This window comes from Psychrobacter sp. DAB_AL32B, assembly GCF_002224105.1.
Classification (GTDB): domain Bacteria; phylum Pseudomonadota; class Gammaproteobacteria; order Pseudomonadales; family Moraxellaceae; genus Psychrobacter.
This window is the reverse complement of the sequence record NZ_NEXU01000081.1, coordinates 1-50988: the sequence shown is the minus strand read 5'-3', so window position 1 is coordinate 50988 and position 50988 is coordinate 1. Positions and strand designations below refer to the sequence as shown.

The 50988-nt window shown below is 38.7% G+C and carries 42 protein-coding genes and 1 pseudogene; 2 read left to right on the top strand and 41 right to left on the bottom strand.

Annotation, left to right across the window (positions count from 1 at the left end):
* Positions 1–10 precede the first annotated feature (10 nt).
* The 38 genes from asnB to CAN34_RS09805 all read right to left on the bottom strand — a co-directional run bounded on the left by asnB (position 11) and on the right by CAN34_RS09805 (position 46837).
* Positions 11–1891 carry an asparagine synthase (glutamine-hydrolyzing) gene (asnB, locus tag CAN34_RS09990; RefSeq protein WP_089555536.1) on the bottom strand — a complete coding sequence of 627 codons (1881 nt, stop codon included), beginning with the start codon at positions 1889–1891 and terminating at the stop codon, positions 11–13.
* The gene (locus tag CAN34_RS09985; protein WP_089555535.1) at positions 1891–2976 is read right to left on the bottom strand and encodes a glycosyltransferase; all 1086 of its coding nucleotides are present in this window, start codon (positions 2974–2976) and stop codon (positions 1891–1893) included. Before CAN34_RS09985 ends, asnB begins: the two co-directional genes overlap by 1 nt.
* 144 nt (positions 2977–3120) lie before the next feature.
* Positions 3121–4020 carry a glycosyltransferase family 52 gene (locus CAN34_RS09980; RefSeq protein ID WP_089555534.1) on the bottom strand — a complete coding sequence of 300 codons (900 nt, stop codon included), beginning with the start codon at positions 4018–4020 and terminating at the stop codon, positions 3121–3123.
* 183 nt (positions 4021–4203) lie between these two features.
* Positions 4204–5265 carry a pseudaminic acid synthase gene (gene pseI / locus CAN34_RS09975; RefSeq protein WP_089555533.1) on the bottom strand — a complete coding sequence of 354 codons (1062 nt, stop codon included), beginning with the start codon at positions 5263–5265 and terminating at the stop codon, positions 4204–4206.
* The gene (locus tag CAN34_RS09970; protein WP_089555532.1) at positions 5255–5902 is read right to left on the bottom strand and encodes a formyltransferase family protein; all 648 of its coding nucleotides are present in this window, start codon (positions 5900–5902) and stop codon (positions 5255–5257) included. Before CAN34_RS09970 ends, pseI begins: the two co-directional genes overlap by 11 nt.
* A gap of 16 nt (positions 5903–5918) precedes the next feature.
* Positions 5919–7040: a UDP-2,4-diacetamido-2,4,6-trideoxy-beta-L-altropyranose hydrolase gene (pseG, locus tag CAN34_RS09965; RefSeq protein ID WP_089555531.1), complete on the bottom strand. Its 1122-nt coding sequence runs from the start codon at positions 7038–7040 to the stop codon at positions 5919–5921.
* The gene (locus CAN34_RS09960; RefSeq protein ID WP_089555530.1) at positions 7037–7741 is read right to left on the bottom strand and encodes an acylneuraminate cytidylyltransferase family protein; all 705 of its coding nucleotides are present in this window, start codon (positions 7739–7741) and stop codon (positions 7037–7039) included. The genes pseG and CAN34_RS09960 overlap by 4 nt, the downstream gene beginning before the upstream one ends.
* Complete coding sequence (locus tag CAN34_RS09955; protein ID WP_089555529.1) at positions 7735–8490, bottom strand: SDR family oxidoreductase; 756 nt, start codon at positions 8488–8490, stop codon at positions 7735–7737. The genes CAN34_RS09960 and CAN34_RS09955 overlap by 7 nt, the downstream gene beginning before the upstream one ends.
* Positions 8487–9386, bottom strand: coding sequence for a Gfo/Idh/MocA family oxidoreductase (locus CAN34_RS09950; RefSeq protein ID WP_089555528.1), 900 nt, complete (start codon positions 9384–9386; stop codon positions 8487–8489). The genes CAN34_RS09955 and CAN34_RS09950 overlap by 4 nt, the downstream gene beginning before the upstream one ends.
* Complete coding sequence (locus CAN34_RS09945) at positions 9383–10267, bottom strand: aldo/keto reductase (protein ID WP_217320622.1); 885 nt, start codon at positions 10265–10267, stop codon at positions 9383–9385. The genes CAN34_RS09950 and CAN34_RS09945 overlap by 4 nt, the downstream gene beginning before the upstream one ends.
* Positions 10264–11430 (bottom strand): UDP-4-amino-4,6-dideoxy-N-acetyl-beta-L-altrosamine transaminase, encoded by a 1167-nt coding sequence (gene pseC, locus CAN34_RS09940; RefSeq protein ID WP_089555526.1) that lies wholly within the window; start codon positions 11428–11430, stop codon positions 10264–10266. The genes CAN34_RS09945 and pseC overlap by 4 nt, the downstream gene beginning before the upstream one ends.
* Complete coding sequence (pseB, locus tag CAN34_RS09935) at positions 11431–12429, bottom strand: UDP-N-acetylglucosamine 4,6-dehydratase (inverting) (protein WP_089555525.1); 999 nt, start codon at positions 12427–12429, stop codon at positions 11431–11433. It abuts the gene before it with no gap.
* A 356-nt stretch (positions 12430–12785) separates the two neighbouring features.
* The gene (locus tag CAN34_RS09930; protein ID WP_089555524.1) at positions 12786–14123 is read right to left on the bottom strand and encodes a DUF4910 domain-containing protein; all 1338 of its coding nucleotides are present in this window, start codon (positions 14121–14123) and stop codon (positions 12786–12788) included.
* Between the two features lie 337 nt (positions 14124–14460).
* A complete protein-coding gene (locus CAN34_RS09925; RefSeq protein WP_089555523.1) occupies positions 14461–15477 on the bottom strand; it encodes a glycosyltransferase family 2 protein in 1017 nt (338 codons plus the stop codon).
* A gap of 22 nt (positions 15478–15499) precedes the next feature.
* Positions 15500–17299: an ABC transporter ATP-binding protein gene (locus tag CAN34_RS09920; RefSeq protein ID WP_089555522.1), complete on the bottom strand. Its 1800-nt coding sequence runs from the start codon at positions 17297–17299 to the stop codon at positions 15500–15502.
* Between the two features lie 11 nt (positions 17300–17310).
* Positions 17311–18348, bottom strand: a complete 1038-nt coding sequence (locus tag CAN34_RS09915; protein ID WP_089555521.1) for an NAD-dependent epimerase/dehydratase family protein — start codon at positions 18346–18348, stop codon at positions 17311–17313.
* Positions 18349–18387: 39 nt separating this feature from the next.
* Positions 18388–19665 (bottom strand): Vi polysaccharide biosynthesis UDP-N-acetylglucosamine C-6 dehydrogenase TviB, encoded by a 1278-nt coding sequence (tviB, locus tag CAN34_RS09910; RefSeq protein WP_089555520.1) that lies wholly within the window; start codon positions 19663–19665, stop codon positions 18388–18390.
* 82 nt (positions 19666–19747) lie between these two features.
* A complete protein-coding gene (locus CAN34_RS09905; protein WP_089555519.1) occupies positions 19748–22030 on the bottom strand; it encodes a GNVR domain-containing protein in 2283 nt (760 codons plus the stop codon).
* Positions 22031–22130: 100 nt separating this feature from the next.
* Complete coding sequence (locus CAN34_RS09900; protein WP_089555518.1) at positions 22131–23204, bottom strand: polysaccharide biosynthesis/export family protein; 1074 nt, start codon at positions 23202–23204, stop codon at positions 22131–22133.
* A 432-nt stretch (positions 23205–23636) separates the two neighbouring features.
* A complete protein-coding gene (locus CAN34_RS09895) occupies positions 23637–25085 on the bottom strand; it encodes a capsule assembly Wzi family protein (RefSeq protein ID WP_089555537.1) in 1449 nt (482 codons plus the stop codon).
* Positions 25086–25179: 94 nt separating this feature from the next.
* A complete protein-coding gene (locus tag CAN34_RS09890) occupies positions 25180–26382 on the bottom strand; it encodes a DegT/DnrJ/EryC1/StrS aminotransferase family protein (RefSeq protein ID WP_089555517.1) in 1203 nt (400 codons plus the stop codon).
* Between the two features lie 109 nt (positions 26383–26491).
* On the bottom strand, positions 26492–27130 hold the full coding sequence (locus CAN34_RS09885) for an acetyltransferase (protein ID WP_089555516.1): 639 nt from the start codon (positions 27128–27130) through the stop codon (positions 26492–26494).
* A 19-nt stretch (positions 27131–27149) separates the two neighbouring features.
* Positions 27150–27743: a sugar transferase gene (locus tag CAN34_RS09880; RefSeq protein WP_089555515.1), complete on the bottom strand. Its 594-nt coding sequence runs from the start codon at positions 27741–27743 to the stop codon at positions 27150–27152.
* Between the two features lie 3 nt (positions 27744–27746).
* Positions 27747–28982, bottom strand: a complete 1236-nt coding sequence (locus CAN34_RS09875) for a glycosyltransferase family 4 protein (RefSeq protein ID WP_254423156.1) — start codon at positions 28980–28982, stop codon at positions 27747–27749.
* Positions 28983–28988: 6 nt separating this feature from the next.
* Positions 28989–30059, bottom strand: a complete 1071-nt coding sequence (wecB, locus tag CAN34_RS09870; RefSeq protein ID WP_089555513.1) for a non-hydrolyzing UDP-N-acetylglucosamine 2-epimerase — start codon at positions 30057–30059, stop codon at positions 28989–28991.
* On the bottom strand, positions 30056–31168 hold the full coding sequence (locus CAN34_RS09865) for a glycosyltransferase (RefSeq protein ID WP_089555512.1): 1113 nt from the start codon (positions 31166–31168) through the stop codon (positions 30056–30058). The genes wecB and CAN34_RS09865 overlap by 4 nt, the downstream gene beginning before the upstream one ends.
* Positions 31165–32253, bottom strand: coding sequence for a glycosyltransferase (locus CAN34_RS09860; protein ID WP_089555511.1), 1089 nt, complete (start codon positions 32251–32253; stop codon positions 31165–31167). The genes CAN34_RS09865 and CAN34_RS09860 overlap by 4 nt, the downstream gene beginning before the upstream one ends.
* Positions 32254–32514: 261 nt before the next feature.
* Positions 32515–33723: an O-antigen ligase family protein gene (locus CAN34_RS09855; RefSeq protein WP_089555510.1), complete on the bottom strand. Its 1209-nt coding sequence runs from the start codon at positions 33721–33723 to the stop codon at positions 32515–32517.
* Between the two features lie 512 nt (positions 33724–34235).
* Positions 34236–35666: an oligosaccharide flippase family protein gene (locus CAN34_RS09850; RefSeq protein WP_089555509.1), complete on the bottom strand. Its 1431-nt coding sequence runs from the start codon at positions 35664–35666 to the stop codon at positions 34236–34238.
* A complete protein-coding gene (locus tag CAN34_RS09845) occupies positions 35653–36906 on the bottom strand; it encodes a glycosyltransferase (RefSeq protein WP_089555508.1) in 1254 nt (417 codons plus the stop codon). The genes CAN34_RS09850 and CAN34_RS09845 overlap by 14 nt, the downstream gene beginning before the upstream one ends.
* Complete coding sequence (locus tag CAN34_RS09840) at positions 36903–37982, bottom strand: DegT/DnrJ/EryC1/StrS aminotransferase family protein (RefSeq protein ID WP_089555507.1); 1080 nt, start codon at positions 37980–37982, stop codon at positions 36903–36905. The genes CAN34_RS09845 and CAN34_RS09840 overlap by 4 nt, the downstream gene beginning before the upstream one ends.
* Position 37983: 1 nt before the next feature.
* Positions 37984–38568 carry an acyltransferase gene (locus CAN34_RS09835; RefSeq protein ID WP_089555506.1) on the bottom strand — a complete coding sequence of 195 codons (585 nt, stop codon included), beginning with the start codon at positions 38566–38568 and terminating at the stop codon, positions 37984–37986.
* A 12-nt stretch (positions 38569–38580) separates the two neighbouring features.
* Positions 38581–39525 carry a Gfo/Idh/MocA family protein gene (locus tag CAN34_RS09830; RefSeq protein ID WP_089555505.1) on the bottom strand — a complete coding sequence of 315 codons (945 nt, stop codon included), beginning with the start codon at positions 39523–39525 and terminating at the stop codon, positions 38581–38583.
* A 17-nt stretch (positions 39526–39542) separates the two neighbouring features.
* The gene (gene tviB, locus CAN34_RS09825; RefSeq protein ID WP_089555504.1) at positions 39543–40820 is read right to left on the bottom strand and encodes a Vi polysaccharide biosynthesis UDP-N-acetylglucosamine C-6 dehydrogenase TviB; all 1278 of its coding nucleotides are present in this window, start codon (positions 40818–40820) and stop codon (positions 39543–39545) included.
* A gap of 65 nt (positions 40821–40885) precedes the next feature.
* Positions 40886–42895 carry a nucleoside-diphosphate sugar epimerase/dehydratase gene (locus CAN34_RS09820; protein ID WP_089555503.1) on the bottom strand — a complete coding sequence of 670 codons (2010 nt, stop codon included), beginning with the start codon at positions 42893–42895 and terminating at the stop codon, positions 40886–40888.
* Between the two features lie 53 nt (positions 42896–42948).
* On the bottom strand, positions 42949–45210 hold the full coding sequence (locus CAN34_RS09815) for a polysaccharide biosynthesis tyrosine autokinase (RefSeq protein ID WP_089555502.1): 2262 nt from the start codon (positions 45208–45210) through the stop codon (positions 42949–42951).
* A 69-nt stretch (positions 45211–45279) separates the two neighbouring features.
* Entirely contained in the window at positions 45280–45711 is a 432-nt protein-coding gene (locus CAN34_RS09810; protein WP_089555501.1) for a low molecular weight protein-tyrosine-phosphatase, read from the bottom strand.
* Between the two features lie 19 nt (positions 45712–45730).
* Positions 45731–46837 carry a polysaccharide biosynthesis/export family protein gene (locus CAN34_RS09805; RefSeq protein ID WP_089555500.1) on the bottom strand — a complete coding sequence of 369 codons (1107 nt, stop codon included), beginning with the start codon at positions 46835–46837 and terminating at the stop codon, positions 45731–45733.
* A 429-nt stretch (positions 46838–47266) separates the two neighbouring features.
* Here CAN34_RS09805 and rluB point away from each other — a divergent pair, with 429 nt between their 5' ends.
* Positions 47267–48199 (top strand): 23S rRNA pseudouridine(2605) synthase RluB, encoded by a 933-nt coding sequence (gene rluB, locus CAN34_RS09800; RefSeq protein ID WP_089555499.1) that lies wholly within the window; start codon positions 47267–47269, stop codon positions 48197–48199.
* A 124-nt stretch (positions 48200–48323) separates the two neighbouring features.
* On the opposite strand, the gene CAN34_RS09795 is transcribed toward rluB, so the two are convergent.
* The 3 genes from CAN34_RS09795 to CAN34_RS09785 all read right to left on the bottom strand — a co-directional run bounded on the left by CAN34_RS09795 (position 48324) and on the right by CAN34_RS09785 (position 50708).
* Entirely contained in the window at positions 48324–48881 is a 558-nt protein-coding gene (locus CAN34_RS09795) for a hypothetical protein (RefSeq protein ID WP_089555498.1), read from the bottom strand.
* Between the two features lie 208 nt (positions 48882–49089).
* On the bottom strand, positions 49090–49749 hold the full coding sequence (locus CAN34_RS09790) for a hypothetical protein (protein WP_089555497.1): 660 nt from the start codon (positions 49747–49749) through the stop codon (positions 49090–49092).
* Between the two features lie 197 nt (positions 49750–49946).
* Positions 49947–50708, bottom strand: a complete 762-nt coding sequence (locus CAN34_RS09785; protein ID WP_254423155.1) for a hypothetical protein — start codon at positions 50706–50708, stop codon at positions 49947–49949.
* Positions 50709–50871: 163 nt separating this feature from the next.
* Here CAN34_RS09785 and CAN34_RS14495 point away from each other — a divergent pair.
* Positions 50872–50988, top strand: a pseudogene (locus CAN34_RS14495) (amino acid transporter); the annotation flags it as partial.

The following is a 50988-nucleotide window of genomic DNA, read 5'->3' as shown; positions in this document are numbered from 1 at the left end:
AATACAAAAGCTATCTATTACATTTATTAGAATCTATATTTTCTGAGAACCACATTTGAAACATTAATAAAACCCAAACTTTGTTATCATCGTTTTTTTCTGCATAAAATAATTCTAATAGCTTGGATACATAATTATAATTAAAAATATTATATTCTTTGATCAAATCTTCACTTAAGTATTGATCTAAAAGATACTTAAGATCTTCACGGAGCCAGTAATTTATTGGTATACCAAAACCTTGTTTCTTCCTAAGAAACAAGTCCTTAGGAATATAACGACCTAGAATATTTTTTAATATTTCTTTGTCTTTTTTATACGAAATTGGTAAACTCGCAGCAAACTCAATTATTTTATTATCAAGCAAAGGTTCTCGCCCTTCCAAAGAAGCACTCATTGTTGATCTATCAATTTTAACCATTAAATCATCAGGTAAATAACCTTTAAAGTCTGAAATCATCATTTTTTCTAAATTCGATGTAGTAGCAGGTGTATCTTTGGAAAAATAATAATCTGCTTGTATTAAATTTTTAATCTCATCCTTTGAAAAAACAGAATTTGCAACTTTAAAGCTATTGACAATATCATCATGGTCTAGCATATTTTTAAACTTTATAAACTTTATAAACTTTTTATATAATTTTTTATTAACTTTATTTTGCATAAAAGCAGGGACAGGAAGTACATTAGATAACTTTTTTAATTTTTTTCTAAATGGAATTTTAGATAGGAGCTGAAACCTTTTTTCCATCAGTGCATAGCTTGGGTACCCACAAAATAATTCGTCACCACCATCGCCAGAGAGCACAACCGATACCTGTTTTTTTGCAAGCTCAGAAACCAAGACAGTTGGTATAGCTGAACTATCTGCAAATGGCTCATCAAATATCTTTGATAACTTTTTTATAGTTGCTAAGACATCTTCTTTTTTGCAAATAAGTTCAGTATGATTTGTACCTAGATATTCTGCAATATCTTTAGCATAGTTAGATTCATCGAATCTTTTATCTTCAAACCCAATAGTAAAAGTATTTATAGGTATCTTGCTATTTTTTTGGACAATAGCTGCTACTAAAGAGCTATCTATTCCACCACTAAGAAAAACACCTACAGGAACATCTGCTATCATTCGTAAGTTGAAGGCTTCTGTTATAATAGATTCTAGCTCATCTACAACATTATCTGTCGCAACCTGATTCTCATAAAAATCATTAATATTCCAGTAGCACTCTTTTACCAAATTTTTTGAGGCAATATCATATTTTAAATAATGTCCAGGAAGAAGCTTTTGGACATTTTTAAATATGGTTTTTGGAGCGTGAATATAACCAAACTGCAGATAAGAAGATACAGCTTCGAAATCTATATCTTTATTGAAATCAGGATAATTCAGAAGAGGCTTTAATTCACTTGAAAATATTAATGCATCATCTGTTAAAGAATAATATAGAGGTTTTACACCTGCACGATCGCGGAAGATTTTAATCTCTTGTTGTTTGGCATTGTAAATTGCAAATGCAAACATACCTCTAAACTTATCTACGCAATGTGTTCCCCATAAATGATATGATTTTAAAATTACTTCCGTGTCAGTATTGGAGTCAAATGAGTAACCATTTAATATTAGTTCCTGTCGTATATCCTTGAAATTGTAAACCTCTCCGTTGTATATAATAGCTAGGTGTTCGTAGAGCATAGGCTGATGACCATTAGAACTGATGTCTATTATTGAAAGCCTTCTATGACCTAGAAATATAGAGCATGAATCTAAAGAAAAAACCTCTAGACCCTCATCATCTGGGCCACGGTGTTTCAAGCTATTTAACATCTCCTTAAATAAGCTCGTATTTATATTCTTTTTATAATCAACAACTCCTAATAATCCACACATTATTTAAAAGCCTCGATATATTGTTTCGCAATTTTATCCACTGAAAAATCAGCCGCACGACTCTTTAAAGCATTTTCATCATGTTTATCATTAATAGATTTACACATAGCTTGAGCTAAAGCGCTAACATCACCAACTGGTACTAATATTCCATATTTTCCATTTTCAAGAATTTCTTTTGGTCCTGACTGACAGTCGGTAGAAACAACTGGGGTACCAACACTCATTGCTTCAATCAATACGTTACCAAAGCCTTCGCAGTTAGATGAAAGAACTAATAAGTCAGATGAGGCCAACCATGCAGAAGGTTTTCTACTAAAGCCTGCAAAGTTAACTCGATCAGCTATCTCTAACTTTATGGCTAAAGCTTTTAAATCAGTTAATAAATCTCCTTGCCCCAATATCGTTAGGTAAGCATCTTCTTTTTTAAGAAGAAGGGAAAATGCTTCTAGCAGCGATGGATAATCTTTTTCTTTTTTTAAAGCACCAACAGCGATTATTTTTTTACCACTATGACTTTTCCAATTTCTATAGCCTTCCTCTTCTGTACAAAGATCTGTATTAATTTCTACAGGATTAGATATAACTGTAATACCTCTACGTTTTAGCCCACCTAGTCCACACAAATCGTCAGCTACACCATCAGATACTGCAACTATCGCATTAGCAAAAGGATAAACTAAGCTTAAACTATATTTAAAAAACCAGCGCATTGATCTTTTTTGCATCAAAGGAGCTTGAGAAAATGTTGTATGATCTGAGACTACAACCGAGCCAGATAGTTTCGCTGACTTAAATGCTACAACTGCCAATAACGTCAAAGGCCACATTGATGCTAATACTACATCTGGCTTTTCACTTTTAAAATATTTTAATAAAGGCTTAAACACATAACGTATACGATCTGCTTTCAAGTCTACAACTCGAATTTGGCTGTTTAACTCTGATAAGAATTCTCCCTGTGCCTTGCTTAGAACCATATCAACATTAAAACCCTGTTGTATAAATTCATTAGCTAGTAAAAGAGCTACCTTTTCTGCACCGCCACACCGAAGGTCTGGTAAAAAAAACGCAATTTTTTTCATTATTACTTAGCCTTTTTTAAGCAGAGTGTTGTCTAAAAATCTTGTTATATTTTTTTCTTCGTACTCATAGAAACACTTTCTATAACTCGTATAATTCCACATATTAAAACAGCCTATCAAAAACCACCTGTTTAATACCATTAATCAAACTTCAGAAAGCAAATTAATAAACCTAATATGCTCATTTCTTTTTAAGGAATAAGAGACTGTTGTGTCAATATGGTATACTATTAATTCATTATTATTAGTACTTTGTATATACTTTAGTACTGCTTCCGCAGGACTATGCAATTTAACTACTTTAGAATGCTCTAACCAATTCTCTTCACGCGGATGCATTATATACAACCCTACATCATCAATGATTTTCATTATATTTTTTTTAAGCTTTACTTGCTGTTTAATACTGAAATCCTGAAACGCGGTTCCTAATAAAATAGCATCCGTGCGCGCTGGCAATTTATCTAAGTCTCTATTGTCTAAAAGTTCACTCCAATCCCAATCAAGATTGACTACTCTATCTTTTTCTACAATATTATCTAAATCAGGGAAAACGGTATAATGACGCTTGGTTCTATCTCTTAAATACTTAGCTCCTCCTTTGGGGAAAACCATTTTAGAAACAAGCCCTTTAACTCCTTTCCTAGCAAGAGCTGTCTCATTAAAATACGCTGAAGACTTAATCAAATTATATGAACCATCGTCGAATGTATTAATCTCTAAACTAGGAAAAAATCTATTTGAAAGCGCGAAAGGATAGCTATCGATTACCGCTAAAAAAACTTTACCGTTAGTTATAAATACCATTAACTGTGTCAAAAAAAACTTTATAAAATTGACCGAAACTTTACTACTGCAAAATACATTTATAGTAAAAAAGGCATTCTCCCTGATTCTTTTGTAAGTAGTATAATATTTAGAGTCATCTTCATATTTATTATCAAGATAACAAAATACTAAGATATATTTACTTATATTCTCTACATTTATTATTTTTTCAACAATTAAAGACTGTAGTCTAGTTCTTACGATAAACACATCCATCTTATACACTCCAAAATACTTAATCGTTCGACCGTCTTAAATATAAATATCTTATTACAACCTATTAAAATGTTAATTATTAGTTATTTTTTCGAACGTCATGAAAATTATTTCAAATTCAAGAAAATATGAAGACATATACTCATAAACCATATAAAGAAACATTAATTATTCTCATGGTCTTTATTCAAAAAACCCTTCTACAGTATCGCTAGTAATAGCAGTGTTGGCATTAACGTTTCGTATTACCTTTTTACCTATAATGTTAGCTAGATACTTTGGCGCCAAACCAAATCCAGGGCGCACACTGCGTACAGCCTCTCCAGTGATAGTATCGCCTTCCTCCAGATCTTGTATAAAATACAATGAGCGCCGAAATTTGACGTTGGTTTTTTCACTGGCTTTTCGACTATAATCCACCTGTCCTAACGCTTGCCAAGCGGTCTTGGTATCACGACATAAGGCAGCTAAATCTGCAGGCTCTAGCGAAAAGCTATCATCAGGTCCGCCACCATTACGATCAAGGGTAAAGTGCTTCTCTATAATAGAGGCTCCAAGGGCAACACTAGTGACCGCTGTAGTGTTATCAAGAGTATGATCTGACAAACCTGTCACTAGCCCAAAGCGCTCTATCATATCTGGAATAGTACGCAGGTTGTAATCGGCAGCTGGCGCAGGGTAACCACTGACACAGTGCAAAATAGCAAGCTCTCTACATCCACCTACACGTGCAGCATCTATAGCTTCTTCTATCTCTTCGGCACTGGCCATACCGGTAGATATAATCATTGGCTTGCCAGTGCTAGCAACGTACTTAATCAATGCTAAGTCAACTGCTTCAAAAGAAGCTATTTTGTATGCAGGGGCCCCTAAATCCTCTAGTAGATCTACGGCAGTGCTGTCAAAAGGAGAGCTGAATATCGTAATACCTAGTTGACGAGCATAATCGAACAGCGGCTTATGCCAGTCCCAAGGTGTATGAGCCCACTCGTACAAATCATATAAAGTACGTCCAGCCCATAAACCATCTGAAATTTGAAAATCCGGCAAGTCTGACTTTAAAGTAATCGTATCAGGCCTGTACGTTTGCATTTTAATGGCGTCAGCACCGGCGCGTTTGGCCTCTTCTATAATACGCAGAGCTACATCAAGTTGGCCGTTATGGTTTGCCGACATCTCAGCAATGATATAAGGGGCTCGATTACGACCTATGATGCGACCATCAATATGAATATTATTTGTCATTTTCCTTCTCCAAAATAATCTTATATTTCTCTCCATACAGCTCTATATAAGCAGGAAATCGATCAGGATCACAGACTCGGATTTTATCAAATTGACTCTCAATACTTTTAGAGGGATCAATTACACTATCAGTTGGTGTGCGTTTGGGATAATAAGTTGGCTCTATATCTGGGTCTTGTGGCTTAGGTGAAACACTCTTAAAGTTGCTAATAGCAAAATCAATTAACTCCAATTCTTTTTCAAATATTTGGTGATTAATTTCATCCCATAACGCATGTTTAGGCACTTGAAAATTTAATTTTTTCCATATTTTGCCGCTATCGACATTATTACTAGCTTCTAACAGTGTTAAAGTCAGTTCCTCTTTTCCTTCTAAAATGCTCCATATATGAGGGCTCCAACCCCTACCTTTAGGTAAGTCACTGGCATGCAGTACCAGGCAGCTAATATAAGCCATACGATCTTGATTATTTATAATCTCTGTACAAGAAACTAAAAATAATACATCTCCTCCAGACAGATCCTTTTTCTGACGCACTAGCTCTATCTCATGTTTGCTATTGTTCTTTTTTATCCATGCATATAGATAGTCGTTGACAGGGTGTCTAGGATTACTACATAAGAAGCTGATTTTCATAGCATTTCCTTTAGAGCTATTGGAGTAAAATCTTAGATAGCCGTGTTGCTCCTAGCCCATCAGTAACTGCGCTAGCAGCCTTGCTCATCTCTCTCATCTTAGGTGCGACTGACTCTATACCTTGATCAAATACTAATGGCTCAGCCTCCAACATAGCTATATCGAATGTCAGTGCCGCCCCCACACCTTCTAATACGTTAGCAATAACCTGTTGGTTATCCGCTAAAACCAGCATAATAGTTGGCAGTCCCAAGCAGCACCTCTCCCATGAGGTCGACCCTGCGGCGCCGATAGCCAAATCACTATTGGCCATTAGCTCAGCCATATTATCTACCCCTACCTTTACTACCGTACGCCACCGCATTATCGCGGCTTGTTGTTCTACTGCCTCAATCCATGGTGATGTCGAACCCATAACGATGGTAATTGAACAGTGATCAGGTAGAGATTTAGTTTGCAGTACTTTCAGGATTTTGGTTGTAATATTACCCTTATCAACTCCACCTAAATTAATCAAAATACTTGCCAACTTATTATGCTGACGCTGCTCTAAGCTGTAGCTTCGCCACTCTGCAAATTCAGGCCTGAGTAACGCATATACAGATCCGCATAGTAATTCACAATCTTCATTAACATAGGCAGCATAGTCTTGCAGATCACGACCAAAGTTTTGATCAAGTAAGACGTCGCAATTATGCTTCCGATCTGCCAAATCATCGATTACCATTAATTTTTTACAATATTGACGTAGCCTTTTTTCCCAATTCTCATCTAAGGCATAGTGATCAACAATCAACCAATAAGGTTGTATCGCTTTTACTATCGATCGGCTTAGCTCAGCATCTCTACATTGTGTACTAGCCAGCCAATCAGCGTGAGCAAGTGCAGTCTTATTGTTTGTTTCAATATACAAGTCATTTTCTAAAGGAAGTGGATACACTTTATGTCCATGCTTCTGAATTTCCTCAATCAAATTCCCGTGGTGTCTACGGCATATAAAAACACATTCAGCTCCTTGTTGAGCCATTTCATTAGCTAAAGTCAAACAACGCATGACATGACCGGTTCCTATTTGAATAGAAGCGTCACAACGAAACACAATTTTGCAGCTTGGTTCTTTTATAGTGAGTGGTTTCATGGTGAGCGCTTACTGGCTACGACTAATACATTGGCAATTTCTAAATCCTCATAGTCGTCTATGTCCATGGCGCTTTTTAATGATATTGGCTCAAATGTGTAATCTGGTGAATAGAACGTCTGGTGAGCCAACAGCGCTTTCACTGTAGATATCCAAATAGCTCCCGTTGGACAATAAAGCTTAGGCAAGTCTTGCGAGCGCTGAGTCAACGTTTCAGAAAAAACTTGAGTGGGTCTACCCTCATCATTAATCGTTGCCGCCCACCACGGGTTCATCCATCCATATTCAAAGCAGCTAATTTGAGCCGTGCGCTTCTTTGCTTCAAATATAGCAACTAGCAACTGGATATCCACACTAGTTCGTAATGGGCAATTAGCCATCAATTGGACCACCACACTATATTCTTCGTTCCAATACTCCATAGCCTGCTGTAAGGCAAATGTTGTAGCCTCGCTGACTGTGGAATAATCATCAGCAAAGTCTTCGCGTAGAAAAGGCACTTCAGCACCAGCGCGGATAGATACCTCGGCTATCGCTGAATCATCGGTAGAGACCAAGATGCGATCAAACAACTTTGATTCTCTAGCAGCTTTGATCGTCCAGGCAATCATCGGCTGACCATTAAAATCGGTTATGTTTTTTTTCGGGATTCGCTTCGAACCGCCGCGAGCAGGAATAATGGCAATTCTACGTTTTACCATAATGTCCACCCGCCATCAGCCTGAATGGTTTGACCATTGATGGCTTTACAGTTTTCTGAAACTAGAAAATCTAGAGGTCCTATGAGCTCAGACTCAGATAACATACGACCACTTGGCGCAAGCTGTGCGTATCTGGCTTCAAAGCTATCATCAACACGCCCGCTGACACCGCCATAGGCAATACAATTAACCCTTATGTCAAATTCGGCAAAGCGTACCGCCAACTCCTTTGTTAGATGTATCAATGCTGCTTTAGCAACCCCGTATTGAATAGGCGACTGTGCTGGATAATCTTCGTATAAAGCTGGATTGGCAGCGACGATACCGTATTGAGAGCCTATATTAGTAATGGTGCTTAGCGCGTTTGGTTGGATATTAAAAAGCCACATCGATAGCTCATAGGGTACAACGACATCCATCAAATACTCAGCTAAAAAGTCTTCACGGCTGGTCTGACCTAATGAGTCTGTCTGCAAAAACAACAAGCTACGCGCATTGTTTACCAAGTGATTTACGGTATAGCCGGTATCTTGAATGTGCTTAACGATCTCTTGTACCGCTTGCGGTTGAGTAAAATCCACTATCAGCGGCATCAAACAACAGTCGCCAGCTATCTCTTCCATTAAACTATTGGCATTGTCTTGACAGGTCGTCGTAAATAATACCCGCCAGCCTTTATTGGCAAAATGCTTAACAAACTGCCTGCCAAACTTACCTGTACCACCAGTAATCAAGATCGTCTCTTTCATTGGCTACCTCTTTCAAGCAGTTGCACCACTGTTGTATTAAATGCTCTATCTGACATTACCTTCTTGTCTGAGATGCCTTGTATAAAAGCTTGCAAAGCTGCTTTAAAAGCTGAGAATGAATCTGTAAAGGTAAAGTCCTTCCAACCACTCGTACCAAACACTCTAATCGAGATTGGGGTTTGCACATCACCAAGCGCAAAAAAGCTAGTCTGTATGCCACTGCTCCAACAAACCTTTAGGCTACCTGAGCTGTCAGCTCTATTAGTAGCAGGAGCAGTCATTTCGACTGGCTCGTCACCCTCAGAGAGCATGTTTAGCACAGGCTCAATAATATGAATAGCATATTTAGACCAAGACTTTGGGGTAAACGCGGTGATCTGTTTGATAGGTCCCAGACTTTGCTTATCCGCCGTAGTCAGGGCTAACTGCTCACTATATCTAAGCGCTGAGCAGGTAAAAATCTGACCGGGATATCGTTCTAAAGCATATAGCTTTTCTAAGTCGTCAATTGATAAGGCAATGGGTTTGTCTATATAGATAGGGATGCCTTGACGTAAGAAGGGTTCGGCATACTGCAAATGATTGTGAGCATCATCACGTGCCAAAAGAATGGCGTCCACTTGTCCAATCATATCTGAATAGCAAGACACGACTCGCTCGATTTTTGCGGCTTTGGCGATGTGCTTAGAGAGCGCTATCTCCTGCGTCCATATAGCAGTGACTTTAGCGGCGCTAATTTGACTCGCAGGCCAGTCCTGTTGTTCTAAATAACGCGGTATAACGGGATAGCCACACTTTTCCATTGCCGCTGAATCGTAACCATTAAAAATAGCACTCCATGAATAAGGATGCCCATTACCTTCAGATGAGCCGATTACTCCCAATTTTAATGTCATAGCTGCCACCTCGACGGATTAATCAAACCTTCATCTACTGATTGCAAGAAGTCAGGAATGTCAGTGATAGGAGTATCAATTGCAGCAATTATTTGTTTCAGCTGCCAAATATCATCTACTCCGACTATGATTTTATCGATATCACTATGTTGGTTAAGATAGCTTAAGCAGGCCTGCAAAGGAGAGAGGCTTTGTTGATTTAACCACTGATGGTACTGTTTAATTAATGGCACCCATGGAGTAAAGTATACTGGGGTTTTTTCGCTTGGCATCAATAAAAGACCTTGTAAGAAAGCCGACCTAACATGAATGGCTACGCCTGCTTTTTTTAGCTGTTTAAGCATTCCTGTATTCTCCATACGCCGATCTAATATATTCATAGGGGCTTGAATTACATCAAAATCGAATCTTTTGATTAGCTCGGATAATTCATCAGGACCATAAACAGAAACCCCAATTTGTTCCACCATGCCCTGCTCTTTGAGTTTTAATATCGACTTATATATTTTCTCTCCGTTTGTCCCTAGCAACTGGGCTGGTCTATGTAGTAATAAAGCCTGCAGTTTACTTATTTTTAAACGCTTTAGTGAAGCAAGCACTTGCTTTTCTACCCATTCTTCTACCTTTAGACAATCAAGTGGCACTTCAGGTAACTTACTTACTATGTTAAACGTCGCAAGATTGTACCGTCCTAAAATCTTTTCACTATCACCATAACTAATAGCGGTATCGAGCATCGTTATGTTAAATGCGCTGGCTATTTTAAGTAATTGCTCAACCATGTCGCCTGGTACTTTATCTGCCATATTGGCTAGACCATATTTCAGTCCGAATTGAGCGGTTCCTAAAGCCAACTTCTGACCCTGCCCCATGATATTCATGACCTTATGCATAATAAGGTTTGTAATGTCGCGCAGACGGTATTTTGCTGCTCATCAGTCATTGCTGGAAACATAGGAATACTGATTGCTTCTTTATAATACTTTTCCGCTTCAGGGAATTGACCAGACTCAAACCCCTGCTTTTGATAATAGGGCTGCATATGTACAGGGATATAATGCAGATTAACTAGAATCCCTGCAGCGCGCAGCGCGTTAAATACATCAAGATGGGTGGTGTTAATTTGTTCTAATTGCAGACGAATGACGTATAAATGCCTAGCTGAATAACTGTCGGGGTGTTGCCAGGGCAAGGTAATTGGTAGGTTTTGAAGTAGCCCGTCATAGCGAGACGCTAGCTCATGACGCTTAATAACAAACTCTTCTAACCGTTGCATTTGTGATAGCCCAAGAGCGGCTTGCAACTCTGTCATTCGATAGTTAAAGCCCAATGCAATTTGCTGATAATACCAAGGACCATCCATAATCTGCGTCATCAGCCCATCATCACGAGTAATACCATGACTGCGCAGTAGCAACATTTTTTCTGCTAGATCTGCCCTATTGGTCACGGCAGCGCCACCTTCAGCACTAGTGACTATCTTGACCGGATGAAAACTAAATATAGTGATGTCGCTATAGCGGCTATTACCGATGGGTACATCTTGATATTTACCACCGATAGCATGTGAGGCATCTTCAATAATCTTAAAACCATACTTTTTAGCCAACTCATGGATCGCTTGCATATCACATGGCTGACCACTGAAATGCACAGGGATCACTATTTTGGGTAGCTTTCCTACCTTTTCCGCTGCAATAAGCTTTTTCTCTAATTGTTTCGCGCAAAGATTATAAGTGCGAGGATCGATATCAACAAAATCAACTTTGGCACCGCAATACAGAGCACAATTTGCTGAAGCGACAAAAGTATTTGGTGTTGTCCAAAGCCAATCGTCATTGCCTAACCCTAAAGCCAAACAAGCGATATGTAATGCCGATGTGGCACTATTAACAGCAACAGCATACTTGGCATCACACGCATCTATAATGGCCTGTTCAAATGCAGGAACTTGAGGGCCTTGGGTCAAAAAATCTGATTTAAGGACCTCAACAACAGCATTAATATCTTGCTGATTGATGTCTTGGCGGCTATAGGGAATCATTTAGACGCTCCCTATTTTTTCGCAGTTTATCTCCAGCCAATCTTGTAGATCGTCGTCAGACATCCACTCTGAATTGCTGTCACTGGCATAAATAAAACCTGGAGGTACTTTCTTGCCACTTTTGATTCGTTTTGGACATGCTGCCCAGTTATTTATCATCGGCAAAATTTTGAAATGCTCAGGATACTCATAGGTATAACAAGCGTCTTCGCTACTGATCATTTGTTCATGCAGCTTCTCACCTGGACGAATACCTATAATTTCCTGCTTGGCTTCTGGGGCAAGCACTCTGGCTAGATCTGTCATCTTAATAGAAGGTATTTTTTTGACGTAAATCTCGCCACCAATCATATCCTCGAATGCATGCCAAACTAACTTAACGCCATCTTCTAATGAAATCATAAAACGGGTCATACGCTCGTCTGTAATCGGTAGCACACCTTTATCTTTAATAGACATGAAAAAAGGAATCACTGAGCCACGAGAACCCATGACATTACCATAACGTACAACTGAAAACTTAGTGCCATGCTCTCCAGAATAAGCGTTACCAGCTACGAACAATTTATCGGAAGCAAGTTTAGTAGCACCATAAAGATTAATCGGGCTACTGGCTTTATCAGTAGATAGCGCAACCACACCTTTAACCCCTTTATCAATACAGGCATCAATTAAGTTCATTGCACCATTGATATTGGTTTTTACGCATTCAAAGGGATTGTATTCAGCGGTAGGCACAATTTTAGTAGCAGCAGCATGGACAACATAATCAACTCCGTCTAATGCACGATATAAGCGCTCTTTATCACGAACATTGCCGATGAAGAAGCGCACTCTATCATCACCGACGAATTTTTTCGCCATATCCCACTGCTTCATCTCATCACGTGAAAAGATGATAATTTTTTTAGGGTTATATTTCTCTAAGGTCATTGGTAAGAAGGTATTACCAAATGAACCTGTACCGCCAGTGATGAGAATAGTGCTATCAGTCAACATGTAAAATCCCTCTACCAGTTGCAAGGCTACCAAATATTGTTCGATCATTTATTCTGTAATAAACTTAACAAAACTATAACACACATTAATATGTAAAATAAAGAAATATATATATTTATTAATATTGATATTTGAATGTACAACTAGCAACAATGAATTAAACGTAAAATAAATGATAAAAATTAGTCATCAAAAAAAGAGCTTTGGCCTAAACATATGATTATTCATATATTTAAGCCAAAGCTCTTTATTGGTTAGAAGAAATTAAAGTTACCTACAGTCAAAATAATTTAGAAAAAATATAGGTTATAGTTTTCGATGTGGAAAAGTAAGCAGATTAGTAATTAACATAAAGGTCAAGTTAGCAATTTTGAATAGTCATAACTATCGCCATGATCTGAAACCAAGTCAACACTTATAAGTAAATCTTCAGCTTTCAACTTATTTATAGTGTCTTGCAACACCCATAATGGGGCGTTTATTTTTTCTGCTATTTCTAGATTTGTACTTACTCCATCACAGTAAGCCAGAAAATTCATCATATTTTTGACAACTAAGCTGCTGTCTTTGGTACCGATTGTGGGATGTAAACCTCTCTTGCCAAGTTGTGGTTCGCATAAAAAGTTTGTTGCAAGTACTTCATTAGCTTCAAGACATTCAATCGATTTTTTTAGCACTTCATAACTACCAAGCAGCCCAGTAGCAGTGACCAGCTCCAAGTCATCTAAAGAGGTGTGATACTCTGGATAGCATCCATACTTTGTCCTCATGATTGAGCATACAGGCAGATCTATACCCTTGCTACAGTACTGTCTTTCATCACTTCCTCTGTCTAAAAAAGAATAACTGACAAACTCTGGATGAGTGTGGATTAAAACATGTTTTGCCACTTGGTCTGCTAACGTGTCACCGGTTTTGGAAGGCAAATATGAGTAAGCCCTATCATCACCTACACAGGTAATATTAAACCCAGCAATAATGTTTTGTTTCATCGCTTCATGATGACGACTGAGGTATGTGATTGAGCCAATAGTTTCAGGGATGATAATAATACGATAAGTATATTTTCTAAATGGCAAGCTTAAAAGCCACTTTGCCAAAAATACCGTTACCACTGGTCCTGATAGCTCATTGTTTGCCATTGAGGGATGACACAAATAACTTGATAAAAAAACCTCCTCTTCCGTTTCACCTGGAATGATCAACTCCCCGTAGGTTAAGCTTCCTTCTCGTAAATCACTGTCTATATATACGCTATAATTGCCGGGTTTGAGCGTGTCCCGCTCTTGTTGAGTGATACAAAAACCCCATCTTTCTTGATAGTATGAGGTTATATACGGTATAGCATTCGGTTGCTCTGGCAATGAGTAAAGATGCTTCTGCAATTCTTCAAGCGATATTTCTTGATTTACGGGTATAGAGTAGCTAACGGCATGAAGGTTAGAAACTTGAAAGTCACATATCTTTTTGCCATCAGGAGTAATAATATAAGCGTCTCTAATATTCCACTCTTTTGGGACTTCCCAATCAAAGCATTTGGTACCAGTTGCTACCTCAAACATATTCAAATCATTCAATTGCATATCATTTTTTAGTATCTTTAAGGATTCTCGAAAGCCTGCGCCAGTTATGCTACGACATATCGGAAAAAGCTTTTCACAAAGCTTATGCATTTCTATACCAATATTTTTCATTACTTAGTTCTCCTTTAGCCTAATTAAGAATATCCCTTATTTTATCCGACCTTAATACCGCTGAAATGAGACACTCACTGACAACACATAAACTCTTAATCACTAAAATTATGCTGCAAAGTACTTTTTTTGTAAAGAATATAAATCCTATATTCCGAATATATATTATCTTAATGCGTATAAGGTAACTTAATTAATTCTGTTTATAGTTTGGTTTTTACCGAAGGTGAAGGGCTAATACATTAGGAGTCAGAAATATAAAGATTTAGTAGACACCTACAGTCGGTTCAAAATAAAAGCGCTACGATTGTAGTAAAGTAAATAGCTTTATATCGAGTCATAAATCCCACTCTTTTTCTCTTATCCCTTCAAAATAAGCCGTCTGATCGCCTCTCAGTATAAAAGACATAAGCCACTGTGCACGGAAATACAGTTTATACTGATAGTCCTTTTCGCTGATAAGATCAAAAGGGTTTAAACTTATATTAAACTGCTTAGCCAATCTACGATACTCGCTCATAATTCGCCAAATAGTTATCCACCCTTTATTGGGCATGACACTAAAAAACATCTCAGCACTGTCTATCAAGTACAGCTGAACAAAACGCTGCTTTACGATATTGATTTCCATATCAGTTTTGGCAAGTACCAAACTTTCTTTCAGTCCACAAGTTGATGTGTAAAGACGATCAAGTGATTTTAGACTTATTTCACCTCTAGTAATAGAAGCGAATTCTTGATGATATAGATAACCAACGATATCTGTTTTTAAAAAACTCGTGACGAGAAGCGGAACAGTGAATGCCAGTGGGATGTCTTCGTAATAGCAGTAATCAGGATAACGAACTTGGTTTTTAATTAAAAAATTTCGCCTAAAAGCTTTGCACATTTGAGGCATAAACCTACTCAGAAGTATATGAGGGATTTCTTGTGTATTTATATATCTACCTGCTACCACGCCTATTGTATTCATAGGAATACCATCTGAGCTTATAATATTGAAATCAATAAAATCATACTGATGGTCGCAGTTGTCTTTTATGCACGCTAATGCCTCTAGCGTTATATCATCATCAGAGTCGACGAACCAAACATATTCACCTTTTGCGAGTTTCAGCCCCGTATTCCTAGCACCACCAGGACCTTTATTTTTTTGTTTTATTACTGTTATATTGGCTTGTGGCAAGCTATCTCTAAAATCTGTAAGTAAACGATAAGTGTCGTCAGTTGAACCGTCATCAACTAAAATAAGCTCGAGATCGAGATCGCTCGACATTATTTCTTTTACACGTTTAAGAAGTCTCTTGCATTTATGTGCCGAATTGAAAAACGGAATAACCAAACTTAAGTACATATCAGAGCTCCCGTCAGTAACGCTAAGCGTATTTAGTCATTTCTTTAAACTTTACATTACGTACCACAAGTTCCTGATAGGTCCCATAATCAATTATTTTACCGTATTCCATAAAGTAAATAAGATCACATTTCTCTACAGTCTTTAGACGATGAGCAATCATGATAATGGTCTTTTGACCACTGAACTCATGGATAGCGTCCATGACTATCTTTTCAGTAATACCATCTAATGCACTGGTTGCTTCGTCGAATACTAAAACCTCTGCTTCATGATAGAGTGCGCGCGCAATACCGATACGTTGCCGCTGACCACCTGAGAGCTGTACGCCGCGCTCACCTACTTTGGTATTGATACCTTCTGGCAGTTGCTCCACCAATTCTGTCAAATTGGCTAAATTTAACGCTTTATTAACTTGTTTTAGGCTGATGTCTTTCGCCGGAATACCAAAGGCAATATTTTCAGCGATGCTTCCTTCACTTAGAAAGATGCTTTGTGGTACAAATCCCAATAGATCTTGCCAGGCTCGTTTATTATCTGCAGTGATGCGAATGTTATCGACATATATACCGCCCTGTTGCGGGGTCAGCAAACCAAGTAATAAATCTATCAAAGTTGATTTGCCAGAGCCTGATGAACCAACAAGACCAATCACACTATTGACAGGGATACTCATATTGACGCCGTCCACGGCCGCTCTATCCTTACCAGGATAACTAAATGCTATATCATTCAGAGCAATGTTTTGATAAAGGTTTATGGATGGAACTATCGAGGCTTCGCTGACGATCTTCTGGTTTTCAAGTGAGCGCTGTAAGTCATCTTTGACGGCCTCGAACGCAGCGACATTACCTTTAATAACAGATAGACTAGAATATATTTGCTGTAAAGCTGGCAACAACTTAAATGCCGCCAGAGCATAAACTGCTAAGATTGGTAAGACTTCTCCTAAATTACCAGAGTGTACCTTAATCAATACCAATACTAATGAAATCATCGCACCAAATGCTATAAGCTCTATAAAATATCGTGGTACTTGGCTAATAGCTATATTGGTTCCTTGAGCACGAGCGAAGACTTTACCGCTATCATGAAACCGAGTGATAAAATCATGGCTACGGTTTAGCAGTAGGACGTCTTTAATACCGCCAAACCCTTCGTTCATGAGTCTAAAACGTTGGGTCGACACTTCAGACAGCTGTTGACCATTACTTTCTAATTTTTGTCGCACCAACCTATATAGTACAAAGTATGCTAACGAAAATATGAATAATCCCAATATCGCGATAACTGGATCATAAATCACGATACTGATGGATATAAATAGTGCTAAGACTAGCTTGGAATTCATTTGCATCAACGGTTGTATGATGTCATTACTGATGCGTGCCGCTTCAGTGGATACTTGCTTAGTAAGCTGTGCACTACTACCGCTGGCATGAAACTGCCAGCTTTGCTGCATATAGTAGGTATAGAGACGATCCGCAATCTCAGTACCGATCCGCGCGCCAAAGATTGATAATCTCCAAATTGTAAACATAGAAATGACAGTAGAAAACGTCAACATAACTAGGACTATCACACCAGTATAGAATAAAAAGTCCATAGGATTATTTAAGCCAGACATCTGATACAATTGCGCAAAAACGCCATTAGTCTCTAGTATGCTAATATCACCAACTAAAGCCATAAAAGGGGCTATAGAAGCAATCCCTAATAGCTCTGTAAACGCCATAATAACCACTAACACTTGTAGCGTATAAAATTGCTTTAGTTGCTTATCCGTCAACAACGAGAAAAGCTGCATAATTACTTTCAACATAGATTATCCAACTACAAGTTGTTTTGTAAAAAATCAACATACCAAGGCATCGCTTTTCTGATACCTTGGACGATATCGAATTTAGAATCATATCCTAATGCGTTTTTGATTTTACTGATATCTGCTTGACTGTGACGCACATCACCTTCTCTAAAATCACGATAAATCGGCGCTTGGCTATAGTCTACGCCATTAGTATGTAAACTATCTTTTAACGCATTAAATAAGGTATTTAGCGTAGTGCGACCACCGACTGCCACGTTATATACTTGGTTTTTGACATCGTCATTAGCGGTTGCTGCTAAAATATTAGCCTGCACAGCATTTTCAATAAAATTAAAGTCACGGCTAGTGTCACCATCCCCATTAATATAAACTTTTTCACCCTGAATCATGGCCGCCGTCCATTTAGGGATTACGGCCGCATAAGCACCATCCGGAGTTTGACGCTTACCAAAAATATTAAAATAACGTAGACCAATAGTATGAAAATCGTAAGTACGAGCAAAGACTTCAGCGTATAGCTCATTGACATACTTAGTCACTGCATAGGGTGATAAAGGCTTACCTATAGCATCTTCGACCTTTGGTAATGCTGGATGATCACCATAAGTCGAGCTACTAGCCGCATAGGTAAAGCTAGCTACCTTAGCTTCACGAGCCGCGACTAGCATGTTTAAAAAACCTGAGATATTAGTGTCGTTAGTATTGATAGGGTCAGCGATAGAGCGTGGCACTGAACCTAATGCCGCTTGATGTAAGACATAATCTACGCCTATGCAAGCTGTCTCACAGTCTGCTAAATTTCGTATATCACCTTCCATGAATTTGAAACGTTGCCATTGCTTAGCAGTTACCACCGACTGAACTTCGTCTAAGTTGTGTCGAAAACCAGTGGCAAAATTATCTAATCCAATGATTTTTTGATTCAGTAATAACAGACTCTCAAGTAGATTCGAACCTATAAATCCTGCTACCCCTGTGATGAGCCAAGTCTTTGGTTTATTAACTAATGCTTCTGTAACTTGTTGATAAGCAGTTACTTTCATAGTAAATGTCTCCCATATTGCTTTGATTGCTCTAGCGGTTTAAAGGCGTATGTCAGTTTCTTCTTTAGTAAACAAATACTTTAGATCGTAGAGAACATGACTGTCTTTACCTAACGCTCTTATTTTCTCTATTCCCATCGCTACAAACTGCTCATGAGCGACCGCTAAAATAATGCCGTCGTACTGATTTGCTACAGGTTGGGCGATAGGAGTAATATTGTATTCCCGCTTAGCCTCGTTAGCGTCTATCCAAGGGTCATGAATGTCGATCTCGATATTGTAATTTCGTAGCTCATGTACAATATCGATCACTTTAGTATTACGTACATCTGGACAGTTTTCTTTAAAACTGAGTCCTAAAACCAAAACTTTAGCACCTTCAACTTGTATACGTTTTTTTACCATGGTTTTGACCAACTGCGTAACCACATACTCACCCATACTGTCATTCAATCGCCGACCTGCCAATATAATCTCAGGGTTATGACCAATGGCTTGCGCCTTATGGGTCAGATAATAAGGATCGACACCAATACAATGACCACCTACTAGGCCGGGACGAAATGGTAAAAAGTTCCATTTGGTACCTGCTGCTTCAAGTACTGCTTGAGTGTCTATACCCATTTTATTAAAGATTACCGCCAACTCATTAATCAGGGCAATATTGACATCCCTTTGGGTATTTTCGATGACTTTGGCCGCTTCTGCGACCCTAATACTTGGGGCTTTATGCGTACCAGCGGTAATGATTAAGTTATAAACCTCATCAACAAAATCAGCGATTTCAGGTGTCGAGCCTGCCGTTACTTTTAGGATATTGGTTACGCGGTGCTCTTTGTCACCCGGATTGATACGCTCAGGGCTATAGCCTGCATAAAAGTCTTGGTTGAAGATTAATCCAGATACGTCCTCGAGTATTGGGACACAAACCTCTTCAGTCGCCCCTGGGTAAACGGTTGATTCATAGACTACAATGTCATCTTTTTTTAGGAATGAACCTACTGTCTTTGAGGCCATAATGAGTGGGGTTAAGTCAGGTTGCTTTGAGCTATCAATAGGTGTCGGTACGGTTACAATAAAGAAATTACAGTCTTTGAGCGTTTGGATATCTGAGCTATAGCGTAAATGTATCGCTACCGCTAGCTCTTCATTACTAACCTCCAAGGTATGGTCTGTGCCTGCCATCAGCGCAGTAATGCGGCTGGCATTAATGTCAAAGCCTACCACCGAATGCTGCTTGCCAAACTCAACTGCTAGAGGAAGTCCGACATAGCCCAAACCAATCACAGCAATTTTTAGCTTATTTATATTTATCATAGCGTTCTACCATTTAACTGTTTCTAAAAAGCTTGGTTAACTAGCTGGCTTATAGATATAACTGTGATAACCCTGCATCATATTATCGATTGTCGGCATAGCCATAGGTATAGCGATAATGGTAGCTATATTTACTCATCAGCCCTTGCTTTACGTCATTGAGAATAATGCCATCTACTCGAGTATTAGAGTTATACATTTGTTTAACGGCATATATCAACTGTTTTTCCATTGATTCATCGTATCTGGTTATCATGAGTACTTGGTCTGCATATTGAGCTAACACCATTGCATCTGAAGCGGCCAATAATGGTGGTGAGTCGATGATAATATAGTCGTACTGAGACTTTAATCCTGTTAGCAACGCTTCAAACTTTTCGCTGATTAGTAGTGATTCAGGATCACTTGGATGCTTTCCGCGTGGCATAAAGTCAATATGCGCTATATCACTAGGGTGAATAAAATTCTCTAGACTAAAGTCAGAGACATCGTTCATGATTTGATTATCGGCGCTTTTGTTAAATTGGTTAAGTTGCAAACTGCTGTCATCTAACAGCAGATAATCTGCTAGGCCATCATATTGACTCATACCAAAAACCTTATGCAGCTCACCCATACGCATATCGGCATCTATGACCAAAACTTTTTTGTTCAGCTGAGCAAAGACTTCTGCCAAGTTAGCAGAGATAAACGACTTACCAACGCCTGGGCTTTCACCAGTGAACAAAAGTACTTTTGCTTTTGGGCTATCTGAAATGACCGTTGGCATACTCAAGATAAGTCTCGTTCGAAGGCTTTTGATCGCTTCATAACTCAAACTACTATTATCAACATGAGCCAGCATTCGAGGGGCTGCTTTTTTGTTCATACTTAATCGTGATAATACAGCAGAGCGTGGAATCGTGGCGATGACTGGCACTCCTGTCTTAGACTCAATACGTTCAGGGTCTTTAACGACATTTCTAAGCAGGTTCATAATGAATATTAATAAAGCACCTAACAGAGCACCTGCTAGGGTGGCTAACATTATTATTAATTGTTTTTTAGGGGTAACGATTCTATTGGTATTGATAGGCAAATCAATGATACGGGCGTTGCTGACTTCACCTGCTTTGACAATTTTTAGCTGCTCGTAGTTCTTAAGGATGGTGAGATAGATCTCTCTATCGATGTTTACATCCTCAGAGAGTGTCAAGAACTCTCGCTGTACTTCTGGTAGCGCACTAATGGTATTGTCGATTTGCTGTTTTCTAGCATTCAATACTCCAAGTTGTTCGTTTATCTGGATGACTAAAGGATGCTCATTGGTATAGTAAGTGGTTAGATCTGCCCTTTTTAGCTTAAGCTCACTGATTTGTGTATCAATTCCAGCATTTTCGCTAAGCAATATTGAGGCTTCTTGTGCCACATCAATGGTGCCAGTATTTTCACGAAACTTATTAAATATTGCTTCTGATGCTTTGAGTTTTTGTTTTAATTCTGGAATTTGTTTTTTCATAAACTCAATAGTTTTGATAGTTTGTTCCGAGCTACGTGTTTGGTCCTGTGCACTATAAGACCGTACAATATGTTCTAATATTAGGCTAACTTGCTTTTGGTTTAGACCTGACAAAGACAGCTCGATCATACCGGTCTTAGTGCCTTCTTCCACTACTGATAACGCACTATTGATAGAGTCCGTGGTGATTTGCAGTGATTGCTTAGTAATATCGATAGGATGTCCATCAGTAGGTAGATCATTGACCATAATTTCAATGAGACCGCTCTTGCCTATGAAACGATGGGCTTTGTTCAACTGCCCCTGAAATTGCTCACTATCATTACTTAAAACGAAGCCTGTCTTAGTTCTTGATAAAGTGAAGGGTTTATCTAAATAGTCTTCTGTCACATTAAACTGACTAATTTGTACCCGGCCATCACTAGTCTCGAGTACAACGCCATCAGCACTATTCATTTGCACGTTCGTTTGGTTGTTTTTTATTCTATCTATCTTATTAACTGCTGGATCATTCAATTTAATACCTAAATGAAGCAAATCCACCACTGGCTCTAATACCATGCGAGATCTTATTAGCTTAATCTGCGCTTGCATTGAACTATCATCAGGTGGCAATAGCTCTGCTATATTCGATCCTAGACCTGATAAGTTTTTGGAGGTTTCATCAATTTGAATCAATGCATCTGATTTAAAAGTAGGGTTTTCGTAGCGAACATATAACACCCCTATTATTAAACCCAAAATTGCAAACAGAGCAATGATCTTCCAGCCGCGTAATAATACTAAAAGCAGACCCAGTAGATCATTATCTTTGTCGGTACCTCTGAGGGTATTGTGTCTAGATAAATCTTTTGAATTGTTATCCATAACTATGTCTTCATCAATTAGTGTTAGTCAGTCAGCTTATTTTTTTAGTCCATTATTCAAGGCTCGTGATGATATTATCAAACGCCATAACTGTTATCGCTTAAAAGTCTGAGATTGACCTGATCGCAGAAGTTGATGGTAAAAGAGCACTGATCACACGGTTCCAACGAGTTAGGCCCGTAGGATCAACGTAAAGAATGTCATTGGCTTGCATCTCAAAGCGATTTGCCAATGCTAAGCCGGTAATAGTCTGCATATCGGCATAATAGATATTGGTATAGTTATACTTTGAGTTATCACGGACAATATATACTTTGGCAGCATTGGCTGTGCTCGCATTTAAACCACTTGATTCACCCAGTACGTGCGCTAAGCTAAGCCCCTGCTCAGGTATAGCGACTGGTGCGATTCGACCAAACTCTCCCAAGACATAGACTTTATTACGGCTTTGACTATTGACATGAATGGAATCGCCATCTTGTACATAAATTTGGTTGGCAGATAGTCCCATCTGCCTTAATGACTGCAACCCTAAGTTATAATTTTTACCTCGGCGATTTAATACAATATTATTTGAATCGCCTGTCGTAGTGGCACCCCCTGCCATGGACAAAGCACCATATAAGGTGACCGGTGCATCAGTAATAGGAAACTCGCCAGACTTAGCAACTTCTCCATCGATAAAGAATTTGCTACCAAGATAGTTGATGACTCTGACTTGCGGGTCTGAGTATTTCAGATAGCGTTGCAACCTACCTTGTAATACTGCAGTGAACTGCGGCACACTCATGCCGCTTGCTTTGATGCGCCCTATCAATGGAAACTGAATAAAGCCTTGCTGATCGACAGTCAGACTTGAGGTTGATGCACTGATATTTGGATAGTCAGTGAGCACTATACTCATTACGTCTCCTGCTTCAATACGATAACTCACTGGCCCTGAAGCTTTGACCAAGTTATATAGCTCATTGTCGAGTACGGGAGCTTGCTTAGCTGGTAAGGTCGCTACGTCTAATGGTTGAACATTGAAGGTAATACCATTTTCTGCGACAAAGGCACCACTGGGCGGTAAGTTGCCCGCTTGTAGTCCAGAATTAATACTGCTACAACCAGCTGTGACAGTGAAGAGCACTAAGCACGCTATCGTCGATAATTGAGATGAATATCCGCCCATAGTAAATCCCTTGTGATCTATAGCTATCAGTAACAGCTATTAGCGATACCGTAATTTTCATAATGTAGGGCTATGACAAACTCATTAAATAACTACATTACAAACAAAAAACGTCTTAGTGATAATACGAGTCATAATCTAGTAAGCAGTGGTTACCTATTTAACAGAAACTATATATACTAAATTGAATTTATATAATCATTAACAGTTATATACTATCTGTCAACAATTGGCAACAAAAGTTATTTATTACTTACATTAGCTAAAAGGGGGAGAATTACCGGATGAGCTACCAGATCTGGCAGCAATTGAGGCTATTGGTTAAATTTTTGACAAAAAAATAGGACTTGCTAACTTATTAGCAAGTCCTATTCTGGTTATATACAACATTACCCTAACTTATAAAAACTCATATTGCTAAGCAGCTTTACTCTAATAAGTTTGTAGCTCGAGACCTACACCTACGCCGACATCAGTCGATTGGATATCTGAATCTACTGCCCAAATTCGGCTAGAGATGAGCGCTTTGGGGTTGTATTGATGCTCCCAAGCGACATCGATACCAGTCAGTTTATCAGTATTTGGGAATGCTTGATTGGTATCGTTTCTTCTATTCGCTTGATTTACCTTGGCATGCTGCACTTTTGCATTGATAAAGTTACGGTTATCAAGCCATAATCGACCACCAAGCGCGATACTTTCTGCATCGCCGCCTAGGGCATAGCCTAATGGGTAGCCTTGCTGATAATAACCATCGGTATAAATACTATGGTTATAAGAGATACCTCTTATTTCACCACTAGTACGGGTATCGGTATATTCTGCATAAAGCTGGTACGGCTTACCATAAGCATCAGCAGCATAATCAACACCCGCTAAATACATGTTTTTAGCGGGTAATCCGCCCGCTTCGTCTTCACCGATATACTGAGCATAAACACCCGCAGGTACATTCACCAATGGCGCCAGATTTAAGCGCGCATCAAAACCAGCAAGTTGGTTGGCAGGGTCACCTCTTTCGTTACCACCATTATCTTTGGTTCCTAAGAGAGCATCAGTAAAGGAGCCAAAACTTTGTGGACGACCTTCACCACCCCACATAAAGGTACGAGAAGCACCTACTTCTAACCACTCCCATGGGCTGGCCGTAAGCCTTGCGCCAAATAACTTAGCATCCGGAATAGCTTCATAATCCTCTAGCTGACCTGCAAATAACTGATATTGCCAAGGCCCGACCCACGATAAATACTTCGATGTAGGCGCTGTTTGCTGATCACGTTGCATGGTAAAACCAGCGACTGGCAAGCTTGCATCGCCTCGAATAAGGCTGCCATCATGTCCAGGTCCCCACCATGTTGGTATTTTACCCGCTATTAACCATTGATTGGCAGCAATACCCGCAAGATACGAGCCTTCAAAGCTAACGTCTGAGCTGTCGTCGATGAGTTCATCATTTTTCAAATTGGCTTGTAAATTAAATTCCCATTCCGCTTCGCTAAGCGACACCCCAACGCTTGCTTGTTGACCAGCAAGTTGATCGTCGGCAAATTTTTGTGGTAGCTGACCTCTATCAGTTTGTATATGCAGTGCTGCCGATCCCTTTACTACTGAGTCACGGTTCTGATTCAGTCGCGTTTGTACTGACTGTAATATCTGCTGCTGCGCTGGCGTTTGAGCATTAGCCGTATTTAGAGCGCGCTTAATCTCGTTAGCAGTCAACGGCCAAGTACTGGTGCTAATCTGCGTCACCCCTTGAGTATTAAGCCAGTCAAGATCTGCTTTGAGTTTTAGATCATTCATATACAGGTTCTGCGCTGATGCCAGCATAGACACTGTCGATAGAACACCAAAACCCAGTAAAACACTCAGTTTCTTATACATCATTAAATACTCTTTGGTTACCAGCTGTTAATTATAAATGCTATCTGTCAAACATCAATCAGTAGTAACGTAATAAAACTGTACAGCCAATAAATCATTGGTTATGTATTTTAGTAAATACGTTATCAATAGCTTGTACCGTTTGCTCAATCTCTGCGCTAGTCAAAGTCGGATGCACCATGAACATTAAGCTAGTTTCGCCGAGCTGCTTTGCGATTGGCAACCTAGGCTCTGGCCGTAAACCGGTATTATCGAATGCTTTTTCCAGATATACCTCAGAAGCTGATCCTGAAAAACAAGGAACCCCTAATTCATTGATTGCTTGAATAATACGATCTCGTGACCAGCTGCTAGGTAAGTTATCTGCTTGTACATAGACGTAAAGCTTATAATAGGCATGTTTAGAGTCTGCAAACTGCGGTGACGCTTCTAATCTTGGTACAGACAAATAGCCTTTTGCTTCCCATTGAGCACAGGCATCTAAGATAGCTTGAGCATTAGCCGTACGTTTGGCGGTCCAATTAGGCATTCTAGCTAATTGAATACGACCGATTATTGCCTGCATCTCAGTCATGCGCCAATTGGTACCAAAGCTCTCATGCAACCAGCGGTAGCCTGGTGGATGTTCCGTTTCATAGACCGCCGCATAGCTTTTACCATGGTCTTTATAAGCCCACATCTTGCGCCAAAGCTGCTCATCATTGGTGGTAACCATACCGCCCTCACCGCCTGTAGTCATTATTTTATCTTGGCAAAAGCTCCAAGCACTTATATGCCCAATACTACCAATGCTACGACCTTTATAACGCGCACCATGCGCCTGTGCACAGTCTTCGATGACATATAGATTATGCTTATCTACCAGCGCCATAATGCCATCCATATCACAAGGCCAGCCTGCCAAATGCACGCAAACGATGCCTTTAGTTTTATCCGTCAATACCGCAGCGATCGACTCGGGTGTAATATTACCTGTTGCTTCATCAACCTCGGCAAAAACAGGCGTCGCTCCAATGTTAACCACCGATGAGATGCTAGCAATAAAGGTACGCGGCGTGACGATCACTTCGTCACCTGCGCCAATACCTAATGCTTGCAAGGCAACATCTAATGCCAACGTACCATTACCCATGGCAATCGCATATTTGCTATCAGCCCACTCAGCGAACTCGGTCTCAAACTGACGGCATTCTTGACCTGTCCAGTAATTTACCTTATTGGATAGTAATACTTGACTGACCGCATCCGCTTCTTCTTGAGTAAAGCTTGGCCAAGGTGAAAATGGAGTGTTTAGCATGGGTACCTCGATGGTGCTGATTTATAATTGATGATTCATCATTGACGATTAATAACTTATAACTTAACTTAGAACCAAATATTTTATTCTGACTTTTTATTTATACTTTTTATCTATTAAGGGGTCGTGCAGGATTACCAACTACGACTGCTCCAGCTGCAACGTCTTTGGTAACCACCGCACCCATCCCGACGATAGCACCTTTACCAATAATTAATGGCTTATCAGGTGTTCCTTGCTTGATGACTGCTCCTGACCCAATGTAGGCATGATCATGGATATGAATATTGCCATTGCAACTGACGCGTGGGGCAAAGGTGACATAATCACCGATGACGCAATCATGAGCAATATAACTGTAGATATTAGCGTGGAATTGCTTGCCAATTTTAATATTTGATGTCAATTGGGTGAAATGACATAATACCGAACCTTCGCCTATTTCAACGTTATCTAATACAATAGTGTTAGAGGCTTTTACTGATAAAACAGCTAGATTGTTTTTGCTACATTTAGCGATTAAAAATTCTCGAATTTTACTATCCGCAATGGCCAAAACTACCGACTTATCTTGATACGCTAAGCTTAAATAATCTTCATAGTTGTAGATCTTATAGCCATTTAGTTCTTTGTCTTCTGATCCATCATCTACAAAACATAGACTTGCTTTTGGGTATTGCTCACGTACCAAAGGCAATAACTCCCTACCAAAACCACTTGCACCATATATACCAATTAATTGCTGCATTTTACTTCCTTTTTACTAATTATTTACTTCCTGTAAACTTACTCATCGTCGCTTCACCATCCGCGCTAATGCCGTCTTTAATCAGCACTTTTTTAACCGTTTTGACTAGTATCTTAATATCTAACCACAATGACTGATTGTCTACATACCACGTATCAAGCTCAAACTTCTTATCCCAACCGATGGCGTTACGCCCATTAACTTGGGCGTAGCCAGTAATACCAGGGCGTACATCATGACGACGTGCTTGTTCTTTACTATATAGCGGTAGATATTCCATCAATAATGGGCGTGGTCCGACTAAGCTCATGTCGCCTTTGACGACATTCCATAGCTCAGGTAACTCATCAAGACTGCTATTACGTAAGGCTTTGCCAAAATCAGTCAAGCGCTCGCTATCTGGTAGAGGATTGCCATCACTATCTATGGCATCTTTCATCGTGCGAAATTTAATCATTTCAAACGGCTTGCCGTCTAGACCAGGACGCGTTTGGCGAAATAGCACTGGTGAGCCTAAGTTCTTTTTGACTTTATAGGCAGTGATGGCATATACCGGAGATAAAGCGACTAAAGCGGTAGTCGCAGCAGTGATATCGAAAAGGCGTTTTATCATGGTTTAATTCGCTTTAAATAAAGTATTTTCTAATTTATTGGCTAGTTTTTTATAAGTTAGATGCTCAATAACAAATGCTTTACCTTTTGCACCTATTTTCTCACACTCAATAGTACCCTTTGATTGCAATTCTAATATAGCTTTAGCAATGGCCATAGGGTCTTCTGCTGCAACAGTGATACCTGCACCAGCTTGTTCAATGAAGTCACCTTTGCCAGAAAACGAGTGAATAATCGGTTTGGCTGAATATAGATACTCTGGAATCTTATTAGCAGCGATACCAAAACGGTATATAGATTTTTTTTGCCAACCTATATAACAGGCATCAAATTGGGATAACATAGATTGAACTTGGACTTTCTCTATTGGATCAATGAACGTTATATTATTTAATCCTAAAAGCTCTGCTTTTTTTATTAGGGTTGATCTGCTTTTACCAGAACCAACTAGGACAAAGTGAATGGTTGAATTGTCTTTAAGTATGTTAGCAGCGTCTATTAGATAGTCCATGGCATTGGCTTCACCAAGCGTCCCAGTATAACCCACGACAAATTTATCAGTAGGTATCTGATCTCGCACCTCTTTACTCAAGGCTTCTTTATTATCAAGCTCTACTAAAGAAATACCATTAGCAATCCAAGTAAATTTATCTTTTTGCATACCTCTAGATTGCATATGCTCAACTGCGTTGGGCAAATTAGAAAATACATGATCAGCTTTTTGATAAGCTTGATCTTCTATCCACTGCAATAGCTTGACAAATGGGTGCTTTTTAGAGTAGCCGCCCAACTTAATCAATGTAAGTGGCCAGATATCACGCACTTCAAATACATAAGGCACTTTGTAATGACGCGTTAAGTATCTTACTCCAAAATAGCTAATCAGTGCTGGAGATGAGTGCAAAATAACATCTGGAGTGTTATCTATCTGTTGAGTCAGCTTTGTCAATTGTTTTGAGAATAAGAACTCGTTGATGATTCTTTTTTTGCTGTGGGCATCGGAATATTTTGGAAGCTTAACCCATACAAAGTGAAAGTTATCTTCAATTTTTTCTATCAAAAAGTCCGTGTCAAGCGTTTTACTGGTATGCAATAAATGACTGTAACTACCTGCTACTATATAAACTTTGTAGCCTTGTTTTGCAAGCTCTTGTGCTAGATAAAAGTGCCTACCACCCATACCTGTATCTAAAGTAGATGCATATTGGTTAATTATCCAAATGGTTTTATTTTTATCCATTATCTATTAAACCTTTTCTAATACATTAACAATGTTTTGAGAGGCATGTCCGCCGCCGTACAAACTTAATGGATCTTCGATAGTTTTACCTAACATAGCTTCAGTACATTGGATAATCTTTTGCGTATCTGCCCCTGCCAATACATTGACGCCATGATCTATTAACTCTACCCACTCAGTTTGATCACGCATTGTCACGCATGGTTTTTTAAAGAAAAACGCCTCTTTTTGTACTCCGCCACTATCTGAGACTACCGTATCACAATGCTTAAGTAACCAAATCATCTCAAGATAACCCACTGGCTCCAACACCAACATTTTGAGTTCTAGACCAAGAGACTTGACTACTTTCTGTGTACGAGGATGTAGTGGTAGTACGACTGGTCTTATGTGTTCGTGGATATAATTTAGCGCCTCTATGATAGACTTTAGGCGGGTTGCATCATCTGTATTTTCGGCACGATGCAGAGTGGCTACTATAAACCCTTCATTAGGTACATCAACTAGTGACGATCCTTTAACGGCACGCTCAGAGAAGAATAAAGATGAGTCTTGCATAACATCACCTACGTTTAGGAGCTGAACAGGTTTTTTATCAAAACCTTCATTTTTTAGGTTGCTCACAGCCATATCTGTTGGACAAAACAATATATCACTGATCTGATCTGTCAAAATACGGTTGATCTCTTCTGGCATTTGCATATTAAAACTACGCAGCCCTGCCTCGATATGGGCTACAGGAATATGCAATTTAGCAGCGGCTAAAGCACCCGCTAAAGTCGAATTAGTATCACCGTAAACCATTAATCTGTCTGGCTGCTCTGCCAAACAAATCTTTTCAATCTGCTCTAACATACGCCCAGTCATAGCACCATGACTCCCACTATTAATATCGAGCTGATAATGAGGTTTAGGTATGCCCAATTGATCGAAAAAGATGTTCGACATATTGGCATCAAAATGCTGACCGGTATGGATAATCTTTTCATCTAATATCGAGCTGTTCTGAATCGCCTTAGATACAACACTGGCTTTGATAAACTGGGGACGCGCGCCAATTACGGTTAGAATTTTCATAATTTACTCTTATACTGATTAATTATTTTTTCATAAAGATTAGTCATAGTATTTATGCAGGCGCTCCAATCATAGGTATCGATTACATGCTGCTTACCTGCTTCACCCATTTGAATTCGCAAATCTCGGTCTAATACTAACTTGCTAATCGCGTCAGCAGCAGCTTGCGGATTTTCTTTTGGTACGACTATACCTGTTTGACCGTCCAATACGACTTCTGGCAAGCCACCTGCATTAGATACTACGACAGGGCGGCCAGCAGCACCCGCTTCTATGATAGCTACACCAAAGCTTTCTTGACGACTTAAAGCCACATAAATATCTAGCTTCTCCAGTTCAACAGGTACTTGTGAGCTATCTACGCGTCCTACAAAGTCAATTCTTTTAGATATACCTAACTGCTGTGTAAGTGCTTTGAGCTCTAGTTCTTGGTGACCCGCACCCACCAACCTTAATCTCAAGCTCTTCTCTATTTCTGGATGAGTTTGCGATAGGTTTTTTAGGAGTATCTCAAATGCTTTAATTAAGATATCGATACCATATAGTGGAGCCAGTGTCTTCACTGTACCAATAATGATTGGTAAATTAGCATCTCGATTTGCCAATGATGTAGTCAAAGAGTCATAATACACGGTATCAACCCCAAAAGGAGTAATGGCAATATGACTCAGCTTTGGGGCAATAGAGCGAGTCTGCTCGGCCATACAGATACTAGTCGAAGCGACACTGTTAGCTGCTAATAAGTTTTTATTTACTAAATATTTATGTAAAGGTGATTTATAAGGAAAGTCATATATATCACTACCCCAAACCGATAATAGCCATGGATAATAGCCTACTAAACGTGCCGTAGTGCCATAACCGCTAGCATAGTGTGCATTAACAATATCGGGCTTTATAAGTTTGAGTAGCCTTTTGACAGCTGGCACCATCGTAAAATAGCCCAATACGCCACGAAAGGGCAGTATATGAACCTGTACTCGTGCATCCATTGGCTCTAGCTGAGGCTGCTGACTAATCAGATGCACCTCTAGACCTGCCTCTGCAAGTCCATTCGCCCAGCGTATAGTATGAATAGATGATGCTCCAGATAGAAGTGCTACTTTCATAATGATAAATCCTTAACTACTTGTTTCGCTCTTGCTTGCCAAGTATGCAATTCGGCGATAACGCTCATTTGTTGTTGTATATCTTCTATTAGCTTAGGCGAGGATATCAGTTCATCAAATAGACTATTAAGAGCACTTTCCTTGTAAGGCAAACTCCAGCCAATCTTATTTTTAGCAACGAAGCTTCCAGCTAATGTACCCTGTGATGCGATGATAGGCTTACGATTACCAAGATATTCATATAGCTTTACAGGGGCTGCAAACTCCCTGTATTCTTGCGGTTTTACAAAGATAGAAACAATATCTGAATCAGCCATTAGAGCCTGCATATCTCCACCACTTTTATGCACAATTTTTATATTCTTAGATAACTCAGGATATTCGGATTTTACAGCATCCCACTCGCTTTCTCTGGTACAAAGTATAAGCTCAATATCATCACGCTGATTTATAACTGAAAATAGGATATGCATTTGATAATGATCAGACATACCTCCTACATAAAATATCTTAAGCTTGCCGGTTATATCATTTCGGTATTTATCCTGAATATCAATATCATGACCGGGTGGCAAAGCAGCAAAAATATTATCAGATATGAAAGGAATATATTGACCCATTTCCATGGAAGGTAAATACAGTTTAGTTAGATATAGACTATAACTATACAAGTCATATTTGTAAGACAACTTAGCCATAAAAATTTTTAATGGGTTTAAACCTTGACCATAACCATCAAATATCCAGTAAATATCTCGATAAAACAATCCAATTGGTATATTACTATTTTTGCAAAACCTAAAGAAATTAAAATCCAATAAAGGATTTAATGGTAAATGGTGTGTATCCGTTAAAATCGTAGGCATCGTAGAACTTTCAGAGTAAACAAAATCATACTTAACACCTAATTCGATTTTTTTCTTGATTGCTTTGATTGAACTTTTACGTTCAGTACTATAACCAGTTACAGTATCGACTATATAACCTAAATCCTCAAACGCTTTAAGCATCTTTAAAGGGCGAATGCCACTGGCTGAAGTTGCATTAAGCTGCAGTGGTAGTGGGTGGTGAAAAATAATCCTCATTGAAAAACAACCTTATTAAATAATTTATTTAAAGCTAACATAAAAATAATGATATCAGCATTGCATTATTTTTACGGTTATAGTAGAAACCACTCTACTGAAGCAATGTTTTATAAATATAGATTTGTTACTTACACTATCAAAATAGGAAAATATACAATACGCATACTGGGAATAAAATTCTTAACCACATTAGCCTGAAAGAGTATAATTATTTATTCACTATAAATTAAATATACAGAAATATAATAGCAGTAGACCCTAGTTTCTTTTAAGAGTATTTCTTGTTGAAATGAACATTAAATATATAAAAGCTAGAATAAAAGCAATACGAACATCCGTTATAAATACACTAGGCCAGGCCATAACAACTCCGACCAAAACCAACATATGTAAAGAAAACAAAAAATTATTACTTTTAATGTATTTATCTTTATATATATAAGGCAACAGTAGAACATACAAATAAAACAGAATAATCATGATAGTAGATAGCAATCCATAGACACCTAAGTAAAATATATACTCGTTATCCATATGACCTGATACAGGCCCAAAATATTCTTTTCCATGTCCAAAAATTAAAGGTACAGGCTTATCAAAGATCAAATCAATAATATAGTCTGTTTTTTCCAGCCTTGCTTGGTAAGAACTACGCTCAAGACCATGAGAAAACAAAGTAAACAAATACCTCAAATCTCCACTATACTTTATTAAAAAATAAAACCCTAAAGGTATAATAAAGATAATATAATTTAGGGCTGTTTTCTTAGTTTTTTTATCCATGAATAATAATGCGAATACCAAAGCATATAACCCTCCTCCTAAACAAACAATAAAAGAGGTTTGGGATTGTGATAGTACGACAACAAAAAAACTTAAAACAGCTGTTAGAAAAGATCTAAACTTATAGTTATCAACTATCGCTTGAGACATTGAAAAAATAAAAATAATTGCCATTATTGATCCATTTTGACCTGGACCTGAGTTGAGCCCTAGCGCTCTAGAAGAGATACCTAAAGAAACTTCCCTTTGAAGTTCAGAACCATAAATGCTAGTTATTGGATCCACAAATCCTAATAAAGCGATTTGAGATATACTAACTATAAAATTGCTCACTGTATAAATAAGAAAAATATTAATAATACATTTTATAGCATCGTTTTCTGGGATATTTTTTATAACAAAAAACAATAGAAATATTGGAGAAAATCGGACAATTTCTGTAAAATTCCTGATAGGCTCTAACCCATAGTAAAACATACCTATAAGAACAGATATAATCAATAATATATAAAATATTATGAAAACTACAAAGCTGTTAACTTTTAATAGTACGAATTTATACATAAAGCCAATAAGCAATATAGATGAAGTAACTAATATTGTAAGTAATTCCAAGTATTTAGAAGGGAAAAACAATAATATTATGAAAGCAAAGTAAACCGAATATATTTTTGGTATTTTCATATTAGCCTATATGAAGGGTGTTTTTATATAATTACAGAGAGTGCAACTTTGTAAACTCAATCTAGAATAGAAGAACTATAGGTCATACTGTTAAATAATCAAGATAGAGTATTGTCTATCTAGTTATAGCGTAAAGAATTTATCTGCGGCAACTTTTTCAATAAGATTTATATCAGAACTAAAAAATGATAACCAAAAGATATGGTAGTGCTATCTATTCAACAATTTTTAGATACGTTTCTTTTATAAAATCGGGTATCATCCATTACAATTACGCATTTAGTTAGAGGTTTAGGGTGTGTACTAATATTATAATAGGGGCTGTCAATGTTCTGATTAAAGCAATCAACTACAAACAGCACCTTTTCATAGAGAGTATCAATGACTTGCGTTCAAAAGTCTCCTGATTATATTATCTGTTCTTTTATTATTTCGCTTATTTTAAAACGGTTAGATTTTAATTATAAAGAAATAAGTATAATAGTTTTTTAATAACTCTCATATGAAATGAATTATAGATGTTTTTTACCAATCTGTTTATATATATTTATGGTTTTTGTATAAACTGAATTTACAGTAGGTCTAAAAAATATAAACCCTAACAGAAGCAGTATAGACCATACAATAACCGTGAAACTACTATCCTTTAAAAAGACACTATGTATTATTGTTGCTACTAACAACAAAGTTATTAATAGATATGCTTTAACTCTTGGCATATTTCGCCATACTAAGCGCGACAACTCAGTTCTTAAAATATAGAACACCCAAAAAGCAACGGCAGTTGATACCGCTGCTCCCGCTGCTCCCATCCTCGGTACTAAAATATAGTTACCCACTACATTAATCGACATAGCCCCTATAGATGCTACCATGGACAATTTAGTCTTACGTGCAATCGTTATGCCTACTGCTGTTGTTTCAGATAAAGTATAAAACAGAGGGCCAAGCAGACAAGCAGTAATTAAATACTGAATAGCAGCATACTCTTTGGGTAAAAAGTAAGGTAATATCCAAGAAAACAATCCTGATAATACCGTAACGAAATATATAGCAGCTAATAAATGCTCTGATATCTCATCTATTTTGGCTAGATCTACTCCCTCATTGACCCACTTATAAACCATAGGTGCCCAAATTGTATTAAAGATGCCCGCAAATATGGCTGCAACACCTGCAATACTAGCCGCAACTGAGTAAACGCCTAACTCTGAAAAAGTGGACATACCTCTTAAAAACAGCTTGTCCATCACTTTAAGGCCCCAAGCAGCCAGACCACCAACAACTAATGGCAGTCCAAACGCCAGCAACTTATTAAGCTCTTTATAATCTATCTTATACCTAAGAGCACTTAGCCACTCTTTTCGAGTATTCCATGCAAACACTAAAAATATCGCGGTAATTGACAATGTATGCGCGGTAATTAAGTTATAAGCATCTTTAGTCAGACCTAACCAAACAGTAGAGAGTATAAATACTAAAAATAGAATTTTAGGAAGTAACTGACTCATTGAATAAGCCAACGCTCTTTCCTCCATTCTCAAAATAAGAGATAAGAATCGCGATATCAATGAAAGTACAAAACAGACAATACTAATTATAGTTAAATAAGTACTGGGAATGTCATAAAGCCATTTAGAAATTAGCTGACTATCAAAAATGAAAATAGGACCAAAAAATACTAGGCTAAGAATAAGGCCAGGTAAGAGCGCAGTCTTAAATAATTTCGGCTTGACCTTGTGTTCATGATATTCACGTACATAGGCTTGATCTAAACCTAAACAAAATAGCAAAACTGAAAAGCTTGCCACTACTTGTAACATGGATATTCGGCCAACATCTTCAACAGAATAAAACCACGTAATGATGGGTAAAGTAATAAAACCCATCATTGCTGCACCGATAGGACCTATCGCATAGCCTAGTATTTTATTGCGAGTCATATAAGCCTGCAATACTCTCAACTTGGTTCACAAATAGCGGATAATTCACACTAGAATTAAAATATTTTTCTACCCAAGACTTTGCATTGACTCGGTAAGCTTGGTTTTGGTTCTCTGAAATAATCATATCGATACCATCGATAATATTATTAATACTAAAGTTACTGGGTAATAGGTAACCGTTAGTCTCATTGACTAGGTCAGATATCTCACCTACATCTGGAGCAATAGCAGGTACTCCATAACTCATGGCTTCCATTATAGAGACTGGAATACCTTCCGACTTACTAGCGTTTATAAATACATCGAAATATTCTTTTTCTAATTTATTTTTAACGTCTTTATTATCTAGCTGGCCAATAAAATCTATTTTAAGATTATTACATTGATATTCTAACTCATCTGCGCTAGCTTTAAGCGTCTCATATAAAGAACCTCCACCAATGTGCGTCCATTCAACCATTGACTGACTATTGGCTTTTGCATAAGCTTCTACCGCAGACATAATCTTATCTACCTGCTTCACTGGTACGCAATATGACAGTGATAATATCCTAACTTTGCCCGCGACTGGTTTACTATCAGGCTGCCCTAAAGGTATGTCAACCCCTAGTCTACCAATATCGAGATATTGAGGGCCAGCACCATAAGTGTCTTTATAATAATTCAGAGCATTAGAGGACAATAAATAAACTTTATCAAACTCGCCAGCGAACTGTCTTTTTAAAGGCATATAGTCATTAGCACGCATGTCTTCATAAATATCAAACCTATGCGCTCTTGAAACGATATGCTTTACAACACCTTTTCTCTTTAACAAACAAGCCGCGTAAAATGACGTATCATTCCAGTAGCTATAAACAGTTATATCCCCAACTAATGGCTTTAAAGAATCTTCTAACGTGCCCTTAAGTCTCAGAGTTAAAGCTGTTGTTTGCAATGCTGACTTGATATCTGCAAGCCTACTTTTAGAGCGGCTATATTTTTTTACATACAGCACTTCTTTGTGATACAGAGAACTTAAAAGACTTTTAAGTACATAAGTTGCTTTAGGTTTCTTATGTATTAGCTCAATAACTTTGATATTTTTTGGATAAGGACGACAAATTCCCTTCGTTTGATAAGGAATAATATATACGTTATCGAAGCCTGTATTTTCCCAATACTGAATTTCACTTTCTAAGAACTGTTCACCACCTTCATAAGGAAAGCTACTAGTCAGTAAGACTAAGTTATTCATTCTCTTAGCGCCTTAACAATATTTTCTTGCTCTACTTGCGTTAAATAGGGATGCATAGGCAAACTCATTACCCGCTCAGCAACGGTATCACCTACTGGTAGTACTGCGTTAGTATCTGCAACTGCAGGCTGCTTATTCAATGGTATTGGATAGTGTACTGCTGTCGGGATACCTTGCTCTTTTAGCTTAGCTTGTATCTCATCACGACTGTCAACTTGAATAGTATATTGCGCCCACGCACTCTGATTATGTGCTTCTATAAAGGGTATCGTGGTAATACCTGCTTCAGTAAAGAGCTGATTGTACGTATCTGCTACACGCTGACGTGCTTGCATCTCATCATCTAAAATTTCAAGCTTAGGCAGTAGTATCGCTGCTTGTAAGGTATCTAAACGACTATTAACACCGACTCTGATGTGATGATAGCGACGATCTTGACCATGCCGTGCTATTTGTCGAATTACTGTGGCCAGTGCTTCATCATTGGTAAAGATAGCGCCGCCATCACCATAACAGCCTAACGGCTTACTAGGGAAGAAGCTGGTACAGGCGACCGTCGTTAAATTACAAGACTTTTTATCTTTATAGCTAGCGCCAAAGCTCTGCGCTGCATCTTCAATCACTGGTATATTATATTTGGCAGCGATAGCATTGATAGCGTCATAGTCTGCGCACTGCCCGTAAAGACTGACACCGATAATAGCCTTAGTACGCGGTGTAATAGCGGCCTCAAGCTGTTCCACATCTAAGTTATAAGTCTGTGGATCGATATCCACATAGATAGGTTTGGCACCTAATACCGCAACCGTCTCTGCTGTCGCGATATAAGTAAATCCTGGCGTAATAACTTCGTCTCCAGGACCGATACCAAATGCCATTTGGGCAATTTGTAGCGCATCAGTACCATTGGCACAAGTAATGCAATATTTAGCACCTGTATATGCTGACAGCTTTTCTTCAAGCTCATGAACTTCAGGACCTAAAATATATTGACCGTGAGCCAATACCTTTTGGATATTGGCATTTAATTTATCTTTTATTCTATCTTGCTGTGCGACTAGGTCAATAAACTGCATGCTAAGCCTCCTTCTTAGTAAGCGTGCCATTAATAAGCGTATATTTAGCACCCGTATGGATGCATCTTGTATCACCATCTCCAGTTAATGGTAGATCTAAACGCTCGCCATACTCGCTCATCCAACCTATTTGCTTGGCGGGTACGCCAACCATCAACGCGTAATCAGGAACATCTTTATTCACCAAAGTGGCAGCGCCGATAAAAGCAAATTTACCAATAGTATTGCCACATATAATCGTACAATTGGCACCCATAGAGGCACCTGTTTTTACCAGTGTACTCATATATTCCGATTTTCTATCGACAAACGAGCGAGGGTTATAAACATTGGTAAAGACCATGCTTGGACCACAAAAAACGCCATCTTCTAAAGTAACATTGTCATAAACAGACACGTTATTTTGTATTTTGCAATCATTACCGATGATAACCTTATTACCGATAAAGACATTCTGACCCATAGAGCATCTTTCACCAATTTTTGCTTCAGCAGATATATGGACGAAGTGCCAGACTCTAGATCCTTTACCTATTTGAGCGCCATCATCAACTATTGCGCTAGGATGCTGGTAGTAATCATTCATTATCCTATCTCCTTATTTACTCAAGAACGGATGATAATCACCCTTCAGACCAATAGGCTGTGCATCACGAATATGAGCTACCGTACTAATTGCGGTACGATTTTCTTCTAAGCCAAAACCATGACCTGCTAGTATTTGTTCATAGCTACGATTATGTAAGTCAGTAAAACCACCAGAGAACTCTATATCTTCGCCATCTACTGTAATTGATCTAAAAGTACGCTGACCTGTAGCTAATATATCGGCTGGTACATCTTCTACGTCAATAGACAGAAACCAGCGAACACGGGCATTCTCATATTCTAAATAACCAGATGATTTAGTCTCTGAAACATGGTGTACAATATTCTGCTGTAAATCCCCAAATATAAAGTGCAACATATCGAAAAAATGCACTCCTATATTAGTTGCAATTCCTCCTGATTTATTGACATCTCCTTTCCATGATTGTAAATACCATTTACCTCGAGAAGTGATATACGTTAGATCAACTTCGTACTTTTTATCTCTTGGTTGACTTTTTACTTTTTCTCTAAGTGCAACTATAGCCGGATGCACTCTTAACTGAAGAATAGTATTTACTTTATGTCCGGTATCTTTTTCTATTTCTAATAAACCATCGATATTCCAAGGGTTTAAAACCAAAGGCTTCTCGCAAATAGCATCAGCACCACTACGTAAAGCAAAGCGCATATGTGAGTCATGTAAATAATTAGGGGAACAAATTGACATAAAATCTATTTTTTTATTCTCAATTTGACGGTGCAACTTATCTACATGTCGATCAAACCTTTCAAATTCAGTAAAAAAATGTGCTTCAGGAAAATGGCTATCCATAATTCCTACAGAGTCGTTCGGATCATAAGCAGCAACCAACTCATTCCCTGTAGCTTTAATTGCTTGCATATGTCTTGGAGCAATATAACCAGCTGCTCCTATTAGGGCAAATTTCTTCATTTTATATCCTTAATAAATTATAGGCGAATGTCTGTTTCTTCTTCTTGGAATACATGTTTTACGTCATAGACCACGTGGTTTGATTTAGCCAATGCTCTTATAGCTTCCACCCCCATTTTTTTATAATCACTATGATCAACGGCAACCACGACACCATCGTAATAGCCTTTTTGTAAATCATCGATCAATTCAATCCCGTAATGCTCGAATACTTCTTGCTTATCAGCCCAATCATCATAGACATCAACATTAATATTAAAGCTTTTTAGCTCTTTAACAATATCAATGACTTTGGTATTACGGGTATCAGGGCAATCGCCTTTAAAGGTAAAGCCAAGTACCAATACTTTTGCCTCATCGATATGTATTTTATTACGCGCCAGTTTTTTAACCATCTGCGTGGCCACATATTGCCCCATACCATCGTTGATACGTCTGCCAGCGAGGATAACTTCTGGGCGGTAACCAACTTCTTGGGCTTTATGAGTTAAATAATAAGGATCTACACTAATACAATGACCACCAACCAAACCGGGCTTAAATTTAAGAAAATTCCATTTGCTACCTGCAGCATCCAATACCGCTTGCGTATCTATACCGATGATATTAAAGATCTTAGCAAACTCATTAACTATAGCGATATTTAAGTCGCGCTGCGTATTTTCAATGACCTTAGCAGCTTCAGCGACTTTAATTGACGTGGCGCGATAAGTGCCAGCTGTGATGATAGAGGCATAAAGACTATCGATTAAATCAGCCGCCTCTGGTGTTGAGCCTGAAGTAATCTTAGTAATTTTAGTCAAGGTATTTACTTTATCGCCTGGATTGATACGTTCAGGACTATATCCCACATAAAAATCTTGGTTAAAAGTTAGCCCTGATATTTTTTCTATAATAGGAATACAGACTTCTTCTGTCGCACCAGGGTAGACAGTCGATTCATAAACCACGATATCGCCAGCTTTTATCACTTTTCCAACCGCTTCAGAAGCACTTTCTAAAGGTGTAAGGTCTGGCGCGTTATTTTCATCAATCGGTGTCGGTACTGTGACGATATAAAAGTTATAATCGGCAATTTCGCTCAATTCAGTGGTAAATTTTAATGAATTAGCTGCCTTTAGAGCCTCACTGTCCACTTCAAGCGTACCATCAAAACCATCTCTTAGTTCTTGCACTCGCTTCTGATTAATATCAAAACCGACTACTGAGCGATGCTTACCAAACTCGACGGCCAATGGCAGACCTACATAGCCAAGCCCAATAACTGCGATTTTTATATTGTTGAGATCTAACATAGTATTCCTTTATTAATTTAACTAATTATTCTTCAAAATATAATTGTTGATTTATACATTAGGCGCTATGCAGATTCAGAATCTTCTTGACGGCTTTTTTGATAGCTTTCTTGAGGATCGTCTTGAGAACTTTCTTGATAACCCTCTACAAAGTATTTAAACTGCTGCTTTAGCCAAGGAACATCAAACTGTTTCTGCTTTTCAGTAAGCTCAAATAATACCGATTCAAGCTCGTCTAATGGAAAGCTATGCTCCATTGCCTGCATGATAAGAGGGTGATCAGTTGATTTGACATTATCTTCACCGATGATTAACTCCTCGTAGAGCTTTTCACCCGCTCTGAGTCCCGTAAAGATAACTTCTATATCGCCATCTGGATGCGCGGCATCTTTAATCTCAAAACCGCTCAAATGAATCATTCGATGCGCCAAATCAACGATCTTGACCGGCTCGCCCATATCAAGCACAAACACCTCACCACCTGATGCCATCGCCCCTGCTTGGATAACCAAGTTTGCCGCCTCTGGAATCGTCATAAAATAGCGCGTGACATCAGGATGGGTCACAGTGATAGGTAGACCTTTTTGGATTTGCTTGGTAAATACAGGCACGACAGAACCTGAAGAGCCAAGGACATTACCAAAACGCACCATACTAATGCAAGTTTGGCTATCTGTCTGACTTAGACCCTGGCAGACTAACTCTGCTAAACGCTTAGAAGCGCCCATCACATTAGTCGGTCTTACAGCTTTATCTGTAGAGATAAGCACAAAGGTTTCAACATTGGCTTTGATAGCTGCTCGCGCACAGTGATAGGTGCCTTTGGTATTATTGATAACACCTTCAAACGGGTTGTGTTCTACCATAGGCACATGCTTGTAGGCAGCTGCATGATAGACAGTCTGTATATTATAAAGTTTAAATATTCTAAGCAGGTTCGATTCGTTAGTCACATTACCAATAACGGCAATGATTTTAATGTTTTTATAAGCGGGGTTGCTAGCTTGTTTTGCTATCAGTTCTTGATGGATGCTATAGAGTGCAAACTCAGACAGCTCATAGAGCACGATACATTTTGGTTGATTTTTAATCACTTGACGGCATAGCTCGCTACCGATAGATCCACCAGCACCAGTAACTAATATGCACTTGTCTTCAATATTTAGCCGTAAAAGGGCTTCATCGGGCTCAACTGTTTGCCGATCTAACACATCCAAGATATCAACCTTGCGCATACTGCTGACCGTGACCTTTTCGTCAGCGATTTCTTCTAAACTTGGTAATTCTTTGATTTTAATGGCTATGCCAGATAATTTATCTATAATCTGCCTTTTTTGCGCACGGCTGATAGAAGGAATCGCTAAAAAAACCTGGGCGACATCGAGATCTTCTACTAAGCTCATTAATTCATGCGCAGGATAAATCTTTTTACCCAATAAATAGGCACCAATGAGCTGTCGATCATCATCGACATACGCCACCACATTGTATTTATGCGAGTTCCTTAACCCTTCTAATAAGTCTTTACCCGCCTCGCCTGCACCATAGATAACAACATTATCATAACCATTTTCATTTCTTAGGCGCTGCTGACTCTTACCGCGCCAACGTGTCAACAGCTCACGGATGGTCAGTCTGCTATTCCACAGCCAAATAAAAAATAAAAATAAAAATATAATCGGAACGGAGCGCGGTATATCTTCTAAAGGGTTAAGGTAGATAATAACCCCATAAACAATAATAAGGACAAAGAATAACTGCGCCACACTACCCATGACGGTATCGAGAAAGCCTCTTGCTACCCCTTTATAGAAGCCTATGAGATACAAGCCTATAATTGGAAGCGCCGCATAAGCCAACAATATCATCGGGCTAATATCATGGGCGATATGACCATAGCGTAAAGACAAGGCTAAAAACAAACAAATTAATGACAGCGCAAAGTCTATACTAAGCAAAATTGCCCGCTTAACGCTACGAGGTAATGACAATAAGTATTCAGCTATATGTTGCAACCAACTACTTTTAGCATTCAGTGATTGATACGCATTTTTAGTTTCTGACTTTATGAACATAACACTCAACTACTTAAAGGATATTAATTTAGGCAAAGGCTCTAAAAAAACGACTAATTATTATTACCATAAGCATAACTATAGTGGTAGCTATATTTGCTCATAATACCTTGTTGTACATCGTTGAGAATAATACCATCCACCTTTATGTTAGCTTTATTCATCTGATTGACCGCATAAACCACTTGGCCTTCTATAGATTTATCATAGCGAGCTACCATTAATACTTTATCTGCATACTGGGACAAAATCATAGCATCAGAAGCTGCCAATACAGGGGGCGAATCGATGATAATATAATCATAGTGAAGATTTAACTCTGCCATCAAATGATCAAAGCTACCGTTAGCCAATAGCGACGCAGGGTTACGCGGATGCTCGCCTCGCGGCATAAAGTCAATATTATCAATACCCGTCGAGTGGATAAAACTTGCTAGATTGCTAGATTTTTCTACGGTATCAATTTTTGATAGCTGAGTAGTGTCTTTTGATAAGTGAGTCGTATCTTGCGATAAATAATCGGCCAAACCGTTATGCTGATCCATATTAAACACTTTATGCAGCTCACCTAAACGCATATCAGCATCCATGATTAGAATCTTCTTATCTAACTGCGCAAATACCTCTGTCAAGTTAGAAGAGATAAAAGACTTGCCGACCCCAGGGCTCTCTCCTGTAATCAGTATAACTTTTGCACGCTGACCGGCTCGCCCTTGGCTTGGCATCCCAAACATCAGATTAGTTCGTAAACTCTTAATAGCTTCATAACTTAGACTATTATTGTCCGCATACGCGAGTAGCCTATTCGATGTCTTTTTCTTACCCAGTCGTGTCAGTATTGGTGAACGTGGAATCGTTGCAATAACAGGTACACCAGTTTTAGCTTCGATACGTTCAGGGTCTTTGACCACATTTCTAAGCATGTTTTTAAGCAGGACTAACATAGTTCCAAGCATCGCCCCTAAAAGCGTAGCTAATATTATTATCAATACTTTCTTAGGTGCGATCGCTTTAAAGTTATTGATAGGCATATCAATAATACGAGCATAACCAATTTGCCCAGCCCTAACGATTTTCAACTGCTCATAGTTTTTAAGCAGTGTTAGATAGATCTCTCTGTTGATCGCACTATCAGCTGACAGTTGTAAAAACTCTCTTTGTATCTCAGGTAGACCTACAATCGTATTATCTATCTCATTTTTTCTATCATTAAGTACCGCAAGTTGCTCATTGATCTGGATTACTAGTGGGTGCTCTTCTGTATAATAAGTAGTTAGATCCGCTTTTTTAAGCTTGAGCTCGTTAAGCTGTACGTCGATATTTGAGTTCTCAGTAAGCAGTAGCTCAGCTTCTTTACTCACATCGATCGTGCCGTATTTTTTACGAAAGTTATTAAATATAGCTTCGGAATCTTCTAGCTTTTTCTTTAACGTTGGAATTTGTGTTTCCATAAAGCTAATCGTCTTGGTCGTCTCTTCAGAACCGCGCGACTGATTTTGATCGACATAAGATAAAATGATTTGTTTTAGAATTAAGCTGGTCTGCTGCTGATTAGCACCTGTCATAGATAATTCAATGATGCCTGTCTGCTTACCTTTCTCCACCACAGATAGCACACTATTAACAGTATCCGTCGTTACTTTTAATGACTGCTTGCTGATATTAATAGGATACCCATCAACTGGCAGATCATTTACCGTAATTTGAATCTGACCGTTTGTGCCTCTAAACTGATGTGCTTTGCCAATCTGACCTTTAAAGTCGTCGAAACCATTACTTAATACAAACCCTGTCGCAGAGCGCGTTAAGGTAAATGATTGGTTTAAATACTCTTGTGAGACATTAAATTGGCTAATCGCTACTTCACCATCTTCAGTTTTAAGAGACACCCCTTCAGGCTTATTTATCTGAGTATTAGTACTATTACTTTTTATTCTATCTAAAGCACCAATATTAGGATCAGACAGGCGAATCCGTAGATGTAATAAATTGACGACTGGCTCTAAGATCATACGCGACCTTATCAATTCTGCCTCTGTCTGAGCCTTACTGACTTCCGATCCAATAAGTTCCGAAATATCACTACCAAGCGCTGAGATACCTTTAGAATTTTCCTCTATCTGAATAAGCGCATCTGCTTTAAAAGTCGGGTTGACGTACCTACTATATAAAATCCCTATTATCAAACCCAATACAGCAAAAAAGACGATGACTTTCCAGCCACGTAAAATCGCAAAAACTAACGCCATTAAATCGATTTCGTCATTGTCTTCTTTAGAAGCAGAGTTTGATATATTCTTTGAATCTGTATTCATAACGGTAGGTTCATCACTTAAGGTAATCGTTTAGTATTTTAATGATAGTAGATAATTAACAACAATAGCTTAGCTAATTTTATCAGCCCATTGCGCTAAACCTTCAATAATATCTTGATATGCGGTTTCAAACGCACTTATCTCATGCTTGTAAGGATCAGCAATATCTTTATTCGTCCAATGACCAAGCTTAAAAGTTTTACCACGGCAAAAAGGCCAGCGCTCTTCAATCCATTTGGTTTGGCCGTCTGACATGGTGAAAATAATCTCAGCCTTTTTGGCCAATCCTTCATCAATTTGCTTAGCAACATGATGGGTAATATCAATCTGCTGTTTTGACATGATTTCTAGCGCTGCTGGATCGGCAGGATGGCCAACTAAAGCTCCAACACCGGCAGAATCAATGATTTTATTAGGGAAACGCTGCTTTAATAGTGCTTCTGCCATCGGACTACGACAAATATTACCGACACAAACCACTAAAATATTATCAAATGCCATAATGACTATTACCTGTTATCTATAAGCCTGAAAGGAGACTAATTGCAGAAGTTGAAGGTAGTATTGCACTAATGACACGGTTCCAGCGCGTTAAACCAGTAGGATCAACGTAGACGATGTCATTGGCACGCATCTCAAAACGATTGGCAAGCGCAAAACTGGTGATAGTCTGCATATCAACATAATAAATATCCGTATCCCTTGTACTAAGATTATCACGGACGACATATATCTTGGCTGCATTGGCGGTACTAGAGTTAAGTCCTTTAGACTCACCTAAAACCTGCGCCAAACTGATACCTTGCTCTTTAATAGCTACAGGCTCTACTTGTCCAAATTCTCCTAGGACATATACTTTATTACGATCTTGGCTATTGACATGAATAGAATCGCCATCTTGAAGATAGATTTGATTGGCGGAAGCACCCATTTGACGTAGCGACTGTAGTCCAATATTGTAGCTTGTCCCTTTGCGGTTCAGTACCACATTATTTGAGTCACCAGTAGGTGTTGCACCGCCAGCCATAGAAATCGCGCTATATAGCGAAACTGGAGTATCAGAAATTGCAAATTCGCCAGGCTGCTTCACTTCACCATCAATAAAGAATTTATTACCACGATAGTTAACGATTTTAACCTGTGGGTCTGAATATTTAAGATAGCGTTGCAATTGACTTTGCAGGTTTGCGGTAAACTGTGGCACGCTCAGACCACTGGCTTTAATACGTCCAATTAGCGGAAACTGTACAAAACCTTGCTGATCAATAGGGAAACCTATTGCATAAGGATTGGCAGTATTACTACTATTGGTTAAAGGAGGCGCAATCTCTGGATAACCGACAAGGGTAATACCCAGAATATCTCCTTCAGCAATACGGTAGTCTACTCGTCCGGATGTTTTTATTAATCGTGCTAAGTCACTACTAGGAATAACGGCTTGTTTTGGCGGTAAAGTAGCTAGGCTTAACGGTTGTACATTAAAATGTAGGCCATTTTCAGCGATGTAGGCGCCACTTGGCGGCAACTCGCCTGCTTGTAGCCCTGAATTAATGCTAGCACAGCCTGAAACCAGACTAAGCACTAGTAGACACGTTATACTTAATAACTTTGATGAATTGAAAAACATAAAAAAACCTTTATAAGTCATAGATATAAGTAGTGTCTAGCAATTGAAAAATAGACAGTCATACCAAAGCGTTACATGACACACAAAAAACAAAGCCATAATAACATAGGTGGTTAAATTTTGAACCATAATCATGTATTTTTGATAGAAAACGAACTTGATTTGACAGTGAATTATATGTAATTATTGGTATATTTAACAAATATAATTGCATGTTTATTAAGCCCGTTAATTAATAAATATTGTTATCTTTATGATTTCACCAATCGATTTTAACCAACAAATAATATTAAAACTATTTACTTTATTTGTGTATAAAAGCAGAGAGAGACCTAAATATAATCTCTGTAACGCTAATAAATAGCGTATAATAGCCAGTCAAAATTTATACATTGAGAAATGTAAACCCACCGATTCAAGGAAATCGTTATGAAAGATGAAAAACTGCAAAAAGCACTCGCCCGTATGGGACTTGGTTCACGTCGTCAGATGGAAGAAGTCATTAAAGCAGGTCGCGTAACAGTTAATAATGGCCCAGCAACTATCGGTGACCGCGTTGAGCAAGGTGATGAGATCCGTGTTGATGGTCGTCAGATCAAATATACTTCTGAAAATGAGAAACGTCGCCGCGTTTTGGCTTATTATAAGCCTGAAGGCGAAGTGTGCTCTGCTAATGATCCAGAAGGTCGTCCAACGGTTTTTGAGCGTTTGCCAAAACTGACTCATGACCGCTGGGTAATGGTAGGTCGCTTAGATATCAACTCAACTGGGCTACTATTATTTACCAATGATGGCGAGATGGCGCATCGCTTGATGCATCCATCTAGTGAAGTGACTCGTGAATATGCCGTACGCGTATTGGGCGATGTTACCCCAGATATGGCACGGGCGATGACAACAGGCGTCATGCTAGAAGATGGCTTAGCCAAGTTCGAAGACATCAAAGAAGGCGGCGGTGAAGGCGTCAACAAATGGCATCATGTTAAGCTTAAAGAAGGTCGTAACCGTGAAGTACGCCGTCTATTTGAATCCCAAGGCCTTAAAGTTAGCCGTCTATTACGTACGAGCTATGGTAATATTGCGTTACCAAAAGAGCTACGGACGGGTCGCTTCTTAGAGCTAGACAGAAAAGACATTAATACGTTAACAGACCTAGTAAGTTTACGTCCACGTTATGGTACTGGTCTTCATGGCGCCGCTAAAGAGAAGCAAGAGCGTATTAAAAGCAAGCCGCTTAAAGCACGCCGTACTGACACTCGTAGCGATAGTCGTAATAGTAGTGGTAGTGCGAAACCGAAAAGTAGCGGTAGCCCTGCTAGTCGCGGCACACGTAATACTCGTGACCGCAACGACAAGCGTTAATCTAAATTTATTTTAAGTCTTTTATAGATTTAGAGTAAGACATAAAAAAGCTGCCAATGATAAATCATCATTGGCAGCTTTTTTATATATGTTTTTTAATAGCCGATTCTTACTAGCTCAAAACTTAGCTATTATGACTATCGATATAGTTTTTCATGACTCGTAAATCCTGTAATTGCTGTTTCTGCATTTGCTCTAATAAGCTATCTAAGCGCTGTTCGATATTATCTAATGCTTCTTGCAACAATTTGCCAGCTTCAGCTCGTGATTTATTATTAACACTTTTAACCGTTGAATTAATAGTCGTCAGATGATAATAACTGGCGAGCATTTCAGGAAGCCGTGTTTGCAGCATTTTATGCAATACAAACTGCTGTTCGCTGATTGCAGGTGTCACTTTCTGTGCTTGCAGCTCTTTTTGATAGGCTTCATATTGACTTACTTTTTCATCAATACGCTGTAATTGGTGGAGCTGTTCGTCTGCTAAGGATTTAAGATATTTTTTATTAAGATTTAACTGTTGCCAGCTTATACTTGATAGCGATAGTGGTGCACTAGCATCCTGATAAATAAGTACGCCGGGCGTAATACCGACCGCTTTATGCAGAGCGTGCCAACCTTTTCTACCCAAATAAAAGACGGTCACTGTCGTTACGACACCAACGCCTATTAATATACTCATACTAGCTCACTTTTTATCATTCATTCAATCGTTCAACTCATGATTTAGTACTTATATAGTCAGTCCCAAATAAAATAAGTACAAATATTATAACGCGCTACTGGTATAACTTTTCCTTGCTTGCTGTGCCTATGCAGACAGAGGCTGCGCAAAATTTATACCAGTAGCACTGTGTTTATTTTATAGTGGATTGATTATAGTGCGCCATCTAAAGCTTAATATCTTCAGTATTAGCGCGTTCGCCATTTGGGCTTTCAATAGCATTGTTTTTAATAGCATTGATCTCAGTAGCGTTACTATCAAGCTGCTGTATATCGGCCTTGTTTGTCGGATTCTCAAAACGCTGCTGTAAATATCTATTGGTGGCTAGGAGCTTTTGTCCATCTTGATGATATGAGGCATTAAGCAGGTCATCAAACTGCGTATTAATCGTCATAAGCACATCTAGCAGCGCCTCTTTACCAGTGACATCAGAGTGCTTGATTTTAGTGTTATCAGCCAGTGCGCCATCTAAGTCATGTAAACGACGATAATCCGCTATTGCTTGCGGCACATGTCTATCCATCAAGTTTTGAATCATGATATAGGTTTCATTAACGGTATCTTTATCATCTATCTTGCCATCATTATTACTATCACCATAAATGACACGCAGCTTCTCACCTTTTTCATTTATTTGGGTAAGTGCTGTTTTGACTTCCTCTGGTAGGCTCTTTTCAGGAATATAACCCAATTGCGGCATCGCTTTATATTCGAGCATTTTGGGCGCAGTCACTTTTTTTATACCACGATACCCTAGATATAACCCAGCGGCTGGTAACACCCCATATAAAACAAACATTACTAACATCGCAGTTATTTGGGTCATTAGATAATCCTTATTATCTGGCAAAATTGATTGAGAACTTATTATTATTTTAAATACTACTACTGTATTTTAGCTCTTATTATTAAACAAAAAAATAAGGCCCTATTAAAGCCCTATATTGTTATGCATTGAGTCGATTGTGTGTCATGAAGCTAACCTAGCTTAATATAATAATGCCAATTTAAAGTAGTCAGCAGTTAGTTTTGCGTACGGCTTTTGACATAACGATGGGTTGAAGCAAGACGATTCATCACGGTTTGATGCAATTCATCCAATAACTCATCAAGCTCGTAATCGATCTCTAAAAATAAATCGGTCAACATATCGCCTGCCGTCATTTTACCCTGTACCACATTATTTTTTGTACGATGCGGACTGAAACGTTGCAGCTGCTCGTAATGATGCAATACTTCAGGAATGCTTTCGGACACGAGTTTATCGATGACAAATTGTCGCTCATTATGCTGCTGCTGTTGTTGCTCATTGAGCTCGCTACTCCATTCACGGTAACGTTTTAACTTGCCATTTATTCGATCTAGTATCGCGACCGCCTCAATAGGCATGGCGTTTAGGGTGGCTTCATCGATCACATCAACAAGCTCAGTCATAATCGGACAGCGTCCATGTTTGAGATACCATAAGGTATCTGGATCAAAAGGAGGTCTATTGGTCGGTCGCATCTTAGCACAATTGGATAAATAGCGATCGGTCAATGGTGTCGGCGTCCGAATATCATTCACTTGTGCTAAGGCATTACAAATACGTTCGGTACGCTGCGGCTCGGTAAGTGGTGAAGCAATAGGCAGTGAAGTTTTAAGCGTTGCAGCATTGGCATGCTTGTCAGCAGCATCGCTTTCATTATTAGCAGCCGCTTGCTGAGCCTTTTTGGCAGCGACGGTTGGCAGGTCATCTTGTGCTTGCCCAAACGACTGTAGCATTCTTGTCAAACTTATGACCATGACCTACCCTGCTCCTCGCCTATTTACGATTGGTTGCATCTTACTGTATATTGCATTCGGAATATTGCATTTGAACAATTAATCCCTTATCTTAACAGCTTTTTCCGGCGCTGCCAGTAAGCAAACGTCACCGTTTTGGTTTTTAAAGGTTAAGTCGACTGTCATGAATATCACCGATTATAGTTCTGGTTTTTTGCTTGGCTTATCACTGATTATCGCCATTGGTTCACAAAACGCATTTGTCCTCAAACAAGGGCTAAAACGCGAGCACATATTTTTT

What these genes read in the sequence shown, in the direction of transcription:
- asnB (WP_089555536.1), bottom strand. Translation starts at nt 1,891, where the DNA reads ATGTGTGGATTATTAGGAGTTGTTGATTATAAAAAGAATATAAATACG.
- CAN34_RS09985 (WP_089555535.1), bottom strand. Translation starts at nt 2,976, where the DNA reads ATGAAAAAAATTGCGTTTTTTTTACCAGACCTTCGGTGTGGCGGTGCA.
- CAN34_RS09980 (WP_089555534.1), bottom strand. Translation starts at nt 4,020, where the DNA reads ATGGATGTGTTTATCGTAAGAACTAGACTACAGTCTTTAATTGTTGAA.
- pseI (WP_089555533.1), bottom strand. Translation starts at nt 5,265, where the DNA reads ATGACAAATAATATTCATATTGATGGTCGCATCATAGGTCGTAATCGA.
- CAN34_RS09970 (WP_089555532.1), bottom strand. Translation starts at nt 5,902, where the DNA reads ATGAAAATCAGCTTCTTATGTAGTAATCCTAGACACCCTGTCAACGAC.
- pseG (WP_089555531.1), bottom strand. Translation starts at nt 7,040, where the DNA reads ATGAAACCACTCACTATAAAAGAACCAAGCTGCAAAATTGTGTTTCGT.
- CAN34_RS09960 (WP_089555530.1), bottom strand. Translation starts at nt 7,741, where the DNA reads ATGGTAAAACGTAGAATTGCCATTATTCCTGCTCGCGGCGGTTCGAAG.
- CAN34_RS09955 (WP_089555529.1), bottom strand. Translation starts at nt 8,490, where the DNA reads ATGAAAGAGACGATCTTGATTACTGGTGGTACAGGTAAGTTTGGCAGG.
- CAN34_RS09950 (WP_089555528.1), bottom strand. Translation starts at nt 9,386, where the DNA reads ATGACATTAAAATTGGGAGTAATCGGCTCATCTGAAGGTAATGGGCAT.
- CAN34_RS09945 (WP_217320622.1), bottom strand. Translation starts at nt 10,267, where the DNA reads ATGAATATCATGGGGCAGGGTCAGAAGTTGGCTTTAGGAACCGCTCAA.
- pseC (WP_089555526.1), bottom strand. Translation starts at nt 11,430, where the DNA reads ATGATTCCCTATAGCCGCCAAGACATCAATCAGCAAGATATTAATGCT.
- pseB (WP_089555525.1), bottom strand. Translation starts at nt 12,429, where the DNA reads ATGTTGACTGATAGCACTATTCTCATCACTGGCGGTACAGGTTCATTT.
- CAN34_RS09930 (WP_089555524.1), bottom strand. Translation starts at nt 14,123, where the DNA reads ATGAAAAATATTGGTATAGAAATGCATAAGCTTTGTGAAAAGCTTTTT.
- CAN34_RS09925 (WP_089555523.1), bottom strand. Translation starts at nt 15,477, where the DNA reads ATGTACTTAAGTTTGGTTATTCCGTTTTTCAATTCGGCACATAAATGC.
- CAN34_RS09920 (WP_089555522.1), bottom strand. Translation starts at nt 17,299, where the DNA reads ATGTTGAAAGTAATTATGCAGCTTTTCTCGTTGTTGACGGATAAGCAA.
- CAN34_RS09915 (WP_089555521.1), bottom strand. Translation starts at nt 18,348, where the DNA reads ATGAAAGTAACTGCTTATCAACAAGTTACAGAAGCATTAGTTAATAAA.
- tviB (WP_089555520.1), bottom strand. Translation starts at nt 19,665, where the DNA reads ATGATAAATATAAATAAGCTAAAAATTGCTGTGATTGGTTTGGGCTAT.
- CAN34_RS09905 (WP_089555519.1), bottom strand. Translation starts at nt 22,030, where the DNA reads ATGGATAACAATTCAAAAGATTTATCTAGACACAATACCCTCAGAGGT.
- CAN34_RS09900 (WP_089555518.1), bottom strand. Translation starts at nt 23,204, where the DNA reads ATGGGCGGATATTCATCTCAATTATCGACGATAGCGTGCTTAGTGCTC.
- CAN34_RS09895 (WP_089555537.1), bottom strand. Translation starts at nt 25,085, where the DNA reads ATGTATAAGAAACTGAGTGTTTTACTGGGTTTTGGTGTTCTATCGACA.
- CAN34_RS09890 (WP_089555517.1), bottom strand. Translation starts at nt 26,382, where the DNA reads ATGCTAAACACTCCATTTTCACCTTGGCCAAGCTTTACTCAAGAAGAA.
- CAN34_RS09885 (WP_089555516.1), bottom strand. Translation starts at nt 27,130, where the DNA reads ATGCAGCAATTAATTGGTATATATGGTGCAAGTGGTTTTGGTAGGGAG.
- CAN34_RS09880 (WP_089555515.1), bottom strand. Translation starts at nt 27,743, where the DNA reads ATGATAAAACGCCTTTTCGATATCACTGCTGCGACTACCGCTTTAGTC.
- CAN34_RS09875 (WP_254423156.1), bottom strand. Translation starts at nt 28,982, where the DNA reads ATGGATAAAAATAAAACCATTTGGATAATTAACCAATATGCATCTACT.
- wecB (WP_089555513.1), bottom strand. Translation starts at nt 30,059, where the DNA reads ATGAAAATTCTAACCGTAATTGGCGCGCGTCCCCAGTTTATCAAAGCC.
- CAN34_RS09865 (WP_089555512.1), bottom strand. Translation starts at nt 31,168, where the DNA reads ATGAAAGTAGCACTTCTATCTGGAGCATCATCTATTCATACTATACGC.
- CAN34_RS09860 (WP_089555511.1), bottom strand. Translation starts at nt 32,253, where the DNA reads ATGAGGATTATTTTTCACCACCCACTACCACTGCAGCTTAATGCAACT.
- CAN34_RS09855 (WP_089555510.1), bottom strand. Translation starts at nt 33,723, where the DNA reads ATGAAAATACCAAAAATATATTCGGTTTACTTTGCTTTCATAATATTA.
- CAN34_RS09850 (WP_089555509.1), bottom strand. Translation starts at nt 35,666, where the DNA reads ATGACTCGCAATAAAATACTAGGCTATGCGATAGGTCCTATCGGTGCA.
- CAN34_RS09845 (WP_089555508.1), bottom strand. Translation starts at nt 36,906, where the DNA reads ATGAATAACTTAGTCTTACTGACTAGTAGCTTTCCTTATGAAGGTGGT.
- CAN34_RS09840 (WP_089555507.1), bottom strand. Translation starts at nt 37,982, where the DNA reads ATGCAGTTTATTGACCTAGTCGCACAGCAAGATAGAATAAAAGATAAA.
- CAN34_RS09835 (WP_089555506.1), bottom strand. Translation starts at nt 38,568, where the DNA reads ATGAATGATTACTACCAGCATCCTAGCGCAATAGTTGATGATGGCGCT.
- CAN34_RS09830 (WP_089555505.1), bottom strand. Translation starts at nt 39,525, where the DNA reads ATGAAGAAATTTGCCCTAATAGGAGCAGCTGGTTATATTGCTCCAAGA.
- tviB (WP_089555504.1), bottom strand. Translation starts at nt 40,820, where the DNA reads ATGTTAGATCTCAACAATATAAAAATCGCAGTTATTGGGCTTGGCTAT.
- CAN34_RS09820 (WP_089555503.1), bottom strand. Translation starts at nt 42,895, where the DNA reads ATGTTCATAAAGTCAGAAACTAAAAATGCGTATCAATCACTGAATGCT.
- CAN34_RS09815 (WP_089555502.1), bottom strand. Translation starts at nt 45,210, where the DNA reads ATGAATACAGATTCAAAGAATATATCAAACTCTGCTTCTAAAGAAGAC.
- CAN34_RS09810 (WP_089555501.1), bottom strand. Translation starts at nt 45,711, where the DNA reads ATGGCATTTGATAATATTTTAGTGGTTTGTGTCGGTAATATTTGTCGT.
- CAN34_RS09805 (WP_089555500.1), bottom strand. Translation starts at nt 46,837, where the DNA reads ATGTTTTTCAATTCATCAAAGTTATTAAGTATAACGTGTCTACTAGTG.
- rluB (WP_089555499.1), top strand. Translation starts at nt 47,267, where the DNA reads ATGAAAGATGAAAAACTGCAAAAAGCACTCGCCCGTATGGGACTTGGT.
- CAN34_RS09795 (WP_089555498.1), bottom strand. Translation starts at nt 48,881, where the DNA reads ATGAGTATATTAATAGGCGTTGGTGTCGTAACGACAGTGACCGTCTTT.
- CAN34_RS09790 (WP_089555497.1), bottom strand. Translation starts at nt 49,749, where the DNA reads ATGACCCAAATAACTGCGATGTTAGTAATGTTTGTTTTATATGGGGTG.
- CAN34_RS09785 (WP_254423155.1), bottom strand. Translation starts at nt 50,708, where the DNA reads ATGGTCATAAGTTTGACAAGAATGCTACAGTCGTTTGGGCAAGCACAA.